At 42.5% G+C, this 57,671-nt stretch carries 48 protein-coding genes and 1 pseudogene (1 of these 49 running past the window's edge); 38 read left to right on the forward strand and 11 right to left on the reverse strand.

The features are described 5' to 3' along the window. Window positions 1–249: 249 nt before the first annotated feature. Entirely contained in the window at window positions 250–1,446 is a 1,197-nt protein-coding gene (locus ACP7AE_RS11115) for a hypothetical protein (protein WP_201539533.1), read from the forward strand. Between the two features lie 81 nt (window positions 1,447–1,527). Then, on the forward strand, window positions 1,528–3,444 hold the full coding sequence (locus ACP7AE_RS11120) for a DUF262 domain-containing protein (protein ID WP_426243094.1): 1,917 nt from the start codon (window positions 1,528–1,530) through the stop codon (window positions 3,442–3,444). A gap of 96 nt (window positions 3,445–3,540) precedes the next feature. Here the strand turns inward: ACP7AE_RS11120 and ACP7AE_RS11125 are convergent, their stop codons facing one another. Next, a complete protein-coding gene (locus ACP7AE_RS11125; protein WP_426243096.1) occupies window positions 3,541–4,452 on the reverse strand; it encodes a lysine exporter LysO family protein in 912 nt (303 codons plus the stop codon). A 53-nt stretch (window positions 4,453–4,505) separates the two neighbouring features. Next, a complete protein-coding gene (locus ACP7AE_RS11130; RefSeq protein WP_426243098.1) occupies window positions 4,506–4,634 on the reverse strand; it encodes a hypothetical protein in 129 nt (42 codons plus the stop codon). 87 nt (window positions 4,635–4,721) lie between these two features. Here ACP7AE_RS11130 and ACP7AE_RS11135 point away from each other — a divergent pair, with 87 nt between their 5' ends. From ACP7AE_RS11135 to ACP7AE_RS11145, 3 genes are read left to right on the forward strand one after another with little or no spacing between them, the layout of a single operon-like run. After that, window positions 4,722–7,508 (forward strand): alpha/beta fold hydrolase, encoded by a 2,787-nt coding sequence (locus ACP7AE_RS11135; RefSeq protein WP_426243100.1) that lies wholly within the window; start codon window positions 4,722–4,724, stop codon window positions 7,506–7,508. Window positions 7,509–7,511: 3 nt separating this feature from the next. Next, on the forward strand, window positions 7,512–8,726 hold the full coding sequence (locus ACP7AE_RS11140) for a patatin-like phospholipase family protein (protein WP_426243102.1): 1,215 nt from the start codon (window positions 7,512–7,514) through the stop codon (window positions 8,724–8,726). Then, window positions 8,723–9,538, forward strand: coding sequence for an SDR family NAD(P)-dependent oxidoreductase (locus tag ACP7AE_RS11145; protein ID WP_426243104.1), 816 nt, complete (start codon window positions 8,723–8,725; stop codon window positions 9,536–9,538). The genes ACP7AE_RS11140 and ACP7AE_RS11145 overlap by 4 nt, the downstream gene beginning before the upstream one ends. A gap of 7 nt (window positions 9,539–9,545) precedes the next feature. Here ACP7AE_RS11145 and ACP7AE_RS11150 read toward each other — a convergent pair whose 3' ends face one another. The 3 genes from ACP7AE_RS11150 to nadA all read right to left on the reverse strand — a co-directional run bounded on the left by ACP7AE_RS11150 (window position 9,546) and on the right by nadA (window position 13,574). Further along, window positions 9,546–10,439 carry a phosphatidate cytidylyltransferase gene (locus ACP7AE_RS11150; protein ID WP_426243106.1) on the reverse strand — a complete coding sequence of 298 codons (894 nt, stop codon included), beginning with the start codon at window positions 10,437–10,439 and terminating at the stop codon, window positions 9,546–9,548. A gap of 77 nt (window positions 10,440–10,516) precedes the next feature. Further along, window positions 10,517–12,433 carry an L-aspartate oxidase gene (nadB, locus tag ACP7AE_RS11155; protein WP_201539540.1) on the reverse strand — a complete coding sequence of 639 codons (1,917 nt, stop codon included), beginning with the start codon at window positions 12,431–12,433 and terminating at the stop codon, window positions 10,517–10,519. 1 nt (window position 12,434) lies between these two features. After that, window positions 12,435–13,574 carry a quinolinate synthase NadA gene (nadA, locus tag ACP7AE_RS11160; RefSeq protein WP_426243108.1) on the reverse strand — a complete coding sequence of 380 codons (1,140 nt, stop codon included), beginning with the start codon at window positions 13,572–13,574 and terminating at the stop codon, window positions 12,435–12,437. Window positions 13,575–13,859: 285 nt separating this feature from the next. On the opposite strand from nadA, the gene ACP7AE_RS11165 reads away from it, so the two are divergent. The 4 genes from ACP7AE_RS11165 (at window position 13,860) to ACP7AE_RS11180 (ending at window position 18,599) form a co-directional block, all read left to right on the forward strand. After that, window positions 13,860–14,948 carry an NUDIX hydrolase gene (locus ACP7AE_RS11165; RefSeq protein ID WP_426243110.1) on the forward strand — a complete coding sequence of 363 codons (1,089 nt, stop codon included), beginning with the start codon at window positions 13,860–13,862 and terminating at the stop codon, window positions 14,946–14,948. Between the two features lie 170 nt (window positions 14,949–15,118). Then, the gene (gene nadC, locus ACP7AE_RS11170; protein WP_426243112.1) at window positions 15,119–15,979 is read left to right on the forward strand and encodes a carboxylating nicotinate-nucleotide diphosphorylase; all 861 of its coding nucleotides are present in this window, start codon (window positions 15,119–15,121) and stop codon (window positions 15,977–15,979) included. A 303-nt stretch (window positions 15,980–16,282) separates the two neighbouring features. Beyond that, window positions 16,283–16,924: a MarC family protein gene (locus tag ACP7AE_RS11175; RefSeq protein WP_083475671.1), complete on the forward strand. Its 642-nt coding sequence runs from the start codon at window positions 16,283–16,285 to the stop codon at window positions 16,922–16,924. A 292-nt stretch (window positions 16,925–17,216) separates the two neighbouring features. Continuing rightward, the gene (locus tag ACP7AE_RS11180; protein ID WP_426243114.1) at window positions 17,217–18,599 is read left to right on the forward strand and encodes an NAD(P)-binding domain-containing protein; all 1,383 of its coding nucleotides are present in this window, start codon (window positions 17,217–17,219) and stop codon (window positions 18,597–18,599) included. 134 nt (window positions 18,600–18,733) lie between these two features. Here ACP7AE_RS11180 and ACP7AE_RS11185 read toward each other — a convergent pair whose 3' ends face one another. Next, window positions 18,734–19,336, reverse strand: coding sequence for a LysE/ArgO family amino acid transporter (locus ACP7AE_RS11185; RefSeq protein WP_201539543.1), 603 nt, complete (start codon window positions 19,334–19,336; stop codon window positions 18,734–18,736). Between the two features lie 167 nt (window positions 19,337–19,503). Here ACP7AE_RS11185 and ACP7AE_RS11190 point away from each other — a divergent pair, with 167 nt between their 5' ends. From ACP7AE_RS11190 to ACP7AE_RS11200, 3 genes are all read left to right on the forward strand, one after another. After that, the gene (locus ACP7AE_RS11190) at window positions 19,504–20,247 is read left to right on the forward strand and encodes a hypothetical protein (protein ID WP_201539544.1); all 744 of its coding nucleotides are present in this window, start codon (window positions 19,504–19,506) and stop codon (window positions 20,245–20,247) included. Window positions 20,248–20,486: 239 nt separating this feature from the next. Further along, entirely contained in the window at window positions 20,487–21,170 is a 684-nt protein-coding gene (locus tag ACP7AE_RS11195) for a hypothetical protein (protein WP_426243116.1), read from the forward strand. A gap of 40 nt (window positions 21,171–21,210) precedes the next feature. Continuing rightward, window positions 21,211–21,768: a hypothetical protein gene (locus ACP7AE_RS11200; protein ID WP_426243118.1), complete on the forward strand. Its 558-nt coding sequence runs from the start codon at window positions 21,211–21,213 to the stop codon at window positions 21,766–21,768. Window positions 21,769–21,979: 211 nt separating this feature from the next. Here the strand turns inward: ACP7AE_RS11200 and rluB are convergent, their stop codons facing one another. Continuing rightward, on the reverse strand, window positions 21,980–22,927 hold the full coding sequence (rluB, locus tag ACP7AE_RS11205) for a 23S rRNA pseudouridine(2605) synthase RluB (RefSeq protein ID WP_426243120.1): 948 nt from the start codon (window positions 22,925–22,927) through the stop codon (window positions 21,980–21,982). Window positions 22,928–23,516: 589 nt separating this feature from the next. Here rluB and ACP7AE_RS11210 point away from each other — a divergent pair. The 18 genes and pseudogenes from ACP7AE_RS11210 (at window position 23,517) to ACP7AE_RS11295 (ending at window position 43,304) form a co-directional block, all read left to right on the forward strand. Then, window positions 23,517–24,617 (forward strand): polysaccharide biosynthesis/export family protein, encoded by a 1,101-nt coding sequence (locus ACP7AE_RS11210; protein ID WP_426243122.1) that lies wholly within the window; start codon window positions 23,517–23,519, stop codon window positions 24,615–24,617. 9 nt (window positions 24,618–24,626) lie between these two features. After that, window positions 24,627–25,103, forward strand: a complete 477-nt coding sequence (locus tag ACP7AE_RS11215) for a low molecular weight protein-tyrosine-phosphatase (RefSeq protein ID WP_201539548.1) — start codon at window positions 24,627–24,629, stop codon at window positions 25,101–25,103. Window positions 25,104–25,134: 31 nt separating this feature from the next. Next, window positions 25,135–27,396 carry a polysaccharide biosynthesis tyrosine autokinase gene (locus ACP7AE_RS11220; protein ID WP_426243124.1) on the forward strand — a complete coding sequence of 754 codons (2,262 nt, stop codon included), beginning with the start codon at window positions 25,135–25,137 and terminating at the stop codon, window positions 27,394–27,396. A 349-nt stretch (window positions 27,397–27,745) separates the two neighbouring features. Further along, window positions 27,746–29,448: pseudogene (locus tag ACP7AE_RS11225) on the forward strand (polysaccharide biosynthesis protein). 111 nt (window positions 29,449–29,559) lie between these two features. Further along, on the forward strand, window positions 29,560–30,831 hold the full coding sequence (locus ACP7AE_RS11230; protein ID WP_426243126.1) for an oligosaccharide flippase family protein: 1,272 nt from the start codon (window positions 29,560–29,562) through the stop codon (window positions 30,829–30,831). Between the two features lie 69 nt (window positions 30,832–30,900). Further along, complete coding sequence (locus ACP7AE_RS11235; RefSeq protein ID WP_426243128.1) at window positions 30,901–31,917, forward strand: glycosyltransferase family 2 protein; 1,017 nt, start codon at window positions 30,901–30,903, stop codon at window positions 31,915–31,917. After that, window positions 31,910–33,100 (forward strand): hypothetical protein, encoded by a 1,191-nt coding sequence (locus ACP7AE_RS11240; protein WP_201539553.1) that lies wholly within the window; start codon window positions 31,910–31,912, stop codon window positions 33,098–33,100. The genes ACP7AE_RS11235 and ACP7AE_RS11240 overlap by 8 nt, the downstream gene beginning before the upstream one ends. 13 nt (window positions 33,101–33,113) lie before the next feature. Further along, a complete protein-coding gene (locus ACP7AE_RS11245; RefSeq protein WP_426243130.1) occupies window positions 33,114–34,196 on the forward strand; it encodes a polysaccharide pyruvyl transferase family protein in 1,083 nt (360 codons plus the stop codon). Further along, window positions 34,193–35,206, forward strand: a complete 1,014-nt coding sequence (locus ACP7AE_RS11250) for a glycosyltransferase family 2 protein (RefSeq protein WP_426243132.1) — start codon at window positions 34,193–34,195, stop codon at window positions 35,204–35,206. Before ACP7AE_RS11245 ends, ACP7AE_RS11250 begins: the two co-directional genes overlap by 4 nt. Window positions 35,207–35,252: 46 nt before the next feature. Continuing rightward, window positions 35,253–36,347, forward strand: coding sequence for a glycosyltransferase (locus tag ACP7AE_RS11255; RefSeq protein ID WP_426243134.1), 1,095 nt, complete (start codon window positions 35,253–35,255; stop codon window positions 36,345–36,347). Between the two features lie 201 nt (window positions 36,348–36,548). Beyond that, window positions 36,549–37,589, forward strand: a complete 1,041-nt coding sequence (locus ACP7AE_RS11260) for an EpsG family protein (RefSeq protein WP_426243136.1) — start codon at window positions 36,549–36,551, stop codon at window positions 37,587–37,589. Next, window positions 37,589–37,819: a glycosyltransferase family 2 protein gene (locus ACP7AE_RS11265; RefSeq protein WP_426243138.1), complete on the forward strand. Its 231-nt coding sequence runs from the start codon at window positions 37,589–37,591 to the stop codon at window positions 37,817–37,819. The genes ACP7AE_RS11260 and ACP7AE_RS11265 overlap by 1 nt, the downstream gene beginning before the upstream one ends. 41 nt (window positions 37,820–37,860) lie before the next feature. Further along, entirely contained in the window at window positions 37,861–38,451 is a 591-nt protein-coding gene (locus ACP7AE_RS11270) for a hypothetical protein (RefSeq protein ID WP_426243140.1), read from the forward strand. Between the two features lie 81 nt (window positions 38,452–38,532). Continuing rightward, complete coding sequence (locus ACP7AE_RS11275) at window positions 38,533–39,678, forward strand: glycosyltransferase (protein ID WP_426243142.1); 1,146 nt, start codon at window positions 38,533–38,535, stop codon at window positions 39,676–39,678. Continuing rightward, window positions 39,675–40,286 (forward strand): sugar transferase, encoded by a 612-nt coding sequence (locus tag ACP7AE_RS11280; protein WP_426243144.1) that lies wholly within the window; start codon window positions 39,675–39,677, stop codon window positions 40,284–40,286. The genes ACP7AE_RS11275 and ACP7AE_RS11280 overlap by 4 nt, the downstream gene beginning before the upstream one ends. A 10-nt stretch (window positions 40,287–40,296) precedes the next feature. After that, window positions 40,297–41,496 carry a DegT/DnrJ/EryC1/StrS family aminotransferase gene (locus tag ACP7AE_RS11285; RefSeq protein ID WP_426243146.1) on the forward strand — a complete coding sequence of 400 codons (1,200 nt, stop codon included), beginning with the start codon at window positions 40,297–40,299 and terminating at the stop codon, window positions 41,494–41,496. 311 nt (window positions 41,497–41,807) lie between these two features. Next, window positions 41,808–42,686, forward strand: a complete 879-nt coding sequence (gene folD, locus ACP7AE_RS11290) for a bifunctional methylenetetrahydrofolate dehydrogenase/methenyltetrahydrofolate cyclohydrolase FolD (protein WP_201539561.1) — start codon at window positions 41,808–41,810, stop codon at window positions 42,684–42,686. A 99-nt stretch (window positions 42,687–42,785) separates the two neighbouring features. Then, a complete protein-coding gene (locus tag ACP7AE_RS11295) occupies window positions 42,786–43,304 on the forward strand; it encodes a phosphate-starvation-inducible protein PsiE (RefSeq protein WP_045451736.1) in 519 nt (172 codons plus the stop codon). Between the two features lie 83 nt (window positions 43,305–43,387). Here ACP7AE_RS11295 and ACP7AE_RS11300 read toward each other — a convergent pair whose 3' ends face one another. From ACP7AE_RS11300 to ACP7AE_RS11315, 4 genes are all read right to left on the reverse strand, one after another. After that, on the reverse strand, window positions 43,388–44,854 hold the full coding sequence (locus ACP7AE_RS11300; RefSeq protein ID WP_201539562.1) for a di-heme oxidoredictase family protein: 1,467 nt from the start codon (window positions 44,852–44,854) through the stop codon (window positions 43,388–43,390). 234 nt (window positions 44,855–45,088) lie between these two features. Beyond that, a complete protein-coding gene (locus ACP7AE_RS11305; protein ID WP_426243148.1) occupies window positions 45,089–46,798 on the reverse strand; it encodes a chromosome condensation regulator RCC1 in 1,710 nt (569 codons plus the stop codon). A 291-nt stretch (window positions 46,799–47,089) separates the two neighbouring features. After that, window positions 47,090–48,304: a magnesium/cobalt transporter CorA gene (corA, locus tag ACP7AE_RS11310; protein WP_201539563.1), complete on the reverse strand. Its 1,215-nt coding sequence runs from the start codon at window positions 48,302–48,304 to the stop codon at window positions 47,090–47,092. Window positions 48,305–48,378: 74 nt separating this feature from the next. Continuing rightward, the gene (locus tag ACP7AE_RS11315) at window positions 48,379–48,768 is read right to left on the reverse strand and encodes a DUF2237 family protein (protein ID WP_045451983.1); all 390 of its coding nucleotides are present in this window, start codon (window positions 48,766–48,768) and stop codon (window positions 48,379–48,381) included. Window positions 48,769–49,247: 479 nt separating this feature from the next. Between ACP7AE_RS11315 and ACP7AE_RS11320 the strand changes: the two genes are divergently transcribed. The 8 genes from ACP7AE_RS11320 to ispG form a co-directional block, all read left to right on the forward strand. Next, window positions 49,248–50,555 (forward strand): ATP phosphoribosyltransferase regulatory subunit, encoded by a 1,308-nt coding sequence (locus ACP7AE_RS11320; protein WP_426243151.1) that lies wholly within the window; start codon window positions 49,248–49,250, stop codon window positions 50,553–50,555. A gap of 138 nt (window positions 50,556–50,693) precedes the next feature. Further along, a complete protein-coding gene (locus ACP7AE_RS11325; RefSeq protein WP_426243153.1) occupies window positions 50,694–51,983 on the forward strand; it encodes an adenylosuccinate synthase in 1,290 nt (429 codons plus the stop codon). A 321-nt stretch (window positions 51,984–52,304) separates the two neighbouring features. After that, window positions 52,305–52,721, forward strand: coding sequence for a lysozyme inhibitor LprI family protein (locus ACP7AE_RS11330; RefSeq protein WP_060490620.1), 417 nt, complete (start codon window positions 52,305–52,307; stop codon window positions 52,719–52,721). 440 nt (window positions 52,722–53,161) lie between these two features. Further along, on the forward strand, window positions 53,162–53,593 hold the full coding sequence (gene ndk / locus ACP7AE_RS11335) for a nucleoside-diphosphate kinase (protein WP_201539565.1): 432 nt from the start codon (window positions 53,162–53,164) through the stop codon (window positions 53,591–53,593). Between the two features lie 331 nt (window positions 53,594–53,924). Further along, window positions 53,925–55,166 (forward strand): 23S rRNA (adenine(2503)-C(2))-methyltransferase RlmN, encoded by a 1,242-nt coding sequence (gene rlmN / locus ACP7AE_RS11340; RefSeq protein ID WP_060490621.1) that lies wholly within the window; start codon window positions 53,925–53,927, stop codon window positions 55,164–55,166. A gap of 213 nt (window positions 55,167–55,379) precedes the next feature. Next, window positions 55,380–56,330, forward strand: a complete 951-nt coding sequence (gene pilW, locus ACP7AE_RS11345) for a type IV pilus biogenesis/stability protein PilW (protein ID WP_426243156.1) — start codon at window positions 55,380–55,382, stop codon at window positions 56,328–56,330. Further along, on the forward strand, window positions 56,327–57,139 hold the full coding sequence (locus ACP7AE_RS11350) for a helix-turn-helix domain-containing protein (RefSeq protein WP_109591647.1): 813 nt from the start codon (window positions 56,327–56,329) through the stop codon (window positions 57,137–57,139). The genes pilW and ACP7AE_RS11350 overlap by 4 nt, the downstream gene beginning before the upstream one ends. 133 nt (window positions 57,140–57,272) lie before the next feature. Beyond that, a protein-coding gene (gene ispG / locus ACP7AE_RS11355; RefSeq protein WP_426243158.1) for a flavodoxin-dependent (E)-4-hydroxy-3-methylbut-2-enyl-diphosphate synthase crosses the window boundary here: on the forward strand, window positions 57,273–57,671 show its start. It continues 717 nt past the right edge of the window; only the first 399 of its 1,116 coding nucleotides appear in the window; the start codon lies at window positions 57,273–57,275; the stop codon falls past the right edge of the window.

A 57,671-nucleotide genomic window follows, 5' to 3' on the forward strand; every position in this document is an offset into this window, starting at 1 on the left:
CCCATGTATTATCGGTGAGCACTGTTCTTGCCATAATTTAGAGAGCCCTGTTTGAAATAGTCTCTTTATTTTAAAGCCTTTATACTTACTTTTACAGATTAGGGACACGCCCTAGTAACTGATTTAAAAAACTACAAAGCTAATTATCATCAAAATGACCTAGGCTCAAACAGGTGTATCGAGTTTTAGTTTTTGTCATTTATTAATAAATAACCATAAAATAAAAATAACTACTCGAAGGCAAATCTCATGCTTATCCCTAAATACTGGGCGCAACACAAACAGCGCTTTGAATCGCTAGAAACGTCTAGTAACCCTTCCAAGCAAGCCACTATCAAACGTTATGGTTGGTCAGATATCAGCCAAATGGAAGCGCTATCCCATGCTAAATTGCGAGTCAATGACGCCCATGAGCGCTGGCTGGCAGGTGAAGATATCTTACGTCGTGAGCGCAAGGAAGAGTATAACGAAGGCAACGGCATTCCTATCCGTGAACAAATTGTCTCCGAGCATTCTTTCCCAGAGACTAAATTAACTAATAATAGCGCAACCGCAACGCAGCTTATCGTCACGCGTAACAGCTACGGTGCCCAAGTGGCTAACGTCGATAATATTGCCATTATCGATGTTGATAATGATGATTTATTGCGTCATATCTATCCTGATGATTATAACCATCATGGCTTTATGCCTGCCTTTCTCGTTAATCAAAGCAATCCCGCCAGCAAAATTAAAATTTGGTTTTTTGTTATTGTCTTTATACTTATTGCCAGTGTCATCGCTTGGCTAGGACTATCATGGTTGTGGTTATTGGCTGTTATGATTGGTGCGACCGTCTATTTGTGGCAACAAGCTAGTGTTAAAGACAAGGCCCGCGCGCAAAAATATGCCGATGACGCCGCCTCGTTACTGCCCTATATGACGGATTTAATCAAAAAACGTGTTGTTAATCATCCTACCGAATGCTTTCGTTTATATCAAACGCCAGCAGGCTTTCGTATTATCGCCACTCACGATGTTGTATCGCCAAGTGATAGCGTGGTCGAAGAATGGTTTGAGTATTTCCATGCGGATACCAATTATGTTCGTCTATGTCAGGTGCAGCAATGCTTTCGTGCGCGTCTCACTTCCAAACCATGGCGCATGAATGAGGTTAAAGATAAGAAGTTAGCTAAAGATATCCCTGCTAAGGACTTTTGGTTTGGCTCCGAGAACACAGATATAGATAGTAGCATTGAGCAACGTCAAGATGAGTTAAAAGCGCGTAAGCAGTGGATTGTTGACTATGATCGTTTTACCCAAGGCTATCGTGCTTGTCATTATGTCGAGAGTTTTTCTGGTAAAGAAACGATTGATAGAAATACAGCAGCTACGCAAGCTATTGATGCTTTTATCGAGTGGCATGATAGAGTTTGTCAGGTGGAAAAAAATCTAGAGATGGCTTGATAGGAAGTTTAATTCTAATTTATTTTCGAAAATGTTTTAAATTTATTTTATATTATTAACAACTAGAGGAAAGACCGATAAATGGAAGCACATGCTCGTAATCTAGAACGTATATTTGATAGTACTGTCTCTTATCAAATACCGTTATTTCAACGTCCTTACGTTTGGACAGAAGATAAAAACTGGTGTCATTTATGGGAGGATATAGTTGATGTCGCCGACCGTTATCTAGCGAATGAGAACTGTCGTAGCCATTTCTTAGGAGCAGTAGTATTAGAGCGTGATAACAATGCTACTGGTTCTATTGAGACTAGACAGGTTATTGATGGTCAACAACGCTTTACTACCTTACAGATAATGATGATTGCTATTAGAGACCTTTGTGAAAAGCACAGTAATACTAAGCTTTACGACAGATTTGATGGTTTAGTGAGTAATAAGCGTAGCAAGGTTGATTTGGATCAAGAAGCTTATAAAATTTGGCCTACCAACAGTGATCGTCCCGCTTTTGAGGTTGTACATCAACTGAGTCATTATGACGTAGAACAGTTAGCACAGCTCGATGACAAGATTAAGAATAGTCAAATATTTAAAGCTTATCAATATTTTACTAAGGTTTTAGAGGCATGGTTTGTAGAGCGTGATAATGTTGAAAATTGCTTAGATGCACTATGGCAAGTAGTACGTGAGTATTTACAAATTGTTGTCATTGATTTGCATTCGCAAGATGAAGCGCAGGTTATTTTTGAGACACTAAATGCCCGTGGTACACAGCTGTTACCCGCAGATTTGATTAAGAATTTTTTGTTTCGCAAAGTTGTTGGATCAGATAAAGAAGTAGAGCATCTATATACTGAGTATTGGCTCGCTTTTGATAGCGATTTTTGGCGTGAAGAGGTAAGTCAAGGGCGAACTAAACGTCCACGAATAGATTGGTTTTTACAAAATTACTTAAGCTTAATGCTACAAGATGACATTAAAGTATCGCATCTATTTGATTCATTTAAGGCCTATGTTAACGATACAGAAGATAATTATGATAAATTTAATAATCAATTTTTTAAGCATCCTAAGAGTACGACTGAGCATCTAATTGCTCTGAAGCAGTTCGCCAAGTTTTATCAAACCATTACTCAGCCTAAAGATGAAAGATTAGCTCTGTTTTTATATCGATTAGAGGCCGTAGATACGGCGACTGTTTATCCATTATTGTTATTGGCAACGATATTATGGCAGAGTCAACCTAATGAGTTACATAATTTTCTAAGCATTTTGGAATCATACTTAGTTAGAAGAATGGTTTGTGGGATGACTAGTAAGAACTATAACCGCTACTTTACAGACGTCATAAAAGATATATATCGAACCAAAAAAGAGTCTGATATTCCTATAAACGCAAAAGATGTACATACCATCTTATCTAAAAGTGATAGTGATAGTTCGCGGATGCCTGATGATATCGAGCTGAAATCTCAGTTGTTACAACGTCCAATGTATGGCCGTATCGCACAATATAAACTTAGGATGGTATTAGAGGCAATAGATGGTGCTTCACATCATTCCAAAGCTGAATTCATGCCAATTCAGAAAAACCTTACTATTGAACATATCTTACCTGAGAAATGGGAAAAGCACTGGCCACTAGAAAAAGAAGGTAAGTCAGCAGAAGATATTCTAGAACAAGAATCACGTAGGAATACGTTAAAAAATACGATTGGTAATTTAACACTAGTCACAAATAGCTTAAATCCTGCTATTTCTAACGGTTCATGGCAGACAAAGCGCCCAGAGATACTTAAGTATAGTAAATCTAATTTAAACCGTTATTTTCAACCAGAAACTGAGGATAACTTAAGTGTATGGAATGAAGATAAAATCCTTGAGCGCGCAGATATATTAGCTGATTTGTTTATTCAAGTGTGGCGTGCACCTTTGGCTAAGCTAAGTGAGACGTTTGATTATTCTATGGATAAAGTTTATTTTGCTATTGATGTTTAATAATTGGATATTAATATAATTGGCAGCGCAGGATAAAAGCTCTCTAGTGGGCTCACGTTAAACTCTATTAAAAAAGTTTAACGTGAGCCCTTATATTTAACCCAACGCCGAAAACACCACCATCAAAACAGGCGAGACAATATTAATAATAAAGCCAAAACTAATCGCTAAAGGCACTACTTTTAGACCACCTGATTGCTGAATAATTGGTAAGGTAAAGTCTAAGCTCGTCGCGCCGCCAAGCCCGACTGCTGCTGATGGATATTTACGCATAAACACGGGAATAAATATCAATGCAAAAAACTCACGTACCAAGTCATTAAATAGCGCGACACTGCCCCAAACCGCGCCATAAGCATCGGTCATGACGATTGCTGATAACGAATACCAACCAAACCCTGATGCCAAGGCCATTCCCTTAGTCCAAGAGACATCGCTAAACATCAGCGCAAATATCAAGCCACCAACCAATACAGCTAGTGTAAAAATGACACTCATCTCAACGCCGCGCTTATTCAACAGCACTTCTTTTAGCGTAATACCTGAGCCTTTTAAACCAATGCCGACCAACAAAATTAATATCATCAGCATCACAGTCATGGTATTTTCAGGCGGCATATAATTATCTGGTAAGAAATAACCAATCACCATACCAATGACCACACAAATAACTTGAGCGAGGCTACCACGGATACTCACGCGATGTTCTTTAGATTTTACGCTGGATTTTTTGGCATGCCATGGACGGAGTCGGTCAAATAACATCAGGGCAAATAAACCACTGCCAATTGTCAAAATCGATAGTATGGTCACATACAGCGCAATTTCGCCTATCTGACTGCCAAGTCCTTCAACTTGTGACAGCTCGATACCAATCAGCGCTAAGATGATAAATACCAGATAAGATAAGCCTTTATCTGCAAGTTTTGTCATGGTTGGATGAGAAGGAATGGCAAAGCCAATAAACATTGGCATTAATACCAGAACAAGGGTAACTAGGCTTTGCATAGTGATTGGCTCGCGGCATTTTCAAAGGCGTTTTTAAGAAGCTGGAAATTGTATCACATGAAACGACCAATACTGACATGAGCGGCTAAGATTCCTTGTAAAAGCCGACTGTTTAACGACCAAATATTGAGCGTTAAGATAAAATCCTGAATCACTAAGCCGTAAGTCAGGATTTCATTCATGATAATTTGACTGCTAACAACGCTTAAGTATTTACCTGACCAACTTTTGTTGCTACATTAATAGACTTACTATATTTGGCTTGCCTCATGTCGCTATATCAGCTCAAGTCTCAGTTTCAAGATCAGCTGCGCCCAATAAGTGATGCGTTGGTCGAGCAAAAGGTGACAGCAAATCAAGTGACGGTGTCAGCCGTATCATTGAGCCTTGGTACGGCCTATATGATTGCCAAACCCGCAACTGAGCAGCAGGCATTATGGTTGCTGTTACCTTCATCACTGTTTGTGCGTATGGCGCTCAATGCTATCGATGGCATGATGGCGCGTGAGCATGGGCAAGCCTCAAGGCTTGGGGCAGTGCTCAATGAAGTGGGTGATATCGTGGCTGATACGGCGCTTATCGCAAGTTTAGCTCCGCATGTTGCTAATGGTAATTTACAAGCGTCGGCAGTCAATTCACCAAACCGTATATCAATCCATCAGCGTCATATTGTCGGTCTGATTGCGCTTAGTATAAGCACTGAGTTACTAGGTATTACCAGTAATACGATGTTAGACATTAGAGCAAACCAAGGACCTCTAGGCAAAAGCGATCGTGCTTTTGTGCTCGGCGTGCTTGGCGCTTTTATGGCGACTAAAGCACCGACCGCGCTATCGCATATCAAAGTGGGTCCGCTATTGATACTGACAGAGGCGCTGCTACTAAAAACCTGCTTGAATCGCCTGCGTTATATGGCAGATTTATACTTGATGCGTAAACCACCCGCGCTTCGCTCAAATTACTCAGAAACTCTTGAGTCAATACCAGAGTCATCGCATAAATCAGTTTTCCTTCTTGGTTACCAAGTGAATGTTGGTCAACCCAATACGCTATTTTTCGATGCTGTTGCATCAAATTATTCGTTATTAAGCTATCCTCTATCAAATTTTTCTTCATTAAATGCGTCTTTATCAAATTCTGCTATTAAAACTTCCTTTTTGGAGCCTAAGATAATGCCGACCACCCCTCTCAATAGTCATGAAAAAGTGGAACAGGTTAGCGATATGCTCAATTCATCGTCTTCCAAATTGATAAGCGGTGAAAGTTGCTATAACGCTTACGATGGCACGGCGATTTATTATCGCTATTGGCTAACGATGCCTTTAGAGGGTATAAAAAAAGCCAGTCAGCCTCTGCGTCAAGTCATTTTATTACATCGTGGTCACGAACATTCGGGACGCTTAGCAGAACTTGGAGAGCAGTTTGCTATGGCAGGCTATCAAGTATTCGCTTGGGATGCGCGCGGTAATGGGCGCTCAGGCGGCATCAAAGACCATGCCGAAAGCGTCACCGAGCTTGAGCGCGATTTAGACGGTTTTGTGCAATTGGTTATCGGGCAAACGGGCATTGCTATCGAGGATACCTTAATTGTCGCCAGTAGTATCGGCGCGGTACTCGCCGCAGCATGGGTACATGATTATGCCCCAAATATTCGTGGCATGATATTGGGTACGCCTGCTTTAAGTATTCGCTTGTACATGCCATTTGCGATACCGTCGCTAAAGGTGGCTCGCGCGCTTGGACTGATGTCACGCGTGAGCAGTTACGTCAAAGCGCAAGTATTGACTCATGATAAAGACGCGCAGCAAGCCTACAATGCTGATCCGCTCATCTCAAACAGTATCTCGACCGACTTACTCATCGATACGCACGCAACGGGTCAACGCTTGCTCGATGATGCTAGCGCTATTACTGTACCGACGTTTATATTATGTGCAGGTAAAGATTACGTGGTCGATAAGCAGGCAGAGCGCGATTTTTATGAGGCGATTAATACGACTGATAAACGCTGGCAATTATATCCAGACAGTTATCATGCAATCTTTCATGAGACCAATAAAGCAGACGTCTTCGCAGATTGTATTAATTTCGCTGAGCAAGTATTCAGTAAGGACGTTAAAGCGCCTGATTTAAGCGCGGCTCATCTTAATAGTGCCAGTAAAGATAAGGTTGACCGTTTAGCGATTAAACCCTTTAACCCAAGCTTTGCCATTACTCGATTTGCCATGCAAAAATTTGGTCATGTCAGCGACGCCATTGCTACAGGTCTGGAGCATGGATTTGACTCGGGTCACTCGCTCGATCACGTTTATTATAATCAGCCGAGTGGGCAGAATAAATTTGGTCAAGCAGTCGATAAGTTTTACTTGAGCAATATTGGTTGGCAAGGAATTCGTATCCGCCGTGAGCATATATTGGAGCTGGCACGTGAAGCTCTGGCAGATATTGAAGACAAAAATCAGAGCAGTACTAAACCATACCAACCAAAACTACTCGATATTGCCAGTGGGCATGGCTTTTATGCCTTTGATTTACTGACAGAGTTTACTAACTTGCACGCTGAGCTACGCGATTATGAGCAGCATAATATCCAAGCCTTACAGGCAAAGGCGGAGCAGTTAGAGATTTCTGATCGTGTCCTTACTTGTCAAAAAGATGCGTTTGACTCTGCCAGTTATTCTTATTTACAGAAGGCAAGTGACAATACTAAAGGCCTTGACGATAAAAAATTCGATATTGCTATCGCCTCTGGCGTGTTTGAGTTATTTTCTGATAATACGTTACCAGCTACCGCGTTATCAGGTATTTATGACAGTTTAAAAGCTGATGGTTATTTACTTTATACCAATCAGCCGTGGCATCCTGAGCAGGAATTTATCAGCAAAACCTTAAACAATCATCGCGGTAGCAGTTGGGTGATGCGCTGTCGTTCGCAAGCAGAAATGGATCAATTGGTTGAAAATGCTGGCTTTAAAAAAGTCGCCATGCGTATCGATCGCTTTGGTATCTTTACCGTGTCGCTAGCGATTAAAACAGTACCGACTACTGATGAATGATAGATGAATAATCAAAGCGCTAAGCCTTATGAGCGTGTGCAGCTTTTTTCAGGGGGCGGTTCACGTTTCGCCTATTATTTGGGCAGCTATGCGGCATTGGTTGCCCATGATTTGACGCCAGATATTATCGTCGGCACTTGCGGTGGCAGTCTGTCGGCTTATTTGGTCAATCTAGCGCCTGATCCAAAGGATTTGCAGGCGCTCATGTGCAGTCGTGAGTTGTACCATACCATCACTGCAATCAGACATGTCGCGCCAAACGAAGCCAATAGACGTTTAAAAATACGTTATATGATGCAGGCGCTTAAACGCTGGCGCTTGTCACGGCAGCTGTCTAACCGCCAAAAACAGCAGCAAGTAGATAACTATGAGCGACTATTAAGTGAGTTGCAGCATTTAGCGATGTTTCGAATTGATGATGAGAGTCAATGGCTTGATGAGTTGTCTCATTTTTCTCCCAAGCATAGTCATAATTCGTTTAATACCGCCGCGCCAGAGATAGCCATTATCGCTAGCCGACTGTATCAAGCACCCAATCAACCCGGCAATCAAACGCCTACTGCTGATAGTTCTGTTTACGACGAGTTTAAGCTGCAAGAGTTGTTATTTGCACCACCTCGTTTGGCAGTATCAGAGCATTTTGATGAAATACTTAACGCACCTGCGCATACGTTTGCCGATAGGCGTATTCATCAGTCAGTAAATATCGTAAAGCAGTGGGAATTTAATTCAGCGGTTCGTGCTTCTATGGCAGATATGTATTATCTACCGCCAACGCATATTGAGACGCTCGGCTGGTGCTTAGGCGGGGTGATTAATCTCACGCCGATTGAGCTAGCATGTCAGTTGGGGCAGACGGTATTTGCAGAGACTAAGGCAGGTTATGATTCATGGCTTGCAGCTCCTGCGATCCAGCGCGTTTTTGGTTTTGACCCCAATGAGCGCTTGGCACAAGTGCATGGTTATGAATCAGCAGAAATACTGTCGCTCGTTGATTCTGCTGCAATCAAGCATCGAGTGAATCAGCTACACTGGTTGCCCTTTGCAGATAATGGTCAGCAGTTGGCAGGACAGCATGTACAAAAGCGTTTTAACATAAAACAACTGACGGTTGAGCTCATTCACAGTGACTATGACGGTTTTGTGCAGCAAATGCAGGCGCAATGGCAATATGGCTATCAGCGTACGGCTGACTATATACAGCAGCATGAGCTATGAAAAATCTTATAAAGTCGACTTCAGCTCATAAGCCGTCGCATCTTATCGTTTTCGGCGGTACGAGTGGACTTGGCTTGGCTTTGGCGCTGCATCATCAGGTGCTTGGCTGGCAAGTGAGCGTGGTTGGTCATAGCGTAGAGAAGATAGCCCATATCAATAGTCAGCATCCTAATATTGTCACTCACTGCTGTGATTTAACCGATAGCGCGCAAACACAATCGTTGTTAGAGATTTTATCTGATATCAGTTTTCAAAGGTTGATTTATAGCGCGGGTAGTTACACCAATGAGCGTGTTCATCATCTGAGTCAAGCTGACAGCGATAAAATGCTCGCGATTAATTTACAAGCATTTGAGCAGGTCTTTAGATGGGCAAGCGAGCAATTAAAACAGCAAAGTTATTCATTGGATTTTCATAAAAGCAACAAACTCAGCCTGATTTGTATCGCTTCTATCGCCGGTACTATGAATTACCCTTATGCCAGTCTTTATGCCAAAAGCAAACGCGCCATGATTGCGACTGCCAGCGCTTATCGAGCGGCACTTGCGCCGTATCATATCCAAGTCAACTGCATCGCCTCAGGTTATATCGATACTCAAGCATTACGCGATTTGAATGACGGCGATGCCAGTCATAAGCCATTCATAATAAATACGCAAACGGCGGTTAAGCATGTTATGCAAGCCATTGATGATGATGTTGAGCTGGCAGTATTTCCGCGCTCCATGCGTTATATCACTCGAGCGCTCAATCATTTGCCTAAGCCTGTGCTTAACTGGATATTACGCAGTAAATTGGATAAAACGACTTGATAATAGTTTACCCAAGCAGCCAATAAAACAAGGTAAATAGCGGCACGCCAATGAGCAAGCTATCTACTCTGTCTAATACGCCGCCATGTCCGGCGAGCATCGTACCCGTGTCTTTCACCCCATGCTGACGTTTAAAGGCGGATTCTAATAAATCTCCAGCGATACCACTAACCGCTAAGCCGTAAGCGGCTAATAAGCAAATCCACCAGTTAAAAGGCGTGAGCCAAATGCCTAATAACGTTGCCAATATCGCTGCTAGCATACTGCCGAAAAGAGCGCCTTCGATACTTTTATTCGGGCTAATAATTGGGGCAAGACCGCGCTTAAATAGTTTGTGACCAAGCAATCTTCCACATAAATACTGGGCAATATCATTAAATTGACTGGCGAATAACACAAAAAACAAAACGCCATACTGCTCGCGCTGCCAGATTAATTGTTGTAAAGCAATGAGACTGACAATCAGTGTGATAAAAGCAGAGCTAAAGACTAGGTCTAACAGATTTAGACGCGTATAAGCTTGAGTAGAATGGGAAGAGGTTTGGCTAAAAGGCAATATCTTGGGTTGTAAACCGCGTGCTTGCAGTTTCTCAATCAGCACAGACTTGCTTTGTAGACACCATAAGCGTTTGATCTCATAGCCGCCACGCAGACCAATTAAAACGAAAAAAGCAATAAGCAGCCACTGGTAGGGGTAGGTAGGAGGCTGTGAGGGTTGGCTATTATCCGTTATCTTAGCGATAACATAACACGCGCAAAGCGCCGCTAACATGAGCCACCATGAGCGCGCGATTAAATAGATTTTCGGTAAGCGCTGACGTAAGCTAGGTAGGGAAAGTATCGCCCAAACTGAACTGACGACTAACATTAGAATAATCACAAACCATGAATCAGAAGCCATGTTTTTAGCACTTTGAGGTCAATAGAAAACGGTGAATTACCGTTTTTCATGGCTAAAGTGGTAGCTTCCAATTGCTGTTAGATGTTAGCAACTGTATTTACCATTCTAGCCTCTGTGTCATCGATTATAGGCTGAAGCAGCCAATCAATGCCACCCTCTCTGCTGCCTGTTTTGTCAGCTTCTCTCAACTTCGATAATGGCGCAATCACACTGGTTCGAGGTGTGGATGCCAAATGCGGATAGTCTTGACGATAGTGACCACCGCGACTCTCATAACGCTGATAAGCTGACTGAATAACCAACGTGGCTAATTGTAATTGTCGTGCTAATTGAAATAGTGTCAGCTCATTAGCAGTGATAGTGCCATCTAAAGTACTCATACTGGACTGATTTAACCTAGTTTTTTCAAGCCACTGTTGCCATTGCTGTATCTGTATTAATATTTGCTCTAATGATTCGGCAGTTCGAGTGATACCCATATAAGAGGTCATTAAAACTTTTAATTCTGTGACTATTTTGCCAGCATAATCATGGGTAATGATATCAGTGTCATCACAATGAGATAAATTAAATAGAATGGTAGGAGAAGAAGGAAGCTTAATAGCTTGAATATCTTTAAGCGTTGGTGCTGTCCAAATGGCAGTTGCTAATAAGTTCGAGTGATCATAACTGGTAACGTGATTTAGATTTTCTAATGCTTTTAAGTATCGCGGTAAGTCAGCAGCGATATTGCGCCCAACGACTACGCATTCTAAAAGTGAATTACTTGCTAAGCGATTCGCACCATGCAAACCTGTATAGGCAACTTCGCCAGCTGCATAAAGCCCTGTCACATCGGTTACACCATTGGCGTCAGTAACCACGCCACCGCAACTATAATGCGCAGTCGGGGCAACGGGGATAGGTTCCCTAGTCATATCAATGCCGAGGTTGAATAATGTTTGATAAATCTGTGGGAAATGCTCCCGTAAAAATTGGTCTGGCAAATGACTGACATCTAAATGTACGTAGCCAAGTCCGTTATTACTGATCTGCTCAGCGATGGCGCGAGCGACTATATCGCGTGGTGCCAATTCTGCCCGTTCATCAATTTCCAACATAAAGCGCGCACCGGTTTGCGGGCAGGTCAGCCGCCCACCTTCACCGCGTAGTGCTTCCGATATTAAAAAACTACTGTCTGCCACTGCTAAGCCCGTCGGATGAAATTGGATAAATTCTAAATTTGCTAAGCGGCAGCCCGCTTGCAGTGCCATCATAACCCCATCGCCGACACAGACATTTGGTGCACTGGCACGCTTAAATAATTGACCCATGCCACCACTAGCCAGTACGACTGCGCGACTATAAAAAGTCAGTTGTCGTTGATTATTATGATCGAAAACTTGTGCCCCTTGGCATTGCTTATTTGGATTGGCACTGTTTGTTAAAAGGCTCAGCGCTTCATGATAAGGTGAAATAGTGATATTGGCAGCGTTTTTCGCCTTTATAGTCAAGGCTTCCATAATGTGTCGACCAGTCGCATCATCCGCATGTGCGACCCGCCTGCAACCATGCCCGCCTTCTTTGGTTAAATGTAAGTCGGCAGTTTGTAGTTCAGTCTGTAGTTTGGTGACAGGTTTTGCATTATCTTCTTGCGGTATTTGGGTAAAAGGCACACCTTGCTCACACAGCCATTGCACTGCCTGTTGCCCGGCACTTAAAATGCTGCTGGTATTATTAGCATCGCATAACCCTGCGCCAGCGATTAGGGTATCGGCAATATGGTCAGCGACAGAGTCCTCTTTATCCAAGCTTGCCGCGATGCCACCTTGGGCATAATGACTGGAGCAAATCTCTAAGGCGGCTTTGCTCAATACAGTAATATTCAGCGATTTTGGTAATGCTAGAGCTGTGCTTAAGCCCGCTAATCCCGCGCCAATGATAAGTACGTCAGTTTGTACCATAGCAGCAGGGCTATCGAGACCTAATGATTCCGCTGTCAATGCCGCGCTCATATTAGGCAGCCCCGACATTGGCAAACAGCTCACGGTCTTTGACAATATCACCGCTCGCTGTCACACGTTGCTTTTGCGCTTCGGCAAAATCAAGCATACGTTGCAAGGGCTTTTTAGCTGCGATTGCTAGCTCAGGCGTCATCAAAACTTCACCGCTGCGCTGCGTCAAGCACTGTTCAATACCTTTTAGACCATTCATTGCCATCCATGGGCAAAACGCGCAACTCTTACAACTGGCGCTTTCACCTGCAGTAGGTGCAGCCAAAAAACGCTTATTTGGCGAGCGCTTTTGCATTTCGTGCAAAATACCCAAATCGGTGGCGACAATAAAGGTATCGGCATCCATCTCATGAGTCGATTGCAACAGCTTACTGGTCGAGCCAACCACATCGGCGAGCGCCACCACGCTATCAGGGGATTCAGGATGCACCAATACTTTGGCATTTGGGTGTTCCTTTTTAAGTTGCATGAGCTCAGTTGCTTTAAATTCATTATGTACCAGGCACGAGCCTTGCCAAAGCAGCATATCTGCGCCAGTTTCTTTAGCAATATATTTACCTAAATGGCGATCAGGACCCCAGATGATTTTCTCATCATTAGCATGCAAATGGCGAATGATGTCGATGCCAACCGATGACGTCACCACCCAATCGGCACGGGCTTTGACGGCGGCGCTAGTATTGGCGTAAACCACGACTGTACGCTCAGGGTGAGCATCACAAAATGCGGAAAACTCGTCAGCAGGGCAGCCCAAATCAAGCGAGCATTCCGCTTCCAAGTCTGGCATCAGCACTGTTTTTTCCATACTTAAAATTTTCGCCGACTCACCCATAAAGCGGACGCCAGCGACCACTAAGGTCTGGGCGCTATGCGCTTGCCCAAAGCGTGCCATCTCCAGCGAATCACCCACGCAACCGCCCGTTGCCAATGCCAAATCCTGAATAAAGGGGTCGACATAATAATGGGCGACCAATACTGCATTATGCGCATTTAATAGCTGTTTGATATTTTCTTCAACTGCAAGCCGTTCAGCACGCGGCAAGTCTGCTGGCATTTTAGCTTTGGCATATTCAATATTCATTTGAGTGGCAATGCGATTGTCATTACTCATGATGGGCGCGTCGTAAGGATAAGTTTTCATAGATGCAAACCTTTTAGGCAGTAACGACAACCAATATGCCGCTAAAAATCAGTCAATTAATATCGCTGGCTAGTCAGATGTTTTAATTATGCTCATTTTGAGCATAAACACAAGTATTTTTTATGCATTTATGATTTGTACATTTATGATTTATAAAGACTCATTTTATATAATTACAACCACGAACTATGATAATCGTTGATTCAAGCTATACTGAGCAAATGGTCAACAGCTTAGCAGTTGAGCTTTATTTAATAATTAAAATAAAAGGTAATCACTAAAGTCATGACGTTGTCTTATTCACACGCGCATCAGCAAGGTAGTGGCACCACAGAAGTCGTGGCTGTGCTAGTCGCCATTACTGAGCATACCGCTCGGGTCTTAACCGTTGATCAAGGAAAGCTGTTACCCAATGGTCCATTGATGCCGTTGCATCGCTCATTGCAAGCGGGTGTGCGCCAATGGGTTGAGGAACAAACACAGCAACCACTTGGTTATTTGGAGCAACTCTATACCTTTGTCGATACCAATAGGCGCAACGTTGATGGTCACGCATTGGTCTACGTGAGCTATTTGGGACTGGTGCAAGAGACACAAACGCAGCAGCTACAAAGCCAAGCATTGTGGCGTGATTGGTATGATTACTTTCCTTGGGAAAATCATTTGGATGGCATACCTAGCATCATTATGAATAATATTGTGCCAGCATTACTGAGCTGGGCAGATAGCGCTAAAGATTCAGGCATTCAGCAGCGCCGCCGTCAGCGTATTGGTTTATGTTGGGGTGTAAGTGAAGCGCTCTTAGTGGGTAATATGACCACAAGTGAAAATGCGGATAATGAATACACAGCCTATGAGCATTATGAAAATAGAGAGTGGGTCGCTGAGCATGTGTTACTGCGCTATGAGATGCTGTATGAAGCGGGACTGATACCGGAAGCACCAAACTATCCACCCAGCTATTCAATGAATCATCAAAGCGTTCATCAAAGTGCTCACCAACCGAGCCATCAGAATAAGCTACCTGAAAACTGGTCACAGCTCATCGGTGTGCCGATGTATTATGATCATCGCCGAGTGATTGCAACGGCTATTTCAAGGCTGCGTGCCAAAATTGAATACCGACCGCTTATTTTTGGCTTGATGCCAGATGTATTTACCTTGTCACAATTACAACAAAGCGTAGAAGCGCTCTCAGGAGTGCGCTTGCACAAGCAAAATTTCCGTCGTTTGCTAGATTCACAAAAACTTGTGATGGAAACAGGACAGAGTAGTAGCGCCCAACGTGGTCGTCCTGCCAAGCTTTATCGATTTCGTCATGATATTGAACTACAAAGCTTATTGATGGATAGTAAGTTGCCTAAGCGTAAATAGGCGTCAATATACTACCTTGCCATCTTTATTTTGATGATTATAAAACCCTATCGGCTGCACAAAATGATGACGGTTCCTTGCGAGGCTGTTAACTTTACGCTATATTTATGCTCATTTTGAGTTTAATTGCATCAGCATATATGAACGCCACGTTTATTTAAGGGTTAAAAATGACAGTTAAAAAAGAACCAGCATTGGATGACGTATTGCTTAAACCTTTAGTTGAAGCTGCGCTAACTGAGGATTTGGGCAGACGCGGGGATGTCACATCACAAGCCACCATTCCAGCCGATATGCAAGCGAAGTTAGAGATTAAAGCGCGGCAAGCAGGCGTGATATGTGGTATGGATTTGGCACGTTTATCGTTTGCGATGGTTGATTCTCAGATTGAGTTTGTGGCTCAAGTTGCTGATGGTGAATGGGTTGACGCGGGTACAGTCTTGGCTAGTGTGCGTGGTAATGCGCGCCATTTGCTGACAGCAGAACGTACCGCGCTCAATTTTATGACCCACTTGAGTGGCATTGCGACAGATACCAGAAAAATTGTAGATAGTGTGGCAGAGTATCCTGCGCAAATTACTTGTACACGTAAGACCATTCCAGGCTTGCGCATTGTACAAAAGTACGCGGTACGCTGCGGCGGCGGGCGCAACCATCGTTTGGGACTGGATGATGCTATTTTAATCAAAGACAATCATATTGCTATCGCTGGTGATATAAAGACTGCGATTAGACAAGCACAAAACTTCGCTGGGCATTTAATTCCCATCGAAGTAGAAGTCGATACTTTAGCGCAACTAGAGCAGGCATTAGACGCTGGCGTGAGCTTGGTGCTATTAGATAATATGTCCCCTGAAATGCTAGCGCAGGCAGTAACGATGTGTAAAGGTCGCGCTAGAACAGAAGCTTCAGGTGGTATTACTCCTGAAACGGTGCAAGCCGCGGCAAAAACGGGTGTAGATTTTATTGCCATGGGTTATTTGACGCACAGTACCACGGCATTAGATATTGGTCTTGATTTTAGCGCATGATTTTCAACATGCCTGTCTTCACATACCTGTTTTAGCGATTAGGCTTTATGAGGTTTTTTACCCGCCAAATAGTGGCTGATAGGTCAATGTTGAGTAGTGGCTGATAGGTCAATGTTGAGCCTCTATTTTCGTTGATAGTCTGCTGTCAGAAAGGTAAGCAAAGTTAATGATTTAATTAGCTTATCTGCCTATGATACAATATAAGCTACAAAGTTATTGTTAACCATCTATTGGGTCATCGTTGCACTCGCACGATGACCTTATCTTTTTGCCCGATTTGACTAATAGACAAGCGAGCGCTCAGTGAATACTGAAATCATCAAGATAATCTTAGCCTTTATGGTACTGATTAATCCCTTTAGCGCTTTGACGTTATTTTTGGATTTGACCCGTGGTTATTCGATGAATAATCGACGCAAAGTGGCGCGTGTTGCTTGTTTGACGATTTTTATCACTATTAGTTTCTTTACGGTAGCAGGCGAGACATTACTAAAAGCACTTGGTATTTCTATCGGCTCGTTTCAGCTGGCAGGTGGTATCTTGGTGTTTTTGATTGCTCTTAATATGATGAATGGCGACGGTAATCCCGTGAAGCCCGATCAAGAAAACTTCGATGTTGACCATGTACAAGACGCGCCGCCCACCATGGCTGCAGCGGTTGTGCCTATCGCTATTCCAATGATGATTGGACCGGGTGGTATCTCGACGGTGATTATTTATTCTTCACAAGTCTCTGGTATTTTGCAAGTATCTGCCATATTGATTGCTGGTTTATTTATCAGTCTGTTTTGTTATCTAGCACTGATGGCGGCAGGTCGTATCAGTCGCTTGCTGGGTGATACTGGATTGAACATCATGAGCCGAATTATGGGGATGTTATTGGCGGCAGTTTCTATCGAAATTATCGTTAATGGCTTACGCACTTTATTTCCTGATTTAGTGTAATGACGCTGCTACGTTATGTTTGTCCGTCAGTTTTTTGATTTATTCCTCAATGGGCGTGTTGTGTATTCAACCTAGCACTGATAGTGCTGATTTATGCATGTTTAATACGTCCTAATGAAAAGTATGTGCCAACTCATATCAAATTTAAAAATCAAAGATTCGGTTAGAAGTAATATTTGGAGAATAGTCATGTCTTAAGCTATGGCTAATTAATCACCAAAAGTATTCGAAAAAACACCATTCATAAAAATATGTTACAGTGGACAGACAACTATTATCATAGGAGTTAGTCTTGAGTAATAAAAGAATTGCTATTTTAGGTGCAGGTCCAAGTGGTTTAGCACAATTACGCGCTTTCGAAGCGGCTCGATTGGCTGGTGAAACAGACTTACCTGAGATAGTTTGTTATGAAAAACAAAATGCCATCGGCGGTATGTGGAACTATAGCTGGCGTACAGGTTTAGACAGAAACGGTGAACCTGTTCACGGTAGCATGTACCGTTATCTGTGGTCGAATGGCCCAAAAGAGTGCTTAGAGTTTGCCGACTATTCGTTTGACGAGCATTTTGGTGAAGCGATCCCCTCATACCCACCGCGTGAAGTCCTAAAAGACTATATTATGGGGCGTATCGATAAACAAGATATCCAAAAATACATCCGCTTTGAATGCCCAGTACGTTGGGTGTCATTTGATGATGACACACAAAAATTCACCGTGACGGTGATGAATCATAAAACCAACGAGCAAGAAGTGGAAGAGTTTGATTATGTGGTCGTGGCGACGGGTCATTTCTCCACGCCCAACATGCCTTACTTTGAAGGTTTAGAAGCTTTCCCTGGTCGCATTCTGCACGCGCATGATTTTCGTGACGCCTTAGAATTCAAAGACGAAGATATTTTGCTCATCGGCAGTAGTTATTCAGCCGAAGACATTGGCACGCAGTGTTATAAGTATGGTACCAAATCAGTCACTATCAGCTATCGCACGCAAGCGCTTGGCTATGATTGGCCAGAGGGTATCAAAGAAGTGCCTTTGGTCACCCATTTTGAAGAAGATGTGGCGCATTTTGCCGATGGTAGCAGCCAAAAATTTGATGCCATTATTATGTGTACTGGTTATCTGTTTCATTTCCCCTTTATGCCCGATGAGTTACGTCTGCAAACGCATAACTGCTTATATCCAGCCAACTTGTACAAAGGGATTTTCTGGCAGCCAAACCCAAAGCTCATTTATTTAGGTATGCAGGATCAGTATTTCACCTTTAATATGTTTGACGCTCAAGCATGGTATGCACGTGATGTGATGATGGGCGATATCGAATTGCCTGAATTGGTACACCGTGAAGCAGATGAGAAAAAGTGGTTGGCAACTTACGCGAAGTGTGTGACGGTCAGCGATTCAATCGACTTTCAAGCCGCTTATATTCGTGATTTAACCAACGCGACCGATTATCCAGAATTTGCTGTTGAAAAACAGGGTGAAATCTTAAAAGAGTGGCAAAAAGACAAAGCCGATAATATCATGACCTTTAGAGAAAAGGCGTATCGCTCTACGTTAACAGGCACGCTATCGCCTGAGTTGCCAGAGCCTTGGTTGGACGTCCTTGATGACTCGCTTGAGCATTTTTTGAACTTAACCTTCGTTAAGCCTAAAAAGCGTAAAAAAGTATCGTAAATAGTAAAAGTTTCAGATTTCAAAAAGCCAAACGCATTTATACAAGGTGTTTGGCTTTTTTTGTACTTATACTTATATTTAGGAGCTGTGTTAACGGTTTAGCCTATCACCTATTTTTGCCTTTATCGCTGTTTTTAACTTCGGTACAGATGCCACGCCAAATACAACATGAGTATCCCTACCAAAGCATCGAGTATATTCCACGCTTTTGGTTTGGCAAATAATGGTTTGAGTAATCGCGCCCCATAACCTAACGCAAAAAAGAAAAAGAATGAGGCGCTGACTGCACCGACTGCAAATGCCAGCTTACTACTAGCACCCGTTGAAACCATGCCAACGAGTACCAATGTATCTAAGTAGACGTGTGGGTTGAGCCAAGTAAAGCCAAAACATAATAGCAGGGCTTTTTTTAAGCTGGTGACGACTTGTCCCTCGACGGTGAGTGCATGTGTGACGCGCACACTGGCATATAAGCTCTGCAATCCATAGCCTAGCAAGAATATGACGCCAGCGAATTTTGCGATATTGACCACTTGCGGATATTGCGCCGTGACTGCGCCAAAACCGCCAACGCCAGCAGAGATTAACAGCGCATCACTGACTGCGCAAAATAAGCAGACAAAAAATATGTGCTCACGTTTGAGCCCTTGTTTGAGTACAAAGGCGTTTTGTGAGCCAATCGCGATGATGAGCGATAGCCCAAGTAAGAATCCAGAGGTGTAGTCAGTCGCATTCATAATAGTGTGCTTAGCAGGGGGCGGATGAGAGGTGTTGACATTTTGCTTACTGGCAGCGCGGTAAAAAGCTGTTAAGATACGCTATTGGATAAATCTATGCAATACGAGCGCAATAAGCGTGCACGGGACGAGGGGCAAGGTAGGTCATGGTGGTAAGTCTGACAAGAATGCTAAAGTCATTTGGGCAAGCTCAAGATGACCTGCCAACGCTAGCAGCCAAAAATGCTCAGGAGATGGCTATCAGTCAAGATATAGAGGTGACTGATAATAATAGTAAAAACAATGATAAAAACGATCAAGCTGTCAGTCAGCGTTCTGTACTGACGCCGCCTGAGCGCAGCGAACGTATTTGTGATGCTTTGGCGCAAGTGAGTGATATCAGAACGCCGACACCATTGACTGATCGCTACCTGTCCAATCGCGCTCAGATGCGCCCGACCAATAGACCACCTTTTGACCCCGATACTTTATGGTATCTCAAACATGGACGCTGCCCGATTATGACTGAGCTTGTTGATGTGGTCGATGAAGCCACCCTAAACGCCATGCCCATCGAGGCGGTTGCGATACTAGACCGTATCAATGGTAAGTTAAAACGCTATCGTGAGTGGAGCAGTGAGCTCAATGAGCAGCAACAACAGCAGCATAATGAACGCCAATTTGTCATCGATAAGCTGGTGTCAGAGAGCATTCCAGAAGCCCTACATCATTACGAGCAATTACAGCGTTTTAGCCCGCACCGTACCAAAAACAGTATGGTGCAAGGAAAAATGACGGCAGGTGACATGCTGACGGATTTGTTTTTAGAGATTGATTATGAGCTTGATGAATTGTTAGATGAGCTGCATCAAACGGTGATGAATCGTTTGGCTTCAACGCACCGTTATGTCAAAAGCCGGACAAAAAGTTAATTACTAATAGATAATGGCTGTTAATTGGCATTATAAAATTAACATAATTCAGAGCTGTGATTGAATTGGGGACACGCCCTAACACGGTTTTCACACAAGCGACGCAATGCATAACAATATAGGGCTTTAATAGAGCCTTATTTTTTTGTTTAATAATAACTATCTATCTTATTTAAAATAATAAGAAATTTACCAAGCCATTTAGCCAAGCCATTTTATTCAACAATTAGGATACTCTAATGACTCAAGTTACTGCGATGTTTGTCATGTTCATTTTATATGGAGTGTTACCAGTAGCTGGGTTATATCTGGGGTACCGTGGTATCAAAAAAATGACTGCGCCTAAAATGCTTGAGTACAAAGCGATGCCGCAATTGGGTTATATCCCAGAAAAAAGCTTGCCTGTTGAAGTCAAAACAGCACTCGACCAAATCAATGAAAAAGGGGAGAAGCTGCGGGTCATTTATGGCGATACCAATAATGATGGCAAGATAGACGATAAAGACACGGTCAATGAAACCTACATTATGATTCAAAATTTAATGGACAGACATGTGCCACTTGCTGTAACTGACTATCGCCGCTTGCACGACTTAGATGTGGGGGATGGCGCGCGCGCTGACACGACCAAAATTAAGCACTCTAATGTGACTGGAAAAGAAGCGCTATTAGATGTATTACGTACCATTAATACTCAGTTTGATGATTTACTGAATGCCTCTTATCATCAAGATGGTCAAAAGCTGCTCGCGACCAACCGCTATCTACAAAAACGCTTTAATAATCCTGCTGCTACGACAGATATGCAAAAGCTCGATAGCAATGTTAGTAGTGTCAATAGTGCTAATATAGAAATTAAAGCGATTGAAAATCCAACTGGCGCAACTGGTAAGAATGTGAGTGCTGAGAATATTAAATTGTAAAGGCAAAGTGGTTTGATTAAACGATGAAGAGTAAGGGTATATGAGCATCTTAATAGGCATTGGCATTGTAACGACCGTCACCACCTTTTATTTGGGTAAAAAAGGCTGGCATGCGCTGCACAAAGCGGTTGGTATTTCGCCAGGTGTACTCACTTATCAGGATTATGATGCACCGTTGTCATTGTCCAAACTTAGTTGGCAGCAACTAAATTTACATAAAAAACACCTGAAAAATTTGTCAGAGCCACAGCTGCGCCAATTAAAACGTATCGATGAAAAAGTAACCCGCTATCAAGCGTATCAAAAGTCACTACAAGCTCAGCATAAAAAGCCTGCCGTAACCGAGCAACAGTTTTTATTGAATAAGATGTTGCACACTAGGCTGCCTGAAATGCTTGCCAGTCATCATCATCTAGCGAATATTAATATAAGCGCTGACAATGCAGATAATGAAAAAAAGGCGGAAGCCAATCAGTTATTACAGCAGGTATTTAATAATATTGAGCAGCGTCTAGATAGATTATTAGAACAAATGGAAAGTCAGCAATTGCAAGAGCTACGAGTAATGAAGAATTATATTAATAGCCACGATAGCTAAATATAAGTCGTCAGGTTGACAACGACTCTTTGTAAAACTTATATAAAAAAGCTGCCAATGATGAATAATCATTGGCAGCTTTTTTGTGGTCTACTTTAAAACGATACCATTCACAAAAATTAGAGTAGCAAGGAAAACAAGTGCAAGTACTACATATTGTAGACTAAACGAGTTTGACACAGCTAATCGTATTTTTTGGGTTTGGTATCACTTAACGCTTGTCGTTGCGGTCACGAGTATTGCGCGTACCACGGCTGGCAGGGCTAGCACTGCTTTTAGGCTTCGCGCTGCTATTGCGAGTGTCGCTACCACTGCGGCTATCGCTACGACTGTCAGTAGCACGACGCGCTTTAAGCGGCTTGCTTCTGATACGCTCTTGCTTCTCTTTCGCTGCGCCATGCAGACCCGTACCATAACGAGGACGTAAGCTCACTAGATCGGTCAAGGTGTTGATGTCTTTTCTGTCGAGTTCTAAGAAACGACCAGTACGTAGCTCTTTTGGTAGAGCAATCGTACCGTAACGCGTGCGTAGTAGACGGCTTACTTTCAGGCCTTGTGATTCAAACAAACGACGTACTTCGCGATTACGACCTTCTTTTAGTTGGACGTGATACCACTTGTTGACGCCTTCACCACCGCCTTCTTTGATATCTTCAAACTTTGCAATGCCATCTTCTAGCATAACGCCAGCCGTTAATGCACGTGCAATTTCAGGCGTGACTTCACCCAATACACGGACTGCATATTCACGAGTCACTTCGCCAGACGGATGCATCAAGCGATGCGCCATCTCACCATCATTGGTAAACAATAATAGCCCAGTTGAATTGATGTCCAAGCGACCAACCATCACCCAGCGATCATGAGTCAGTTTTGGTAAACGCTCAAAAACGGTTGGACGGCCTTCTGGATCTTTAGCAGAGCAGACTTCGCCTTCAGGTTTGTAGTAAGCGATAACACGGCGACGCTTCTCGTTTTCAGAGGTGTATTTAATCTGACGACCGTCAACGCGAATCTCATCGCCTTGTTCGACGCGATCACCAATGGTCGCAGGTCCGTTATTAACAGTAACACGCCCTGATTTTATGACTTCTTCCATTTGACGGCGTGAGCCAAGACCCATACGGGCGAGGGCTTTCTGTAATTTTTCATCTTTCATAATCATGTCCTTGAGTCGGTGGGTTTACATTTCTCAATGTAAAAAATGGGATTGACTATTCTACGCTATTTTGATGACTTTAGCACGCAAACCAGTATCTACAAAAGGTATCAATTTATCGTTTTACATTAATAAAAGAAAGTTTGCTAAATTAAAAGAGATTTCTAAAATAAAAGTTGATTAGGTTGTTATAAAAGTAAGATATTTGCACACAAATGCTTATATTTGTTTTTTAATAAAACAGTGGTTTCTTTGAATGTTATTAAGATCAGTTAAGCAGCATAACCAATACCAAATTTCTATTTTCGGCAGCATGAACCCTAAAAAATACTGCTAACACCTTTTAATATGTCCTCCTATTTAGATTTTTCTGTCTTCTTGTTTTTATCGATATGAGCTATACGCCTTTTTTGAAAAGGGTTTACCTAAAATAAATTAACTAAGAAAACTGTTCTTACATCAATGTTTATAAATATTGCGTTATGTATAGTTTAGGTGTATATTCAATAAATACATCCTTTTTTATGAATATATTGGCAGCAGCAAGGCACTTATTTTTGATTCACGAATATAAATATGAGTAACTGTTATGGTTTATAAATATTTCATTTCTGTACAAAAGCGCTCCTTAATACCGAGTGCGTCTTGCTTATTGCTGACAGTATTGCTCAGCAGTTGCACCATAAATTCAGGACTTCAGTCTGGAAAATTACCCGAGTCAGGGACATTCACTGCAGAAAACGGTCTACAATTCTATATTCAACCTTTGAGTTTGGCTAATCTACCACCTAAAGAAGCCGTCATCCTTGATCGAGATTTATATCATTTAGTAAAAACATCTGGGCGTGTCAGCTATGGCATTGCTAAAGGGGATGTTCTCAATATTATCCTGACCAGTTATCCAGATATTAATGCCTCAACGTCTAGTTTGACCGTTGACCAGCAAGGGTTTATACAATTCCCCTTAATAGGGAGAGTCAAAGCCAGTGGTCTCAGTGTGCCGCAGTTCACTGCCACTTTGCAAAGCAAGCTCCAACGCTATCTCAAATACTCAGATCCTCAGGTCAAAATCATCAACTACCGTGGTAGTAAGTTTTTCGTGGATGGTGAGGTCAAGCAGTCTGGTGAGTTTGTTATCGCAGATGTGCCCATCTCAGTATATGGCGCTATTTCTATGGCGGGTGGTACGACTGATACGGGTGATACGGGTGATTCAAACCATATCGTATTAAACCGTCAAGGCAAAAGTTACAAGCTCGGTATCCAATCATTAAATCAAATGGGGCTGTCTGCCAATCAAATATACTTACAAGACGGCGATGCTATTCATGTCAATAGCCAAAGCCGCAATAAGGTCTATGTATTGGGAGAATTTGGCAAAATTGAGCCCGTTGCTATTCCTGAGCAAGGGCTGAGCCTAGCGCATGTACTAGGTGAGTCAAATGGGTTGAATTCTAATACGGCCAACGCCGCCAAAGTATATATCGTTCGGGATAATTCAAAGTATCAATATACCAATATTTATTATGTCGACATGCAGAGCATCACAAGCTTTGCCTTGGCCAGTCGTTTTGACATGCAAGCCAATGACATTCTTTATGTTGATCCAACTGGCTTGGCGCGCTGGAATCGTATTATTAGCGCCATACTGCCTTCAACATCAGCAATCAATGTGATTTCAGGGATATAGGAGTCAGTCATGGGAGCGTTTGATCAGGTCTTGGTCGTTTGTGTTGGCAATATATGCCGCAGCCCGATGGCCGCTGCCATATTAACGGCATATTACCCAGAAAAGCACATTGACTCTGCTGGTTTGTCAGCGCTCGTAGGTCACGCAGCTGATGCCAAAGCGGTTGCATTGATGGCCACTCATAATATAGACATCAGTGCTCATATCGCCAAGCAAATTGATGAAGCATTAGTCAGTCAGTCAGATTTAATTTTGACGATGACAACCAGCCAAACCAAATGGATTGAAAATCAGTGGCCGCACTGTCGCGGAAAAACCTTTCGAATAGGGCATTGGCTTGATAAAGATATTGCTGACCCTTATCAGCAGGATGACTCAGCATTTGAGAAGAGTAGACAAGATATTATCGCTAGTCTTGAACAATGGACTGACAAGATTAGCGACGCGCCATCGATTAGAGCGTTGAAGTTCAGCGAATGCTATTAAACGATCAACATTGAGCGATGAGTATATGGTTATGAATAATATGGATTCAAAAGACCTATCAACGTCTACGGGCGAAAAAAACAATGACGACATCGATTTAATGGCGCTGGTTTTAGTATTGTTACGCGGTTGGAAAATCATTGCTCTCATGGCGATATTGGGGCTTTTACTAGGGCTTTTGTATACCCGCTATGTGAATCCCATCTATAAATCAGATGCGCTGATACAGATTGAAGAAAATACTCAAGGAATAGAGGCACTTGGCGCGAGTATCTCAGATTTGGTCGGTGCAGAAGTCAGCAAAGCGGAGACAGAAGCAGAGCTGATACGATCACGTATGATATTGGAGCCAGTGGTTGAGCTATTGCACCTGCGCATTAAACTAACAGATCCCAATATTGGTCATCTTGATAGAATAAAAAGCAATCGTACTTACACGCAATTAAACACACCGGATGATGTGTCACTTGATACCGAAAATGGCATAGTGAAAGTCCGCCAATTTGATGTATCACCAGCGTACTTAAACCAACCTTTCACACTAACAAAATCTGCTACAGGGTTTGTTTTGAGCAATGGGTTTGATGAATTCAAAGGTCAGCTTGGTCAGGCGCATCAGTTCAAAGGGTTGGACGGTCAGATTAATATCACTGTCACAGAGTTACCTGCTGATGGTTACCCAATTAATATTAGTAAGCAGACGATAAAGGCTGCGACTGACGCTATCAACGGCGCCTTATCCGTTGAAGAAAAAGGTCAAAAAACGGGGATCATTCAGCTGTCGATGACGGGTCCCAACCAAGAGCAAATCACGACTATACTCAATCAGATCGTCCGATCTTACGTCGATCAAAATCAATCTCGCGGTTCTGAAGAAACGACTAAAACACTTGCCTTTATGGAAACGCAGATCCCTCTATTAAAAGAAAAATTAGAGACTTCTGAGGCACTGTTTAATGACTTTCGTAAAAAATATGGCACGATTGATGTGGGTAAAGAAGCCGAGTTGTTATTGAATGAGAAGTCCCGCATCGATGAGCAGCTCAATGAGCTTAAACTCAAAAAAGCAGACCTAACCACTTATTATACCGAAGAACATCCACTGGTCATCCAAATTAATGAACAGCTCAAAGTGCTCAATAATAGAACAAGAGAGATAGATAATACCATTGCAGGTCTACCTGAAATACAGCGAGAGTTTCTAAAGCTATCAGAAGATACGGCAATCAATCGAGAAATCTATCTGACGCTGCTCAAAAATTATGAGCAACTTAAAATCGTCAAGGCTGGTCAAATCGGCTATGCCCGTATTATCGATTCACCGACCAGTACCTTTAATGCCATTGCACCAAATAAACTACAAATCCTGATGCTGACCACATTGATAGGCATGATGTTTGGGGTGATGCTGGTGCTCTTGAAGAACCTTGTTAGAAATGTCGTAAAAGATCCAGAGCATTTAGAGGTCAAAACGGGCATCCCTGTCATTGCAACGATTCCACGCTCACCCTTACTGTCGAGGTTGAGTAAAAAGAAGAATACCACCCCTCGCATTCTCGCTCATGTTGATCACAGTAGTTTGAGTTATGAGGCGATCAAAAGTTTAAGAACCAATTTGATGTTTGGTATGCCAATGGGGACAGCGATCGGGCAGCCCGCGCAAGTCATATTGATTACTGGGGAGAGCCCTGGTGTGGGCAAGTCGTTTATCGCTGCCAATTTATCAGAGGTATTTGCCCAGCTCAACAAAAAAGTCTTGGTCATCGATGGTGACATGCGCTTAGGTGAGCTGCATAAAATGTTTAATATGAGCCAACATGATGGTCTTGCCGATTATTTGTTGCAGGATAAAAAGCATTTTTCTCCGATTGATGGTACTCAATCAGATAGTGAGGTTCCTAGCTTAGGGGTCGAAAGCTTTATTCATCCCACTGGTATGGAGTTGATTGATTTCATACCGCGCGGACGGCAGCCGCATAATCCTACCTCTTTATTGATGGGCGAAAAATTCAATCATTTGATGGCAGAATTAAAGACTCAATACGATTATATTGTCATCGACTCACCCCCGATATTGGCGGCGTCAGATGCTATGGTACTTGCGCAACATGCAGACAAAGTACTCATCGTTACGAAGTTTAATCATTCAATAGAGGGGCAACTGGTTTATGCGATCAAGCAAATGAATAAAGCCAATGTACAAGTAGATGGCATTATTCTCAATGATGTACAGCAGGGTCTTATGGATAAATATAGCTACCATTATCATTATGCCTATGGAGATAACCGCTAGTTTGCGTGGTTGTCGCTCATAAGCAAACCAACTTAATTGGGTGGATATTATGTTTATAAAAACAGAGTCAAACAATGCTTATCAATCGTCCAGTGGTTTTAATCAATGGTCGAAGCGTGTGGCTCTGTATTTATTGTCATTACCACGCCTGACTAAAAGCACCCTCTTATTTAGTATAGATTTTGCCATGTCGATCTTTTGCCTATTATTGGCATTAATGCTACGACAAGGCTATGTGGCCTCTCATATCAGTCTTGCAGCATTGGTCTTTTATGCATTCGTGCCGGTTGCTAGCTTATATCTTATTGGTTTTTATCGCAGCGCCTCTCGAGGGTTTTTTGATGCAGTGATGGGTCGTGTGCTGCAACTGTTTTTTTTACTTATTATTGTTTATCAAGTCATCATTTATTTGAGTCCATCAGCGACGATACCGCGCTCAGCCCCCGTTATATTTTTATTTTTATTTTTTATTTGGCTGTGGAATAGTAGGCTCATGATCCGCGCGTTACTGAAACGTCTACAGGGTACAGGTCAAAGCCGTCGTCCAGATGTCTGTTGTGACAACGTGATTATCTATGGTGCAGGAGAAGCTGGTCGAGAGTTGCTAGAAAGTTTGAGGCATTCTTATCAGTACAATGTGGTGGCATATATCGATGATGATCCGCAGCTTACTGGGGCTTATTTACATGGCAAACAAATATATGCGGCTCACGCGCTTCCGTGGTTGATAGAAAAACTCAATGTGGCGCAGGTGATTTTAGCCATGCCCTCTATGAGCCGTGCTCGTAAAAAACAGATTATGGACAGTCTGTCAGGTATCTCCGTTAAGATAAAAGACTTGCCAAGCTTACGTGAGCTTGCTGATGAGATAGTAACCGTCAGTCATATACGACCCGTTGACATACTAGATGTGCTCGAACGAGAAACGGTCGAACCTGTTGCGGAGTTGCTACAAAAAAACATCACGGGCAAAAACGTTCTCGTTACCGGGGCAGGTGGTTCAATAGGTAGTGAGCTTTGTCGGCAAATCATCAAAAATAAACCTAAATGCTTAGTGCTATATGAACAGTCTGAGTATGCTTTATACACCATAGATCAAGAACTTGGTAATCTAAAAACAGCGAATGCTGATTATCAAAATATTGAGATTGTTAGCATTATCGGCAGTGTCAGTAACGAAAAAAATTAATCAATATATTCGAAAAAAACCATATAAAAACGATTTATCACGCTGCAGCCTATAAGCATGTGCCTATTGTTGAGTCCAATCCCTTTGAGGGCACCATCAATAATACCAAAGGCACCTACCATTGTGCCCGTGCTGCGATACAGGCTCGCGTTGAGACTTTTGTGCTGATTTCTACTGACAAAGCTGTGCGACCTACCAATGTCATGGGGGCGTCCAAACGCTTGGCTGAGCTGGTCTGCCAAGGATTGAGCCAAAGTAATAGTCAGACTTGTTTTAGCATGGTGCGTTTTGGCAATGTTTTAGGGTCATCAGGCTCTGTGGTGCCGTTATTTACCAAACAGATTGAGCAAGGCGGTCCGATCACCATCACCCATCCAGACATCACGCGCTATTTTATGACGATTCCAGAAGCGGCCAGTTTGGTTATTCAGGCAGGTGCGATGGCATTCGGTGGTGAAGTGTTTGTGCTTGATATGGGCGCGCCCGTCAAAATTGTTGATCTGGCAAAACGTATGATTCGTTTGACAGGTTGTGAGCTAAAAGATGATAGCAATCCCAATGGCGATATCGAAATCGTATTTACTGGCTTGAGACCGGGTGAAAAGCTCTACGAGGAGTTAATCATTGGTGAAGACAATATCGAACCTACTTTTCATCCATTGATTATGCAAGCAATGGAGCACAGCTTTCCTTTACAAGATATCGAAAATATTTTATTTGAATTTGCAGAAAAAGCAAAGCAGCAGGATGTGGTCTGGCTGAAAACACAGTTTAAGTTTTTTGTCGAAGGTTACCGAGAAGGATCTGATAAAGATGTCGAGGTAGAGAAAGTAGATACCACACTGACCAATGAAATGGGTTAATAGAGAGAGGCGCGCTGTCATAAATTCCTTATAAGTTCTGTGAGGTACTAAATTGGACAATATGTCATGAGCTCTGGAGTATTTTCATCGATACAGAGCACAATAAACAGGTTGAAAACCAGTCATTTTGTGCGAGATGTGGTCATGGTTGGTGGCGGTATTGCTGCTGGGCAGGCCATCGCCATGATTTTTATGCCATTTCTCACAAGACTATACAGACCTGAGGATTTCGGTATTGCTGCTGCCTTTACTGCTATCGTCAGCATTATTACGCCGATTGCCACTATGGGCTATGCAAATGCAATCGTGATGCCAGACAGTGACGAGGATGCTGCGGCAATTGCTCGATTGTCTATATTACTTAGTCTGGTGATAGCCGTTTTCTCATTCATTGTTGTTTATGTCGGCAAGTTTCATTTGGCAAGTTGGATGGGTATGGAAAGCACGCCAAACATGCTATATCTCATACCATTAACGCTATTAGTCGGTGCTTTTCTTTCTGTCGCTGATCAGTCTGCTATTAGAGTGGGCTTATTTAAAGCGAAAGCTCGGGCTTATGTGGAAAGCAAGTTTTTAACAGATAGCAGTAAGCTGATAGGCGGTATGATAGCACCTTCAGGGATGTTACTTATTTTATTGACGATAGCAGGGCAGCTCACAAACTTTATCATGCAGATGCTTCGTGTACCTAGAGTAGGTGTATTAAATGTCCGTCATTGGTTTGGTACTAAGGGTGTTCGACATGCCGCCATATCACAGCGTGATTTTGCGATATATCGTATGCCACAAAGTATCCTGAATGCGGCTTCAGTGGGGTTGCCAACTATCTTGTTAGCGTCATTATTTAGTGCCTCTTCTGCAGGGCAGTATTCGTTGGCTGTTCTTGTGCTTGGTGCACCCGCGATGCTGTTAGGTCAGGCGGTTGGAGAGGTTTTCTATCCTAAAATTACGCGTGCCATCAGAGCAAATTCACCTGAGGCTTATCAATTTTTATTAAAAGTGACGTTGATTTTATTGGTGGTAGGTATTGTGCCATTCGGTACAGTGTTCGTTTTTGGCGATTATCTTTTTTCTTTAGTGTTCGGTGCAGAATGGGCATTAGCAGGTAGTTATTCGCAGTGGCTGTCTATTTGGCTTTTGACCAGCTTAGTGTCTGGTGCAAGCACTGCGGCATTGCCAGCATTACGTTTACAGCGATTCCTTTTGATTCGAGAAGTGTTTGCAGTGGTATTTCGTGCTGCAGCGCTGTATGTAGGTTTTTACGTTTTTGAGTCAGATATGATAGCCATTGCCCTTTTCTCATTTGTTGGGGTTTTGCTCAGTTTATCTATCATTTATGTCGCTTTTCGGCGTCTTGTTCATATCGATGAAGTGGAGCGGTAGGTACGTTTTTTGACTGCTTTGAATGTCACAAAGGATATGTATGAGAAGTCTCAACTTGAGAGGCTCACTATGATTTCAGTTATTATCGCTGCATTTAATGCCGCTGCTACTATTGATCGTTGTATTAATAGTATTGACGTTGCGAAAAAGAGTCACGACATTGAGCTGATAGTCATTGACGATGGTTCTAAAGATAATACTGCTAGCCTATTGCATAGCTGGTCAAATGCTAGGACATGGATTATGGTGAAATATCAAAAAAATGCAGGCGTGGCAGAGGCTCGTAATACTGGGCTCGATATCGCAACCGGCAATTACATCGTTTTTATAGACGCGGATGACACCATTGATGATTGGTATTTTGATTTTGTCTTTGATCAAGCTGTTGATCGAGATGTTGAGATGTTGGCATTTGGTCATAAACGCATGATGCTGGATGGCTCTGTTATTGAGCGTCCTAATAGTGCGGCAGAATACTCACGGCAAGATATCGAGATGCTACAACTGAGAGTGACAGAGAATAGACATATATATTGGTACGCCTGCACCAAGGTGTATAGCAAAAACTTAATCGCAGAGCTGCGTTTCGATAGCGACGTCAAATTTGGTGAGGATGGTATTTTTAATATCGCATATCTAAGCAAAGCGAATCGTTTATCGGTGCTGCCAGACTGTCCATACAACTACTATGAAAATGCGACCTCTATAACAAGCTCACAATATAAATCAGGGCTTTTGGAATCCATTGAAGCGGACTATACAGCCAGAGTCAAGATACATGATTGGTCGATCAGTGCTACTGAAAAGCAAGTGCTATTATCGGACTTTGCTCGTAGTTATGTCGAGCATATGCTGCCATATTTACTTAATAATTTGGCGCATATCGATATGAAAAAGCGTCGTGCAGAGCTGGTTAAAATACGCCAGTCTTTTGTTTATCAGAACTGTTTGCCGCATTATTATCAACGACATCCTGCACGTGGCATTCGTGTATTGATTTTATGTTTTTCACGGCGTTGGTATGTTATGACGCTGGTTTTTCTTCAACTGTCTTGGTCTAAAGCAAAGGTGAAAAAATATGCTTAATATTGATTTGTTGCCTCAGCCTTTACGCAGTGATGAAAAGGGTCAAAAGCGCTGTTGTTTACTGCAACAGACAACAGCTAGCGGGCAAATGACTGAGAAGGCATTGTGGTTTTTATATCCAGCGAACTTGCCAATGCCAGAAGACGATGATTGTGATGCTTATTTACTGGCCACATTGTTGCCCGCGATGCAGATGCGAGCAGCCATTCATGTGCATGGTAGCGTGTCGCATGAGCTATTAGCCAACCTGACAGAGCTACAGTATGTTTGGAATAAGTGGTTGCCAGAGCGTTATTTTTTGATTGATATACAAGTTGATCGTATTAGAGAGAGCGACGTACAAGTAGATGGTGCGATTGCTGCATTTTCTGGTGGCGTTGATGCTCAGTTTACCGCTTATCGTCATGCGACAGGCAGAGCAGGATACGCCACACGAAATATTAAAGCAGGGGTTTTTGTGCATGGCTTTGATATACCTTTAGAGGATACAAAAGGCTTTGCCAGTGCAGCAAAAACAGCGGCAAACACACTCGCAGATATCAATATTGAGCTATTGCCAGTTGAGACAAATATTCGCACGCTTTGGTCTATCAACTGGGAAGACTATCATGCTGCTGCTATCGCTTCGGTCTTATGTGGCTTAAAACGATATGCAGGCATTGGACTCATTGGTAGTGGTGATTCTTATGATGTATTAATTAGTCCTTGGGGCTCACACCCAATCACTGACCCGCTGCTAAGTTCTGGCGACTTTAGACTCATTCATGATGGTGCAGGCTTTAGTCGGTCAGAGAAGCTTCAAGCACTTGCAGAATGGCCATTGGGTATAGAGAATTTACGTGTCTGTTGGGCTGGAGATAAGCATGATAGCAACTGCGGTCGCTGTGAAAAATGTGTTAGGACGCGTCTCAATTTTTTGGTTGCAGGTATAGATAACCCTCAATGTTTTAGCGAGCCCATGGACTCATCACTTTTTAAATCAATGGCTATAAAGGGCAGGGCTGTCAGCATAGATTGGAAGTTAATTCGTCATGAGATGATTAAAACGGGTAGAGGTCTTGAATGGCTGCCATACATTGAAAAAGCACTCAAACGTAAACCACCCCCTAACTTGAATAGATTGTTTCCTGTTGGCTCAAGGCGTCGTATGTGGGTGAAGAAGCTGTTAATGAGAAACAAATAAGGGAGCATTAAAAATGAATATTGCTGCTATAAAAAAGCTCATACCACTCAAACTAAAGAAACATTTAGCCGCTTATATGGGGGCGAGAGGTTTACCGTTACCAACTGGTAAACGGTGCTTTATTTTTCTTGCCGCTGACTATGGCAATATTGGTGATATTGCTATTTCTCACGCGCAAAAGCAGTATTTGCAACGTGTGCTGACGGATTATGATGTTGTTAGTGTTGCTATCAGTCAAACCAGATTTGTGCTCAATTCAATTAAACAGCAAATAAAAGAGACGGATATCGTCACTATCATCGGCGGCGGTAATATGGGTGGCACGTATCCTGATATTGAGGAGCTGCGCCAATTAGTCATCAAGTCATTTCCTGCCAATCGAATCGTTTGTTTTCCTCAGACACTAGATTGGAATGATTCTATTCAATCTAAACGTGCCTTGCAGCGTATTGTGAAAGTTTACGCCAAGCATCCAGATATACATGTTTTTGCCAGAGAGTCGATAACAGCGGCAAAACTCATCGAGCTTTTTGCTGAGTACAGTAATGTGCATATTGGTCTCGTACCAGATATTGTGATGAGCGCGAATGCAACAGTGCTGGGTACGACAGATTGCTTAGCGCCTTCAGGTATTTTGCGCTGCTTACGAGATGACAAAGAAGCCGCATTATCAGCTGAGCAATACGCCATGATAGACAAAGCCTTAGCAGATACTGGCTATCAAATTGAAAAGACCGATACACACGCTGGTGGTTCGCAACTCGATGAGGCACATTGCACAAAATTACTGACGGACAAGCTTAGTCAATTCCGTGCTGCAAAATTGGTCGTGACTGACCGGCTGCATGGCATGATTTTATGTTTGCTATCGGGTACGCCGTGCTTGGTACTCCCGAACGCCAATCATAAGATAAGACAGACGCAGTTGGACTGGTTAGGCGGTCATCCAAGGCTGGTGTTTTTAGAATTGGAAGAGATTGCTGATATTGCAACATTCATCGATAGCCTTTTGTCTGTGCCTCACGGTACGATGGATGAGTCTCCAGTTGATATAGCTGAGTACGATGACCTAAAAAAAGCGTTAGTAGCGATATGACGACTATCGAAACGCCATTAGTAAGTATCATCGTACCAGTGTATAACGTTGCGTCATATATCGATGCTTGTTTGGCATCCATCAAGCAGCAGACTTATCAGAATATTGAAATTATCGTTGTAGAAGATTGCTCCACTGATGATTCAAAACAAGCACTTGCGTCACATCTTATGGATGAACGCATCAAAGTCATTCAGCATCATAAAAACAGTGGTCTTTCTACGGCACGTAATACTGGTATCAAGTCTGCGATAGGCGAATACATGATGTTCGTTGATTCTGATGACACTATAGACCCCCGCTTGGTGGCAGCGTGTGTGGATTGTGCGCTCAGCACGAATGCAGAGGTCGTGACGTATGGCTTTACGCCATTCAAAGATGGCATCACAGAGACAGATCTGCCGTATCCGGCTAGCAATTTAGCATTTGAGGCAACCAAAATAGACGGCTTATATTTTAGCTTACCGCATTTTGCATGGCTCAAATTTATTAAATCTAGCGCAGTGCGGTCGGCCTCGTTACAGTTCCCAGTGGGTCTGTACTACGAAGACTGGCCTTTTCATTGGCATCTTGGCTTAGCTACTAATATTAAATATCACCTGCCCATTGATTTTTATCTATACAGACAGCGCGGCACGTCGATCACAGGGTCAACAGATAAAAAACTATTAGACCTTTTCGTTATCCACGCAGAAGTCATTAGTTTAGTAGAGGACTATCAAGCGGATGAGGTTAAAAAAACACTCGCCAATAAAATTAAACAAAGTCATTGGAGTATCCTTACTCGTATAGATAATGACTATTTAGCAGCTGCATTGGCACAAGCTAAAAAAGCAGATAAAACGTTACGACTAAAAGGTTATAAGAGCGATTTGACCGTAAGACATATACTGATTAGTAATATCGTACGTATGCCGACTCAAGTTGCCTTGCTGATGTTACAGGTGCTTCGTCAAGCGCTAGGCAAAAGAGCAAGGGTTAACGGTCAAGAGAAAGCAGATTCAGAATAGTTTTAAAAAATACGTTTGGTTTTATGGCTTCTTAATAGGTAAAGAGATGACTATTCAGAGAGTGCTGCACATCGTGGGGAAAATGGATCGGGCTGGGGCAGAGACCATGCTCATGAGTCTATATCGCCATATAGATTATAGCCAGATGCAGTTTGATTTTATCACCTTTACCGACGAGGTCGGTGACTATGATGCTGAAATAATAGCGCTGGGCGGTAGGATTATACCGATTTTAGCGGATCATTCATTAGCGCGTATGTGGAAGCTTAAAAACTTCCTTAAACAACATCCTGACTATCAAATCATTCATGCTCACATGCTATTAAACAATGCTTTTCATCTGCTGGCTGCTAAAGGTGCTGGCGTGCCGCATCGCATTTCACATTCTCATAGCACCAGTAATGGGAAAACCAATATTGTTAAAAAAATATATGAACAATGGGCATTCATTACCAATCGTAAATTGGCCACGGATAAAATGAGTTGCGGTGAACAAGCGGCAAATTACCTATTTGGCAGCATAAAAGATGTGTGGCTACTGCCCAATGCTGTGGACATAAAACAGATGATGACAGTCGCTAACCAATCAAGACAGTATATCGACCAAGAATTTGGCGATGAGGGGCTAAAAATCATCCAAGTTGGTCGTCTAAATGAGGTTAAAAACCATCAGTTTTCTGTAGAGGTCGCTGAGCAGTTAAAACAACGTCAGATCGCCTTTACCTTATATATTGTTGGACAAGGTTCATTGGATATGAGGCTCAGGCAACAAGTAGCAGATAAATCACTCCTAGATACGGTCAAGTTTTTGGGGATGCGTACGGATATCACAGAATTAATGGCCAGCGCCGACTATATGATTATGCCTTCGTTGCACGAGGGTTTCCCTGTCGTCTTGGTCGAGAGCCAAACAGTTGGGTTAAAGGCGTTGGTTTCTGACCAAGTATCACCTGAAGTAGATTTAGGACTTGGATTAGTACAGTTTTTACCGATTCACTCAGCCAAGGATTGGGTTGATTGCTTATTAGCGCCTAAACAGCCAAAGCCCAATGAAAAAGACATAACCACAGCGCTGAATTTATATGGATTTAGTGCTGCTACCAACGCGCAAATACTAATGCAAAAGTACTTGAATATGTGACAGAGTAGTTGCTTCTTATTTATAGTTGTTTCAAGGTAGTTTGGACGGAATGAGAAAAAAATCGAGGTGGATAGGAAGGCTATAGTTATAAGGCTATAGTTATATAGGTACTGGACGGTACAAAAGATACTAGACGGTGTAAACCTGCCACTATATTCGATTTATATAAGATTGACGACATTTACTTTTATAGAGGGTTAAATGCTTCCATACCTGCTGGTTCTTAGCCTTGTTATTTTTTGGATCGTACTGGAGAAAAAATCTCTCAATCGTACGTCTTTTTGGCTGCCGCTAATTATATTAACATTGTTTGCAGGTCTTCGTAGCTACCGAGTCGGTACGGATACAGGAAACTATACGAGAAATTTCAACAGTCAATTGAATGCCGAGTACTTTAGGTTCAACGAAGACATTGAGTTCGGTTATCAGTTATTAGAGTATGCGTTGTTACGTATGACCACTCATTACTTTTGGCTGCTTGTTATTACCAGTTTAATTATTGTCTATTGCTATCTTAGAGTGATTAAAAAATACAGCGTCAATTATTGGTTTTCTGTATTTTTATTTATTACATTAGGGGTTTATACTTTTTCTTTTAATGGATTGCGTCAAGGATTGGCAATGGCGATCTTTACCTTGGCCATTCCTTATCTGTTAGAAAAACGATTTATTCCATACCTGTTGATTTGTGCAATTGCTTCATTATTCCATGTAACCGCATTATTTATGATTCCATTTTATTTTATCGTTAATTTAAGAGTAAAGCCTTTATATAAAATTTTGGCAACATTCTTAGGGTCGCTATTAGTGAGTGGGGTATTGGTCGCTTATATTTCTTCTACTAACGATAGATACGAGGGTTATGCGAAAGCATCCGATGAAGCAGGCGGGTTTTTAACGCTTGGTTTTTATACGGCTATCATGATTTTAATCATCTTGGTCAGTTATCTGTATAAAATTAAAGACAAAGATTTTCAAAGATTAATAACATTTTACGCATCAGGCGTGGTTTTTATCATACCGTTAGCGATGTTGGGAACCAGTCCTTCAGGTCCTCAAAGGCTGCTTGCTTATTTTACATGGACATTGGTTTTGATACTGCCTATGATTTTAAAAAGAATCAATAATATTTATTTATATATAGCGAGTATCGTTATTTTTCTCATGTATTTTGTCTTGACGACATCGAGATTTAGTAACTTGAGTCCGTATATTATCAATCCGATATTTGAGGTTTTCTAATGAAAAATCAGACATATATATCTATTGGTATTCCCATTTATAATGCTGAAGCGTACTTGGAAGATGCTATCAAATCCATATTGGCTCAAACGCATGAGTTATGGGAGCTTATATTGATCGACGATGGCTCTACTGATGCGTCATTGGCCATCGCCAAGCGTTTTGAAGAGTCTGACCATAGAATAAAGGTCATTGCTGATGGCATAAAAAAAAACTGCCTGCTCGATTAAATCAGCTTATTGAAGAAGCGAACTATGATTATATAGCGCGCATGGATGCCGATGATCTCATTCATCCGGATAGACTAGCGATTCAATTAAGTTTTTTAGAAAAAAATCCAGATTATGATCTAGTTTCTACAGGTGTCGTGTCTATTGATAATTTTAATAAAGTTTATGGTTGTCGTCATGTCGATCAAATTTATACAGAATTTAAAGAAATAGCCGCGGCTTATCCTATTGTACATGCTGCTGTTTTGGCAAAAAAGAGTTGGTATGAACGAAATAAATATAATGAAAAATATCCAAGGTCTGAAGATTATGATTTGTGGTGTAGAGCTATCTCAAATCAAGATTTAAATTTAGCGGTATTGCCTGATTTATTATACTATTATAGAGAAGAAGGAAATTTATCACTATCTAAAATAACGAGGTCATACAAAGACAGTTTTAAAACGTACTGTGAATATAAAGGAAACAGTTATTTAGGTTCTTTAAAATTATCAGCAAAACTGACAACAGTTACTTTTTTAGATTCGATAGGATTATTACAAAAGATAGCCAATAAAAGAAATAAATTAACAATATCTGACACGCTAAGAAATCATCATCAGTCAGTGGTAAATAGTATTTGTGCTAAATAATATTATTTATAAAATGTCACTGATAAAATAATATATAAAAAATGCTGAGGTGCTGAAATGACATTAAAGATATGCTTTCTAATGACAGATGCGGTGTCATTTAATGTGCTATATCGTGATCAGCTTGAATACATTAGAGACCATGCGGATGTTGATATCACCTTAATCTGCGGTGGCGATAAACAGCAGTTAGATATTTTACGTGAGCGCAAAATAGGCAAGGTGATTAATTTACATTTTCAGCGTAAGCCTTCTTTGTTTAAAGATGCTCAGTCACTCGCGCTTTTAACCCGTTATATGCTATCGAATCGTTTTGATGTGGTGGTTTATTTAACGCCTAAAGCCTTGTTATTAGGGAGTATCGCAAGTGCTGTTGCATTGCAAAAGAGACGAATTGCTTTTAGCGTGGGTAGAGCCTATGAGAATTTTTCAGGTTTAAAAAAGAGGGTGTTTCAGGGTCTGGATATATTAAGCTTTGGCTTATCTCACGAGGTTTTATTTGTTTCTGAGTCTTTGCTCAGCGTATGCTTGGCAGAAAATATCCTCAAAAAAAGCAAGGCAACTGTCATTGATAATGGCTCATTTAACGGCATCGATACTGATTTGCTGCAACCTATGGCTCAGCTAGAACAAGAAGCATTAAGAAAGAGGTACAAGATACCTGACAATATCTTTGTGATTTGCGTGGTAGGACGAGTTTGTGATGATAAAGGCTTCAAAGATATTGAGTATATATCAGAAAAACTAAGAGCAGAAAACGTCTACTTTATGTTCATAGGAGACTGTGAAGACGACGTAGGAAAAGTAGTCGTTGAGAAAGTTGTCAAAGATAATAGAGGTGTATATATACCAGCCAATCCAAATGTGCACGAGGTTTTTCAGTGTGCTAATTTACATTTATTTTTGAGCTATCGTGAAGGGTTTGGCAGTGTCGCTATTGAAGCAGCAAGTTGCGCTGTTCCAACTTTTGCCTATGATGTCGTTGGTGTAAAGGATAGTGTCAAAGAAGGTATCAGTGGTCGAAAATTTAATTTTAAGGATATGTCGTCTGTCGCCGAAGCGATCAGTGCTGCTGCTACTGATAGAGAATTTGAAAAGAGATATCCTGAGGCAAGAGACTGGGCCATTGCAAATTTTGAACGCAAGCAATTATGGCAAAGTTATTTAAGTTTTTATTTACGTAATAGGGATGACCGCGTAAACGACAAAAGGCGGGCTGCAAAATGATAAAGCGACTATTTGACATCACGGTGGCCACGACGGCCTTGGTAATACTATCTCCTGTTTATGCTATTACGGCTTATAAAGTCAAAAAAAACTTAGGCTCACCAGTGATATTTAAACAAACTCGCCCTGGTCTAAATGGCAAGCCGTTTGAGATGATTAAGTTTCGCTCGATGAAAGATGCGATCGATACAGAGGGTAATCCTTTAGAAGATGATGAGCGTTTGACGGCATTTGGTAAGACCTTGCGTAATAGCAGTCTCGATGAGCTGCCTGAACTATGGAATGTGATTAAAGGTGATATGAGTTTGGTGGGGCCACGACCACTATTGATGGAATATCTGCCGCTATATAATGATGAGCAAGCGCGTCGCCACCGTGTACGTCCGGGTATTACGGGATATGCACAAGTTAATGGTCGCAATGCGATTGGTTGGCATGAAAAATTTACGCTCGATACATGGTATATCGATCATCAGTCATTATGGTTAGACATTATGATCTTGGTTAAAACAGTAAAAAAAGTCATTATCAAGGATGGTATTAGTGCTGATGGTGAAGCGACCATGAGTAAATTCACAGGTAATAGCGTCGATAAAAACACGCTTTGATGAGGAACGCATGCTAAATACTCCTTTTTCACCTTGGCCTAGTTTTACTCAGAAAGAAGCGGATGCGGTCAGTCAAGTATTGTTATCCAACAAGGTCAATTATTGGACAGGGCAAGAATGCCGTCAGTTTGAAGAGGAGTTTGCTGATTGGGTGGGTAGCAAATACGCGATTGCATTGGGCAACGGAACTTTAGCATTGGACGCGGCATTGCAGGCACTTGGTATAGGTGTGGGTGATGAAGTTATCGTGACGCCGCGCACTTTTATTGCCAGTATCTCCTCAGTGGTTAATGCAGGCGCGACGCCCATTTTTGCGGATGTTGATGAGGCGACAGGGAATATCACTCCAGAGTCGATAGCGGCGGTATTGACGGACAAAACTAAAGGCATCGTCTGTGTACATTTGGCAGGTTGGCCCTGTGATATGGATGGCATTATGGCATTGGCAGATCAGCATCATTTATATGTCATTGAAGACTGTGCACAAGCGCATGGTGCACGCTATAAAGGTCGCAGCGTTGGTAGTATCGGTCATATTGGCGCGTGGAGTTTTTGCCAAGATAAGATCATGACCACAGGCGGCGAGGGCGGCATGGTCACCACCGATGACGAGCAGTTATGGCGAAAAATGTGGGCGTATAAAGATCATGGCAAAAGCTATGCGGCGGTCTATGAGACCGAGCAGCTGCCCGGCTATAATTGGCTACATGAGAGCTTTGGCACCAACTGGCGCATGACCGAGATTCAAGGCGTGATTGGGCGTATTCAATTGGCACATATGAGTGACTGGATAGCGAAGCGCCGTGCTAATGCTCAAGCGATATTAGAGGCATGTGCTAAATGGGAAGAAAAAGGCTATCTATCGGTGCCGACATTAGAGCAGACCTCTCAGTTTCCAAACTCTAATCATGCCTATTATAAATTGTATGTTTATGTGCAACCAAATAATCTAGCTGAGGGCTGGACACGTGATCGCATCATTGAAGAAATAAATGCGCTGGGCGTGCCTTGCTATTCAGGGTCTGCCTCAGAGGTATATTTAGAAAAAGCATTCGATGATACAGGCTTGCGTCCAGAAAACAGACTGCCAATAGCAAAACAGTTGGGAGAGACCAGCTTAATGTTTTTGGTTCATCCTACCTTAACCACTGCCGAAATCGCGCAAACGGTAAATGCAATCGATTGCGTATTTGCTTTAATGATTCAGTGATGTGAGAATATCGCTTATTAAGGCGTGTTGATTATTTATAAGTAGTTGCAGCTATTGGCTTTTATTTTTGATTGGACTTTCTTTCAAAACAGTAAAGGTTGTCAAGGTTGCATCGGCAGTGGCATGATATTGCTGGATTGGCGAGTGATAGAAACTTATAAGTATCCAAGTCTTATCTCACGCTAGGATTTTTTAGCCCAGACAGGTACAATATCAGTCTTAATCATACATTGATCAAGCATAAGACAGGCATGCAAGTAGTTGCGGGCGCTGTCTTTCTTTTTTTTATCGCACCCTCTATTGGAGTTACTATGTCAACTGCCCAAGGATCTGCTACCGTTTTGGACGGTAAAGCACTTGCTAAACAAATAGAACAGCAACTGAGTACGCGTGTAGACGCTATCAAGAATAAAACAGGACGTACCCCAAGCTTAGCGACGATATTGGTCGGCGACGATCCCGCTTCTGCGACTTATGTACGTATGAAAGGTAATGCTTGTAAACGTGTCGGCATGGATTCTATACGCGTTGAGATGCCAAGTGCGACGACCACTGAAGAGCTGATGACGAAAATAGATGAACTCAATAGCAATCCAGACGTCCATGGTATTTTGCTGCAGCACCCAGTACCTGCACATATCGATGAGCGTGCTTGCTTTGAGCAGATTGACTTGGCAAAAGACGTTGATGGTGTGACCTGTCTTGGCTTTGGTCGTATGGCGATGCAGCAATCTGCTTATGGTTCATGTACCCCACAAGGCATCATGCACTTATTAGAGCATCATAATATTGAGCTTGCTGGTAAGGAAGCCGTAGTTGTAGGTCGCAGTGCCATCTTGGGTAAACCAATGGCGATGATGCTATTGAATGCCAACTGTACGGTAACGATTTGCCATTCAAGAACGCAAGATTTAGAGTCGCATATTAAGCGTGCGGATATCGTGGTTGGGGCAGTGGGCGTGCCTGAGCTGATCAAAGCTGATTGGATCAAAGCGGGCGCTGTGGTTATCGATGCAGGCTTTCATCCAACGGATAATGGCGGCGTCGGTGATATTGAGTTGCAAGGCGTAGAAAATATCGCCAGTGCTTATACGCCTGTACCGGGCGGCGTGGGTCCAATGACCATTAATACCCTTATTCGCCAAACGGTTGATGCTGCTGAAAAATCTGCCGGTTTGAATATCGGCTAAAAAGAGAGTCATACGAATACTGATTGCCGATAAATAAGGGGCCTGAGGTAATATATACTCAGGCTAAATCAACCACATCTCAGTTGATAGGACCTAAACATGGCTAAAAAAAACGTAGGTGTTCATGAGCGACTACAAGGTATCGGTAGAGAGTTTGTCGATGTCTGTCATTACGTTATTTTATTTCTAATCAGTGTGGTTGTCGTTTGGACCGCTGGCAAAGAGTTCGTTGGTATTGTTCAAAAAGGCTCAGCGGATTTAAAAGACATATTGATGTTGTTTATTTATCTTGAGCTGCTGGCCATGATAGGTATTTATTTTAAAACCCATCGTCTGCCGGTACAGTTTTTGATATTTATCGCGATTACTGCTTTATCACGACATTTGGTGGTTGATGTACAGGCGGTCTCAGACTATTTCCATTTATGGCTGCTGGCGACAATTTCTGTGGCCATTATGCTATTGAGCGGTTCTATCGTAGTATTAACTTGGACAGCAAAAACGTTTGGCCGTCCAGAGGACAATCTTGATAAACAGCATGCAAACTTAACGATTAAAGCGCTGTTACCTGATAATGCTCAAGCGCCTGATAGTCATACCAAGCATCGCCGTGAATAACTATTAAATAGCAGCATAAAAAAGGGTTACCACTGGTAGCCCTTTTTTTGCCTTCTTAAATCTCACATTTTATTGTTTGAGTGTTAAATGCCCTTTAAAAAGGTCATTAATGTTTGTTTTTGCGTGGCGGATAACTGTGTAAAGCGCGTCTTTGTACCTTCTGCTTCACCACCATGCCAGAGTATCGCTTCAGTCAAGCTGCTGGCACGACCATCATGCAAAAACCGCGCTTCTGGATCACGTGCCACAATGCCAATTCCCCACAATGGCGGTGTACGCCACTCAAAGCTTTCTGCATTTTTCTCTTTCACGCTGTCATCTAGTCCAGCGCCCATATCATGCAGTAATAAATCAGTATAAGGATAAATGTTTTGCTGTGATAGGAGCGGGAAGCGATCACTATTGCCTGTTTTTTGTTTGGGTGTGTGACAGCCAGCACAGCCGACTTGCGCAAACAGTTGCGCTCCTTTATTAAAATCTGATAAATCGTCTATTCGTCTTTCAGGTACGGCAAGGGCGGTCATAAAATCGGTCACAGCGTCTAGACTGCTGTCTGAGACTTCTGGAGAGCCGCCATTCGCTGCTGTCCAGCAAATAGGCTGATTCACTGTACAGTTAGGATCCATAAATACCGAGGTGGTCAAACCCATATCTTGCGACATTGCATTGGCGTTTTGGGTACGCAGGCTTGAGTTAATCGCCTTCCATCCAAAGCGGCCAATGCGCTGCTGTTTGCCATCTTGTACCCAATGTACGCGGCCACTGATACCGTCTTGATTGTTATCATCAGGGTCAGCTGCCGCAATGATATGCGCTTCAGGAATGAGGTCGAGCAAGCCCATGCCGACCAATTGCGGTGAGATACGTCCGCTAATTGCTGTATTTCCTAAGGGTTGATTAGGGTCAGTTGGAGTAAAGCTAAACTGTATGCCAGCAGGCTTGTCATTTTGACTGGGCATTGCTGCGTAGCGCATGCTCCCTTCGGGATTGATACTTGTGGCAATACTTTGATGCTGCATCTGTTCACCGTAATAAGCATGTGGCAGGCCTTGCTTATTACCCAACCGGAATAAAATCGCATCACTTAGCTGACCATTGGCTGCATAAATGGGTTTGCGACCTTCAGCGCTATGGCATTGGGTACAGGCATTGGCATTTAACAGTGGCCCCACACCATCGAACAGTACGCGACCCTCATTTGCTGGTGTCCACTCTGTGATAAATAACTCACGTCCAGGTGATACCCCGCCTAAAGCGCTGCTCGGTAGATTGGGCATGATTTGCAAAAAAGGCTGTGATCCATTGGCGGCAATCGTAGCACTGCCACCTGCTGGCTGCCAGTTGGTATCGATTTCTGGAGTGTCAGGAGTAGTGGGTGGGTTGGGTGCGTTAGTATTGCCATCATTACTGGAATTATTTGAATCATCTGAGCCACCACAAGCAGTGAGCAGCAGCGCGATACTTACACTGAGTAGTGTGTTACGTATGATGGGAAGTGATGTATACAGTGAAGAATTTGATATGGTTGACGAGTTTGATCGTAAAAACATGGGCTGACCTGAAATGGCTAGAATATAAGGGGCTAGGGTGTATCTTCATCGTCAGCCTATTTAGAGGGCTGTCGATTTAATTGAGGATATCCTGAGGATTATGCGATAAGCTACCGCGCAATAGTTAGGCGTATTGACTTAAACAAGCAGCATAAACGAGACTGCTTGTTTGAGAATTTTATGATAGGAAATTCAACCAACTATGCACTGTTCGCTTCGTCATGCTTAAAGCACTTATAGCTGACTAGGTAAAGCAACTGGGATAGGGTTATTGTACATCCAAATATGAGTGGTGTCTTTGTTGCCGAGTGAGCCTTCAAAGCTCCAGCCCCACGTAAATAAATGACCAGCTTTCAGCGTATTATTATCTTGATCAAACGATTTTTCATGAGCAATCAGATGCATGGCACCCATGGCCATATTATCGATATTCTTTAGATTCGGCAGCTTATTGGTTGGTTCATCTAGGTCGTTGTAAATGGTCTTGCCTGCGCCATTTGTCTCCCCAAACATGCCCCATGCATAGAGAATACCATCCGTTGTTGATGAGCCATTATTAGTGGCGACATTATCCAGTAACGCATAGCTGGCATTGCCATTGGCATAGACGCGGCGAACTTCTTTATCTGTAAACCAAGGCAGTTTGGTCGGTGAGGTAATGACATCTGCCCATGCCTTTTCGCTGCCATTAAATGTCTCACCATTGTAGCCCAATTGACTAGTGGCATTTAACCCCCAACCATACACTGCGTCTTTATTGGTCAATGCTAAGATATGGTCTTTGCCAGCCGTCAATTGGGTCACTTTTTCTACATCTATAGCGGGTTGGTCGTCAGCTCTTTGAGTGGCGTTATCTGTCTTAGCAGTAATGGCGTTATTAATCGTTTCATTAATGACATGAATACGTACAGGGGTTGTATTGACGTTGATACATTTGGTTGTAGTGTTACAGACTTTGCCTTTGCCAAGGTTGGCGTAAGCATCGCTGCCCCAACCCCAAACCTGACCTTTGTCATCTAAGGCATAAGAGCTATTGCCACTGACAACCACCTGCACGATATGTCCTGCCTCTGTGGCTGCTGTAAAGTCAACTTTGACAGGGGTGCTGCTATCGGTGCTGGTATTATTACCGAGCTGACCATACCCATTGGCACCAAAGGCCCAAACCGTACCCTCTTCGGTCAATACCAAGTTATGGCTATAGCCGGGTGCGACCATGACGGCGTTTTCGATACCTTCGATCGCGCTGATATCCAAACGACAGTCAGCAGTCTTGCTACAATCATTACGACCCCCATCACCGCGACCCAGCTGCCCGTATTTGTCTTCGCCCCAACTATAAACTTGACCATTTTGAGCAATAGCGAGTGAATGATTTTGATTAAAGCCAATAGATAACAAATCTTTTGGTGCGCTGTTCATTAGCATCGGCGTGTCTGGATGTCCCATAATATCGCTGATTTTTGTGGTCAGACCGAGTCCTGTCTGACCATAGTTGTTGCGACCCCAACCATATAGCTGACCATCACGCAGGGCAGCGGTATGCGAACCACCTGCCGCTATGGTATCGCCTACGTAGATGATTTTGGTTGAGCGCATGATATTACCGGCATTGTCTGTGGCTTCTAAGACAATGGTATTGCTACCTAGCGTTAATAAAATACGATCATCAAAATAACCATCAGCATCTAGCGTTAGCGCTTGGGCTGATTCGTTATTATGCATATAAGTCAATGATTTGACGCCGCTGCTATCTTGTACTTGTCCTGAGACAAATACCGCTGCAACCGCGCTATAGCCATCAGTAAAGTTGCTATCAGTGGTTAGTAGTGGCGGTGTCCCATCTATGATAGCAGTGGCTGTGTCGGAATCACTGCCACAAGCAGTAAGAATCAAGGCTGCGGTAACGACCGCGACAGCTTGAGTAAGACGGGATAAACGCATAAAAACCTCGATAGATGCAAATTGACAATATGTCAGTACGCCAGCCGTAAAATAACAAAACCGTCCCATACAAATCCGACGGTTGTAGGGTTTGTGCTATTGACTGAGTCAATCATATATGATGGCATTGGAATAATAGAAATGGCGGCAAGAGTTTAGCAATAATAAATGTGAATAGTATTACAAATAAGAATTATTATCAATAATAAAGTGGAAAAACAGCACCATGAAGGATGCTGTTTTTAAAAGCTGAACGCTGACTATCAATGAAACATCAACTATAAATTTTGGTTATAACCATTTAAGCCTTTTAAAATTGTAATATAAATAGCCACATAATGACCCAATGATGAGCATGATGACAAAGTAGGAATATTGCCAATGCAGCTCGGGCATAAAATCAAAGTTCATCCCATAGATACCTGCAATGGCCGTCGGTACAGCTAAAATACCTGCCCAAGCAGCAAGCTTACGCACCACCTCGTTCTGTCCCATATTAACCATGGCCATATAGGTATTCATGACCACACTCAGCATCTCATTCAGACCATTAATGGCGTCTAATGAGTGTAGCAAATGGTCATTGACGTCGCGAAAGTAGGGCTTAGCGGCCTGAGAAAAACCAGAGACCATCTCGCTTTTTTTATGATTGATAAAAAAACTACAGATATCTTGTACTGGCAAAATAATCGCCCGCATATGTACGAGTTGCGATTTGAGCTCATAAAGGTTTTTTAATGTACCTTTATCAAACTCATAGGTAAACACGTAACGTTCTTGCTCACGCAAATAGCGACCTAAACGATCGGTAATCGGCATATAATTATCCACGATAAAATCGAGAATAGCATGCAGTACAAATATCGGCCCCATACGCAGCTTTTCAGGGCGACGATGACAATGCTCACGGACAGGTGCGTAGGAGTTTGATGGACCATTACGGATGGTAATCAGGTAGTTTTTGCCCATAAATATCGCGGTGGTACCATAGCGAATGACATTGTCCTCAAGCTTAGCGGTACGCAATACCACAAACACCATGTCATTGTCGTAGTTCTCAACTTTGGCACGTTGATGATCGGCGAAAGCATCTTCGATTGCCAGTTCATGTAGCCCAAAGGCTTCTTTGACTTTGACCATGGTTTCTAGGCTTGGATCATAGAGACCAAGCCAAATAAACTGACCATTATTATTTAATGCACGACTAACATCGTTTAGCGCCAATTTATCGAGATTTTCACCCGTTTTACGTGAGTAAGCATAGCAATTGACGACTTCATCGGCACTGGAAGAGTCAATATCTTCATAGCGTTCAGAGTCAGGATCGTAGACCGTCATGGTCTCGATGGTGTCCTCAGTGGTGGTATCAGCATCGCCATAGATATAGCTGTCGTCATTGTCTAGATAGAGATGTTCATCATTCATATCGGCGTAAATACGATTGATATTAGAGTTAGGTGCAATACGCGCGGTTTTTTTGATCAACTGGTCGTTATTGTTTTCCATACACCCTCCCTTTATAAAGTAAAAAACGTGTCACAATCAGAACTTATAATGATTGTTATTAATAATGATCGTTATTAAAGGGCGTAACTTTTCAAAGTATCAATATCGACCAAGCTCAATAAGCTTTCGTGGCAAGCTTCTAGTTTGATTTGCGGGGCAATATCAAAGTCCAAAGCTTCAACCCAGCGTAACGCACAAATGCACCAATAATCACCAGGCTTGAGGCCAGAAAATCCATACTCAGGTAGCGGCGTAATCAAATCATTGCCGCGACTGGCAGAAAAGTTCAAAAACTCGCTGGTCATCTTGGCGCAGACGGTGTGTTGACCAACGTCATGGTTGCCAGTATGACAAAATCCATTACGGTAATAACCAGTAATAGGGTCAAAGCAGCAGCTGGCAAGTGCCGTACCTAAGACATTGGCTTGATTGTTGGCAGGGTTTGGATGGTAATCAGATGACATAAGGCTTCCGAGATAAAAATATGGCTTAGTGTACCATGAGTCGGTATCGAAGGCGTTGTTCTCACTTTGCTCATTATTTTCTTTGTGATATAAAATGATGGTAACCATTTTTGAGTCAACGATTACTTATATAGTCTACAGATAACCTTCATAGATTAAGTGCTAATAAGACGTAATTAGATAGTAATTGTGGCTAATTGTCACTAGGCGAACCTTGGCTGCTATGCTAAACTAAAGCATAAAGTGCCTTGATTATTTAACGCCGTTTATTAGCGCATAAAGATACTCGTCTTATCATTCTAACTTATACTTATTACTCACCCTTTTGCGGCTACCTAGTTTGTTTATAAATAATTGGGTCAATGATGTTGCGCGTTAAAAATAAAAATGCTTGGCGTCAATGCAATTGTAAATATAACCTTTAAGTACCGCATCAGTACCGCGTTTTTGGTAAGCGATACGCCAAACAAGGATTTATTGTGTCTGTCAGTTCTGATTCTGCAAAACTTGCCCAGTTAAATACGACTAATGAAGCGGCGCCTCAGCCTGCTGAAAACACTGCTACCTCTACTAGCATGCCATATTTGAACAACTTTGCCAGCGACGTTGCCAATAGCTGGTTGCTGCCTGATGGGGTGGTAGATGTGCTGTTCGAAGATGCGCGTAAGCAAGAAGTGCTTAGGTATCAGCTGACTCAGCAACTTATTGGTCATGGTTATCAGTTGGTCAATCCACCAATGATTGAATTTACTGAGTCATTGTTGAGTGGTGCCTCAGAAGATTTAAAGCGTCAAACTTTCAAGATTATCGATCAGCTAACGGGTCGCTTGATGGGTCTGCGTGCGGATATTACCCCGCAGATTTTGCGTATTGATGCGCATCATGGCGGCACAGGTATTGCACGTTATTGCTATGCAGGTGATGTGATTCATACCTTGCCATCAGGGCTATTTGGCTCACGTACGCCTTTGCAGCTCGGCGCTGAAATATTTGGCTGTGCTTCACTTGCCGCAGATATTGAGCTGATAGATGTGTTGTTTGGCATGATAAATAAGCTAAATATGAGTGCGACGCTGCATATAGACTTGGGTCACGTGGCGATATTTAAGCGTCTGGCAGAGTTGGCAGAGTTGTCTGATAATGACACTGAGCAACTCATGCATTTATATGCCAATAAAAATCTACCAGAGCTAAAGCGTGTCTGCCAGTTATTGTCAATGGGTGATGATTTTTATGCATTAGCACGTTTTGGTCATGATATTACCAATCTATTGGCGAGATTGTCAGAGACTGCACAGCAGGACACGCAAGTCGCGACTGCTATCAATGAATTACAACGCTTAAAAACACATCTACAAGACCAGTGGCAATGCCCTGTGAGTATCGATGTGACGGAATTATCAGGCTATCATTACCACACGGGTATCGTATTCAACGGCTATATCAATAGTGAGACGCAACCTCTGGTACGTGGCGGTCGTTTCGATGGTATGCAAAGCGGCAACCAGTTAGCAATCAATCAGCCACGTGAAGCCACGGGCTTCAGTATGGATGTCAGTCGTTTGCTTGCACACACGCAGCTTGAGGCACCAATCATCGTATTGGTCGACTATGAAGCCTTGAGCAGTGCAAACCAAGAACAGAGACAGATACTGCTACAGCAGGTTGAGAGTTTACGTGAGCAAGGCTATCGCGTCACCATGCCATTGAATGCAGAAGATCGTCCCTCTGATATGACGCATCTTTTGAGCTTTACAGATAATCATTGGCAGTTACAAAGTATTTAAGCATTAGTTTTTAATATTAATATTAATATTAGTATTATTACCATTTTTTAACGTCTTTAAAATCAAGATAACGAAAGTTATCACAGGTTTTAAACCGTTATTGCACACACCTCAATACATTAAAGGTAAGGACTGATCATGGGTAAGAATGTCGTAGTTTTGGGTAGCCAATGGGGCGATGAAGGTAAAGGTAAAATCGTCGATTTACTAACCGAAAAAGCTTCAGCAGTTGCACGTTTTCAAGGCGGACATAACGCTGGTCACACGTTAGTTGTCGATGGCAAAACCACCATCCTACATTTAATCCCATCAGGTATTTTACGTGAAGGCGTTACCTGCTTCATCGGTAATGGCGTGGTGTTAGCACCTGACGCATTATTAAAAGAGATGAAAGAGCTTGAAGACAACAACGTACCAGTACGTGAGCGTCTGCGTATCTCTCCAAACTGCCCACTTATCATGCCGTATCATGTGGCACTTGACCAAGCACGCGAAGCTAAACGCGGTACTGGCAAAATCGGTACGACAGGTCGTGGTATTGGACCTGCTTACGAAGACAAAGTAGCGCGCCGTGCTATTAAGCTTGCTGACTTGTTCCGTGAAGATTTAGAAGAAAAACTCCGCAACTTAATCGAATATCATAACTTCCAACTGACTCAGTATTATAAAGTTGAAGCGATTGATTTTGATGAGACACTTAAGCTTTGCCAAGAGTGGAAAGAAGAGATTAAAGGCATGGTTACTGATGTGACTGAAGACCTTAATCAATTGCGTCTGGCTGGCAAGAACCTGATGTTTGAAGGTGCGCAAGGTACATTGCTTGATATCGATCACGGTACATATCCGTTTGTGACCAGCTCAAGCGTAACTGCTGGCGGCGTGTCTACTGGTACTGGTATCGGTCCATTGTACTTAGATTACGTACTTGGTATCACTAAAGCTTATACTACCCGTGTCGGTAGTGGTCCATTCCCAACTGAACTATTTGATGATGTTGGTGCGCATTTGGCTAAAGTCGGTCATGAGTTTGGTGCGACCACTGGTCGTGCGCGTCGCTGTGGTTGGTTCGATGCGGAAGCATTACGCCGTGCCGTGGTACTGAACTCTATGTCAGGTATCTGCTTAACTAAGCTTGACGTATTAGATGGTCTTGAAGAGTTACTAATCGGTGTGGGTTATAACTTGCCTGAAACTGAATGTGCAGGTGCACATGATGCTGAATTCTATGAGTCAGTCACGCCTAAGTATGAGACGATGCAAGGGTGGAGTGAGTCAACCGTTGGTATCACTAACTATGATGAACTTCCAGAAAATGCTAAAAAATACATCAAACGTATCGAAGCATTGATTGGTTGCCCAGTTGATATTATCTCAACCGGTCCTGATCGCGAAGAGACGATTGTATTGCGCGACCCATACGATGCTTAGTTTTTACTATAAAGTTGCTTAAATCGCTTTTAGTATTAATAAAAAATCCCAGTGCTGAGCATTGGGATTTTTTTTATGAGTAATGTCTTATGAGTAAATTCTCATAATTTTTTATTATGTGAACTGTCATTAATGCCAAGTGATAAAAAGTGTTAATCACTATTAATTTCTAACGATAAAAATCAAGCTATCTGGTAATTGAATAAATTGAGATAAGAAAAAATAGTATAAAGGAGAGAATTGCTAACATTATTCTGGTTTAATTGGTATATTATGTCATAAATGAATGTAATTTTATCAATATATAAAAAGGAAAACGTGATGAAAGCGACTATTATCAAGCACTCTATAGGTAAAACAGCTTTAGCGCTGCTAACGTCTGCGGCTTTTATGTTTCCTATGCTGTCATGGGGCGCGCAAAACTGTGACAAACCCAACAATGATTTTGATGATTTATATTGCTTAACGAAAGTATATTTAGAAGCGGATAAAGAGCTGAATAATTCTTATGCAAAATTGGCTAAGCAGTTAAATAGCCAGCAAAAATCCAAACTCAAACGTGGACAATTGGCGTGGATACGCGAGCGTAATGACCAATGTAGTTATAATAATGATGAAGGATTTTTTGTTAATATGGGCTGTGCGACTCGGGTGACAACTGAGCGAGTGAACTTCTTAAATGATCGTGTGCGTGAATGTAGCGCTGGCAGTTGCCGCGACAGCCGCTTAGGCGAGTAGTTGTTTTTTAGTATTGCTTGAAAGCAGTGACCTTCATAGCTGCGTATTAACAAAAATCCCTTAGCATTATATGCTGAGGGATTTTTGTTGGTAACACTTACATAGAGTTTTCGCCAAGTTGGTTTTATGCTCATCAATGACAAAGATAGTTAGTGATGAGATACGTAGGGTAAGAATCTGCTATTGATGAATGCTCACTTTGTCTTAAGATAAGCTGCGGTCATAAATTTACTTTTATGCAAGGTGCGGTCATAAATTAACCCTATCATTTATAGCGCTAATCATTATAATAGGCAGCAATCCTGTGTTGGCGCTCATATTATCGCATTGATAGACCATGAGATTATTTAAATCTGCCTAAGTCAACATTGCGGCCAAAGATAAAACAAAGCATTTACCATCTCATTTTTATCGAATTCATTAATTATTAGGAGCTTTTCATGGCTAACGAACGTACTTTATCTATCATCAAACCTGACGCAGTCGCTGGCAACAACATCGGCGCTATCTACGATCGTTTTGAAAAATCAGGTCTAAAAATTGTTGCCGCTAAAATGATGCAACTTGATGATAAAAAAGCGGGTGGTTTTTACGCTGAGCACGCTGAGCGTCCATTCTACAAAGATCTAGTGTCATTTATGACTTCAGGTCCAGTATTGGTATCTGTACTAGAAGGCGAAAATGCGATCGCTAAGCATCGTGATATCATGGGCGCTACTAACCCAAAAGACGCCGCTGAAGGCACTATTCGTGCTGACTTCGCTAGCAGCATCGATGAAAACGCGGTTCATGGTTCAGATTCAGCTGAATCAGCAGCACGTGAAATCAGCTACTTTTTCAATGAAGAAGAAGTGTGTGCACGTACGCGTTAATAGCAGTATTTATTAATAGCCACTGTTATAAATAATAGTACTGATTAATAATTAGTGTGGCAAGACGGCTTATATCTTTTGGTATAAGCCGTTTTAGCTATTATAATAGTCTGACTATGCATTGAGATTTTAGTGTTGAAATTTTAACTTTTCTCCCTCATTATTGGTTTTATATAGCGTTATCAATCCTTTATCAGCATATTACTTTCAGTTTTTGGTAAAAAATGCGCTCATAACGGATTGCTCATGCACTCATATATTGAGTACGTCTGCAACACCCATCTCAACAATTGTATCGCTCATACCAGTAGATGCAAAAAGGTTATTTATTATGTCAACTGCTCAAACTCCTATTCAAACTGACGTCCAACATGTACCTGCTAAGACTACTAAGAGTATAAAATTAGTAGACGAGGCGCAGGCGAAAACCAATCTACTAGGTATGACACAAGCGCAGCTAGCGGAATACTTTAAGAGTATTGGTGAAAAGCCGTTTCGCTCGACGCAAGTCATTAAGTGGATATATCAGCAGGGTGTCACTGATTTTGAGCAAATGACCAATCTGAGTAAATCTTTGCGTGATAAATTATCAGCCAATGCCTGCGTCATTCCGCCAAAAGTGATTCATCGTCAATATAGTGATGACGGCACGCGTAAATGGGTATTTGAAGTCACGGGTGGCTCTTTGGTCGAGACCGTATTGATTCCCGCAGATGACAGTAAATTAAACGGTCGCAAAACCTTGTGTGTCTCTTCGCAAGTAGGCTGTGCGCTGGACTGTAGCTTTTGTAGTACCGGTAAGCAAGGCTTTGAGCGCGATTTAACAGCGGCTGAAATTCTTGGACAATTATGGGTGGCAAATGCCTCTTATATGACCGATGAAAATGACAGTTTAGAAAATGTTGACCATAGTTTATGGGAAAACAACGTCACCAACGTCGTCATGATGGGCATGGGCGAGCCGTTATTAAACTATCGTCCCGTTGTCAGCTCGATGGAATTGATGCTCAGTGACCACGCTTATGGTTTATCAAAACGCCGTGTCACGCTATCTACCTCAGGTGTGGTTCCTAAGATGTATGAGTTGGCACAGGAGCTTGACGTCGCTTTAGCGATTTCATTGCACGCACCAAATGACGAGCTGCGTAATGAATTAGTGCCGATCAATAAAAAATATCCATTAGAGCAGCTCATGGCGGCAGCGAGAAATTACGTTTTTGAAGTCAATCCGCGCCACAAAAAACACGTGACTATTGAATATGTGATGCTAGATGGTGTCAATGATAGTAATGAGCATGCTGAGCAATTGGTCGCATTATTGGGCGATTTACCGAGTAAGATTAACTTGATACCATTTAACCCGTTCCCTCATGCAAATTATGATAAGTCGAGTAATAATCGTATTCATGCCTTTAGCAATATATTAAGTGAAGCAGGTTTTGTTTGTACCATACGTCAAACACGCGGTGATGATATTGATGCGGCATGTGGTCAATTGGTTGGGCAAGTGGCTGACAGAACCCGTCGTTCAGCCGCGTGGCAGCAAAGCATCAAGGATCGTGAAAGTGTTTAGTATGATGGTCATATAAATGGTGAATAGACATTTTCGATGTAGCATCGTATTTGTCTTTTATCTGTCGCAATGGTAATAAAAATGTAGCAATAACGATTAGTTTGGATGTGCACAGCAATTAATGACAACTAAATTGTACTTATGCGGGCTAAATCTATTAAACTGATGCCTCGAGGATCGAACGCATTGAATCACAGTTTTATGATGGCGGCTATGATGACTTCTAGAAATTCTTGTCAGTTCAATTATCAAAAAATATTTTCTCAGACTTATAAGCGATTGAGTACAGCGAATGGACTAGGGGCTATTGACCCAGTAGCGATGTCGAAGCGTACGGTATTAGTGACGGCATTGGTAGGGCTGCTGCTCACTGGTTGTCAAAGCACGCCGACCAATGATTTGACAAACATCGCGGCTTATCAAACGTCTACGCGACCCAATGACAATCGTAACTTAGATCAACAAGAAATTGCTCGCGTGCGCACTTCACTTGCCGCACAATATATCCGCAAAAATGAGCTTGATACCGCTCAGCGCCAACTCGAAAAAGCCTTTGCTGCCGATAGCCGTTACGCGCCAGCCTATGATATGATGGGCGTTTTGCTGCAGCAAGAGGGCAGTCGACTCAATCTCGAAAAAGCCGATCAGTATTTTAAAAAAGCGATTACGCTTGATAAAGATTTTGAGCAAGCCCACAATAACTATGGCGTTTATTTGTCACAAATGAAGCGCTATCGTGAGGCGGCAGAGCAGTTTGAGATTGCGGGTTCAGCATTAGGTTACGAAGGTCGTATTGGTGCGCTAGAGAATCTAGGGCGCACTTACTTACAGCTAGGGGATCGCAGTGCGGCTGCTAAAGCATTTTTACGGGCACTTGATGGCAATCGTAATAGTATTATTGCCCATATCGAGTTGGTCGATTTATTGCTTGAGCAGCAACGTGTTCCACAGGCTCAAAGGCTTTATGATGAAACCTTGGTACTGGTACAAGGGCAGGGCATTAGCCCGCGCTTGCTATTACAAGGTATCAAATTGGCCGCTGCACAAAATAACATAACGACGCGCCAGCAATTGGCACAGCAGCTTTTATCTGCTTATCCTTTAAGTGATGAAGCAAAACAACTTAAGACTTGGCTTAACAATCCAGAGGCACCATGGAAATGACCACCCCATCATTAAACACTCAATCTAACGCTCAGGGATCATTTGGTGCCGTGTTGCAGCAAGCCCGTAAAAATAAGCAAATCAGCTTAGACGAGGTAGCTGCCGAGTTATTTATTTTAAAGCGTCATTTGCAAGCGCTTGAAAATGAAAATTTTTCGGAGATGCCGCAAGCTGCTTTTGCCCGTGGGTTTGCCATCAATTATGCTAAGTTTTTGGGTTTGGATCCTGTAAAAATAGCAACCAGCTTTGATGCCGCTTATCCTACGGAGCTGAAAGCAAAGTCAGTGAATAACACGGATACGCCACTGCGTCCAATGGGCACATTGCAACGTGATACGCACAATCGTATTCGTTTTAACCCACTACTGATCATCGCCGTTATTGGTGTCATTATTTTAGCGATTTTCTTATTTCGCATGGTGAGTAATGCAAGTAAAGAGAATACCGAGCAGCCAGTATCGACGGTCGAAGACGTCTCAGCGATAGAGCAAGCGCAAGGTGCGGCAATCAATACTGATGAGATGGGCGTTGGTGCCTCTGGCTCTGCTCTAAACTTGGGCGGCGATGCAAGTCCAGCGTCTTTAGATGTCAAACTGACGGATACTGCCGTCGTGAGTATTACTGATGCCTCTGGTAGTAGTTTAATGAGTGGCTCGCAGACATCTGGGGATTATAAACTGTCAGGTACGCCGCCGTTTAATGTACAAATTGATAATGTCGATAATGTCAGCATAATGCTTAACCAAGAAGCGGTTGCGCTAAATACTTATGCAACGGATAAGCAAGCCAATTTTGAGTTAGCGCCTTAACTTTTTAAGCGGCTAATTTTGAATGCTAGTCTTATCGACTGCTGTACAAGATTTATTTTTAAAAGTTGCTATCTGCAAGCTATTATAAGTGTGTTTTTTCTGCGTTTTTTCGCTCTAACTGAAGGGTTTGTCTATGTCAACGTCAGCGCCTATTAACCGTCGCCTTACCAAAAAAATATATGTCGGTGATGTCGCGATTGGTGGTGATGCGCCGATTAGTGTGCAGAGTATGACCAATACAGATACTTGCGATGTGGCAGCAACTGTCGCTCAAATCGAACGCTGCGTTAAAGCTGGTGCGGATTTGATGCGGGTGTCGACGCCAACGATGGATACGGTCAAAGCTTTTGGCGAAATTCGTAAGTTGGTCAGTGTGCCTTTGATTGCAGATGTGCATTTCGACCACAAGATTGCGTTAGCAGTTGCCGAAGCAGGGGCTGACTGTCTGCGTATTAATCCAGGTAACATCGGTAGCGATGCCAAAGTACGTGAAGTGGTCGCCTGTGCCAAACATTACAACATCCCTATTCGT

The sequence above is a fragment of the Psychrobacter sp. TWP2-1-2 genome (assembly GCF_049896785.1).
Classification (GTDB): Bacteria; Pseudomonadota; Gammaproteobacteria; order Pseudomonadales; family Moraxellaceae; genus Psychrobacter.

What these genes read in the sequence shown, in the direction of transcription:
- ACP7AE_RS11115 (WP_201539533.1), top strand. Translation starts at nt 250, where the DNA reads ATGCTTATCCCTAAATACTGGGCGCAACACAAACAGCGCTTTGAATCG.
- ACP7AE_RS11120 (WP_426243094.1), top strand. Translation starts at nt 1,528, where the DNA reads ATGGAAGCACATGCTCGTAATCTAGAACGTATATTTGATAGTACTGTC.
- ACP7AE_RS11125 (WP_426243096.1), bottom strand. Translation starts at nt 4,452, where the DNA reads ATGCAAAGCCTAGTTACCCTTGTTCTGGTATTAATGCCAATGTTTATT.
- ACP7AE_RS11130 (WP_426243098.1), bottom strand. Translation starts at nt 4,634, where the DNA reads ATGAATGAAATCCTGACTTACGGCTTAGTGATTCAGGATTTTATCTTA.
- ACP7AE_RS11135 (WP_426243100.1), top strand. Translation starts at nt 4,722, where the DNA reads ATGTCGCTATATCAGCTCAAGTCTCAGTTTCAAGATCAGCTGCGCCCA.
- ACP7AE_RS11140 (WP_426243102.1), top strand. Translation starts at nt 7,512, where the DNA reads ATGAATAATCAAAGCGCTAAGCCTTATGAGCGTGTGCAGCTTTTTTCA.
- ACP7AE_RS11145 (WP_426243104.1), top strand. Translation starts at nt 8,723, where the DNA reads ATGAAAAATCTTATAAAGTCGACTTCAGCTCATAAGCCGTCGCATCTT.
- ACP7AE_RS11150 (WP_426243106.1), bottom strand. Translation starts at nt 10,439, where the DNA reads ATGGCTTCTGATTCATGGTTTGTGATTATTCTAATGTTAGTCGTCAGT.
- nadB (WP_201539540.1), bottom strand. Translation starts at nt 12,433, where the DNA reads ATGAGCGCGGCATTGACAGCGGAATCATTAGGTCTCGATAGCCCTGCT.
- nadA (WP_426243108.1), bottom strand. Translation starts at nt 13,574, where the DNA reads ATGAAAACTTATCCTTACGACGCGCCCATCATGAGTAATGACAATCGC.
- ACP7AE_RS11165 (WP_426243110.1), top strand. Translation starts at nt 13,860, where the DNA reads ATGACGTTGTCTTATTCACACGCGCATCAGCAAGGTAGTGGCACCACA.
- nadC (WP_426243112.1), top strand. Translation starts at nt 15,119, where the DNA reads ATGACAGTTAAAAAAGAACCAGCATTGGATGACGTATTGCTTAAACCT.
- ACP7AE_RS11185 (WP_201539543.1), bottom strand. Translation starts at nt 19,336, where the DNA reads ATGAATGCGACTGACTACACCTCTGGATTCTTACTTGGGCTATCGCTC.
- ACP7AE_RS11190 (WP_201539544.1), top strand. Translation starts at nt 19,504, where the DNA reads ATGCTAAAGTCATTTGGGCAAGCTCAAGATGACCTGCCAACGCTAGCA.
- ACP7AE_RS11195 (WP_426243116.1), top strand. Translation starts at nt 20,487, where the DNA reads ATGACTCAAGTTACTGCGATGTTTGTCATGTTCATTTTATATGGAGTG.
- ACP7AE_RS11200 (WP_426243118.1), top strand. Translation starts at nt 21,211, where the DNA reads ATGAGCATCTTAATAGGCATTGGCATTGTAACGACCGTCACCACCTTT.
- rluB (WP_426243120.1), bottom strand. Translation starts at nt 22,927, where the DNA reads ATGAAAGATGAAAAATTACAGAAAGCCCTCGCCCGTATGGGTCTTGGC.
- ACP7AE_RS11210 (WP_426243122.1), top strand. Translation starts at nt 23,517, where the DNA reads ATGGTTTATAAATATTTCATTTCTGTACAAAAGCGCTCCTTAATACCG.
- ACP7AE_RS11215 (WP_201539548.1), top strand. Translation starts at nt 24,627, where the DNA reads ATGGGAGCGTTTGATCAGGTCTTGGTCGTTTGTGTTGGCAATATATGC.
- ACP7AE_RS11220 (WP_426243124.1), top strand. Translation starts at nt 25,135, where the DNA reads ATGAATAATATGGATTCAAAAGACCTATCAACGTCTACGGGCGAAAAA.
- ACP7AE_RS11235 (WP_426243128.1), top strand. Translation starts at nt 30,901, where the DNA reads ATGATTTCAGTTATTATCGCTGCATTTAATGCCGCTGCTACTATTGAT.
- ACP7AE_RS11240 (WP_201539553.1), top strand. Translation starts at nt 31,910, where the DNA reads ATGCTTAATATTGATTTGTTGCCTCAGCCTTTACGCAGTGATGAAAAG.
- ACP7AE_RS11245 (WP_426243130.1), top strand. Translation starts at nt 33,114, where the DNA reads ATGAATATTGCTGCTATAAAAAAGCTCATACCACTCAAACTAAAGAAA.
- ACP7AE_RS11250 (WP_426243132.1), top strand. Translation starts at nt 34,193, where the DNA reads ATGACGACTATCGAAACGCCATTAGTAAGTATCATCGTACCAGTGTAT.
- ACP7AE_RS11255 (WP_426243134.1), top strand. Translation starts at nt 35,253, where the DNA reads ATGACTATTCAGAGAGTGCTGCACATCGTGGGGAAAATGGATCGGGCT.
- ACP7AE_RS11260 (WP_426243136.1), top strand. Translation starts at nt 36,549, where the DNA reads ATGCTTCCATACCTGCTGGTTCTTAGCCTTGTTATTTTTTGGATCGTA.
- ACP7AE_RS11265 (WP_426243138.1), top strand. Translation starts at nt 37,589, where the DNA reads ATGAAAAATCAGACATATATATCTATTGGTATTCCCATTTATAATGCT.
- ACP7AE_RS11270 (WP_426243140.1), top strand. Translation starts at nt 37,861, where the DNA reads ATGGATGCCGATGATCTCATTCATCCGGATAGACTAGCGATTCAATTA.
- ACP7AE_RS11275 (WP_426243142.1), top strand. Translation starts at nt 38,533, where the DNA reads ATGACAGATGCGGTGTCATTTAATGTGCTATATCGTGATCAGCTTGAA.
- ACP7AE_RS11280 (WP_426243144.1), top strand. Translation starts at nt 39,675, where the DNA reads ATGATAAAGCGACTATTTGACATCACGGTGGCCACGACGGCCTTGGTA.
- ACP7AE_RS11285 (WP_426243146.1), top strand. Translation starts at nt 40,297, where the DNA reads ATGCTAAATACTCCTTTTTCACCTTGGCCTAGTTTTACTCAGAAAGAA.
- folD (WP_201539561.1), top strand. Translation starts at nt 41,808, where the DNA reads ATGTCAACTGCCCAAGGATCTGCTACCGTTTTGGACGGTAAAGCACTT.
- ACP7AE_RS11295 (WP_045451736.1), top strand. Translation starts at nt 42,786, where the DNA reads ATGGCTAAAAAAAACGTAGGTGTTCATGAGCGACTACAAGGTATCGGT.
- ACP7AE_RS11300 (WP_201539562.1), bottom strand. Translation starts at nt 44,854, where the DNA reads ATGTTTTTACGATCAAACTCGTCAACCATATCAAATTCTTCACTGTAT.
- ACP7AE_RS11305 (WP_426243148.1), bottom strand. Translation starts at nt 46,798, where the DNA reads ATGCGTTTATCCCGTCTTACTCAAGCTGTCGCGGTCGTTACCGCAGCC.
- corA (WP_201539563.1), bottom strand. Translation starts at nt 48,304, where the DNA reads ATGGAAAACAATAACGACCAGTTGATCAAAAAAACCGCGCGTATTGCA.
- ACP7AE_RS11315 (WP_045451983.1), bottom strand. Translation starts at nt 48,768, where the DNA reads ATGTCATCTGATTACCATCCAAACCCTGCCAACAATCAAGCCAATGTC.
- ACP7AE_RS11325 (WP_426243153.1), top strand. Translation starts at nt 50,694, where the DNA reads ATGGGTAAGAATGTCGTAGTTTTGGGTAGCCAATGGGGCGATGAAGGT.
- ACP7AE_RS11330 (WP_060490620.1), top strand. Translation starts at nt 52,305, where the DNA reads ATGAAAGCGACTATTATCAAGCACTCTATAGGTAAAACAGCTTTAGCG.
- ndk (WP_201539565.1), top strand. Translation starts at nt 53,162, where the DNA reads ATGGCTAACGAACGTACTTTATCTATCATCAAACCTGACGCAGTCGCT.
- rlmN (WP_060490621.1), top strand. Translation starts at nt 53,925, where the DNA reads ATGTCAACTGCTCAAACTCCTATTCAAACTGACGTCCAACATGTACCT.
- pilW (WP_426243156.1), top strand. Translation starts at nt 55,380, where the DNA reads ATGATGACTTCTAGAAATTCTTGTCAGTTCAATTATCAAAAAATATTT.
- ACP7AE_RS11350 (WP_109591647.1), top strand. Translation starts at nt 56,327, where the DNA reads ATGACCACCCCATCATTAAACACTCAATCTAACGCTCAGGGATCATTT.